Annotated in this window: 57 protein-coding genes and 1 riboswitch (1 of these 58 running past the window's edge); of the genes, 18 read left to right on the top strand and 39 right to left on the bottom strand. The window is 61.3% G+C overall.

All coding sequences use genetic code 11. The features are described 5' to 3' along the window. Both rlmD and cysM read right to left on the bottom strand, forming a co-directional pair. Positions 1–315, bottom strand: partial view of a 23S rRNA (uracil(1939)-C(5))-methyltransferase RlmD gene (gene rlmD, locus AAFM31_RS03190; protein WP_341706461.1) — the 5' end (the start) only. The gene continues 1,029 nt to the left of window position 1, outside the view; 315 of the gene's 1,344 nt are visible here — the first part of the coding sequence; the start codon lies at positions 313–315; its stop codon lies off the left edge, out of view. Then, on the bottom strand, positions 312–1,208 hold the full coding sequence (gene cysM, locus AAFM31_RS03185) for a cysteine synthase CysM (RefSeq protein ID WP_341706460.1): 897 nt from the start codon (positions 1,206–1,208) through the stop codon (positions 312–314). Before cysM ends, rlmD begins: the two co-directional genes overlap by 4 nt. Before the next feature lie 103 nt (positions 1,209–1,311). Here cysM and AAFM31_RS03180 point away from each other — a divergent pair, with 103 nt between their 5' ends. Continuing rightward, entirely contained in the window at positions 1,312–4,101 is a 2,790-nt protein-coding gene (locus AAFM31_RS03180) for a response regulator (RefSeq protein ID WP_341706459.1), read from the top strand. Here the strand turns inward: AAFM31_RS03180 and acpS are convergent. From acpS to rpoE, 13 genes are all read right to left on the bottom strand, one after another. Next, a complete protein-coding gene (gene acpS / locus AAFM31_RS03175) occupies positions 4,090–4,470 on the bottom strand; it encodes a holo-ACP synthase (RefSeq protein WP_341706458.1) in 381 nt (126 codons plus the stop codon). The genes AAFM31_RS03180 and acpS overlap by 12 nt on opposite strands. After that, positions 4,467–5,207 (bottom strand): pyridoxine 5'-phosphate synthase, encoded by a 741-nt coding sequence (gene pdxJ, locus AAFM31_RS03170; protein ID WP_341706457.1) that lies wholly within the window; start codon positions 5,205–5,207, stop codon positions 4,467–4,469. Before pdxJ ends, acpS begins: the two co-directional genes overlap by 4 nt. A 46-nt stretch (positions 5,208–5,253) precedes the next feature. Further along, positions 5,254–5,961, bottom strand: a complete 708-nt coding sequence (gene recO / locus AAFM31_RS03165) for a DNA repair protein RecO (RefSeq protein WP_341706456.1) — start codon at positions 5,959–5,961, stop codon at positions 5,254–5,256. A 5-nt stretch (positions 5,962–5,966) separates the two neighbouring features. Continuing rightward, positions 5,967–6,869 (bottom strand): GTPase Era, encoded by a 903-nt coding sequence (gene era, locus AAFM31_RS03160; RefSeq protein ID WP_341706455.1) that lies wholly within the window; start codon positions 6,867–6,869, stop codon positions 5,967–5,969. Continuing rightward, a complete protein-coding gene (gene rnc, locus AAFM31_RS03155; RefSeq protein WP_341706454.1) occupies positions 6,862–7,551 on the bottom strand; it encodes a ribonuclease III in 690 nt (229 codons plus the stop codon). The genes era and rnc overlap by 8 nt, the downstream gene beginning before the upstream one ends. Further along, entirely contained in the window at positions 7,548–7,925 is a 378-nt protein-coding gene (locus AAFM31_RS03150) for a DUF4845 domain-containing protein (RefSeq protein ID WP_341706453.1), read from the bottom strand. The genes rnc and AAFM31_RS03150 overlap by 4 nt, the downstream gene beginning before the upstream one ends. A 46-nt stretch (positions 7,926–7,971) precedes the next feature. After that, positions 7,972–8,850: a signal peptidase I gene (lepB, locus tag AAFM31_RS03145; RefSeq protein ID WP_341706655.1), complete on the bottom strand. Its 879-nt coding sequence runs from the start codon at positions 8,848–8,850 to the stop codon at positions 7,972–7,974. 21 nt (positions 8,851–8,871) lie between these two features. Next, the gene (lepA, locus tag AAFM31_RS03140) at positions 8,872–10,671 is read right to left on the bottom strand and encodes a translation elongation factor 4 (RefSeq protein ID WP_341706452.1); all 1,800 of its coding nucleotides are present in this window, start codon (positions 10,669–10,671) and stop codon (positions 8,872–8,874) included. A 165-nt stretch (positions 10,672–10,836) separates the two neighbouring features. Continuing rightward, the gene (locus AAFM31_RS03135; RefSeq protein WP_371833010.1) at positions 10,837–12,270 is read right to left on the bottom strand and encodes a DegQ family serine endoprotease; all 1,434 of its coding nucleotides are present in this window, start codon (positions 12,268–12,270) and stop codon (positions 10,837–10,839) included. 38 nt (positions 12,271–12,308) lie between these two features. Continuing rightward, positions 12,309–12,758, bottom strand: a complete 450-nt coding sequence (locus AAFM31_RS03130) for a SoxR reducing system RseC family protein (RefSeq protein WP_341706450.1) — start codon at positions 12,756–12,758, stop codon at positions 12,309–12,311. A 20-nt stretch (positions 12,759–12,778) separates the two neighbouring features. Further along, the gene (locus AAFM31_RS03125; RefSeq protein WP_341706449.1) at positions 12,779–13,735 is read right to left on the bottom strand and encodes a MucB/RseB C-terminal domain-containing protein; all 957 of its coding nucleotides are present in this window, start codon (positions 13,733–13,735) and stop codon (positions 12,779–12,781) included. Next, on the bottom strand, positions 13,735–14,358 hold the full coding sequence (locus AAFM31_RS03120; protein WP_341706448.1) for an RseA family anti-sigma factor: 624 nt from the start codon (positions 14,356–14,358) through the stop codon (positions 13,735–13,737). Before AAFM31_RS03120 ends, AAFM31_RS03125 begins: the two co-directional genes overlap by 1 nt. Positions 14,359–14,416: 58 nt before the next feature. Then, positions 14,417–14,992 carry an RNA polymerase sigma factor RpoE gene (gene rpoE, locus AAFM31_RS03115; RefSeq protein ID WP_341706447.1) on the bottom strand — a complete coding sequence of 192 codons (576 nt, stop codon included), beginning with the start codon at positions 14,990–14,992 and terminating at the stop codon, positions 14,417–14,419. A 257-nt stretch (positions 14,993–15,249) separates the two neighbouring features. Here rpoE and nadB point away from each other — a divergent pair, with 257 nt between their 5' ends. Further along, entirely contained in the window at positions 15,250–16,863 is a 1,614-nt protein-coding gene (gene nadB, locus AAFM31_RS03110; RefSeq protein ID WP_341706654.1) for an L-aspartate oxidase, read from the top strand. On the opposite strand, the gene AAFM31_RS03105 is transcribed toward nadB, so the two are convergent. Together AAFM31_RS03105 and AAFM31_RS03100 are read right to left on the bottom strand one after the other, a co-directional pair. Next, positions 16,832–17,284: a hypothetical protein gene (locus AAFM31_RS03105; protein WP_341706446.1), complete on the bottom strand. Its 453-nt coding sequence runs from the start codon at positions 17,282–17,284 to the stop codon at positions 16,832–16,834. The genes nadB and AAFM31_RS03105 overlap by 32 nt on opposite strands. After that, the gene (locus AAFM31_RS03100; protein WP_341706445.1) at positions 17,268–17,522 is read right to left on the bottom strand and encodes a succinate dehydrogenase assembly factor 2; all 255 of its coding nucleotides are present in this window, start codon (positions 17,520–17,522) and stop codon (positions 17,268–17,270) included. The genes AAFM31_RS03105 and AAFM31_RS03100 overlap by 17 nt, the downstream gene beginning before the upstream one ends. A gap of 124 nt (positions 17,523–17,646) precedes the next feature. On the opposite strand from AAFM31_RS03100, the gene AAFM31_RS03095 reads away from it, so the two are divergent. Both AAFM31_RS03095 and AAFM31_RS03090 read left to right on the top strand, forming a co-directional pair. Next, the gene (locus tag AAFM31_RS03095; protein WP_341706444.1) at positions 17,647–18,639 is read left to right on the top strand and encodes a folate-binding protein; all 993 of its coding nucleotides are present in this window, start codon (positions 17,647–17,649) and stop codon (positions 18,637–18,639) included. Between the two features lie 18 nt (positions 18,640–18,657). Continuing rightward, positions 18,658–19,491 carry an HDOD domain-containing protein gene (locus tag AAFM31_RS03090; protein ID WP_341706443.1) on the top strand — a complete coding sequence of 278 codons (834 nt, stop codon included), beginning with the start codon at positions 18,658–18,660 and terminating at the stop codon, positions 19,489–19,491. 21 nt (positions 19,492–19,512) lie between these two features. Here the strand turns inward: AAFM31_RS03090 and AAFM31_RS03085 are convergent, their stop codons facing one another. The 10 genes from AAFM31_RS03085 to AAFM31_RS03040 form a co-directional block, all read right to left on the bottom strand. Then, positions 19,513–20,328, bottom strand: a complete 816-nt coding sequence (locus AAFM31_RS03085) for an enoyl-CoA hydratase (protein ID WP_341706442.1) — start codon at positions 20,326–20,328, stop codon at positions 19,513–19,515. Between the two features lie 26 nt (positions 20,329–20,354). After that, on the bottom strand, positions 20,355–21,050 hold the full coding sequence (ung, locus tag AAFM31_RS03080; RefSeq protein ID WP_341706440.1) for a uracil-DNA glycosylase: 696 nt from the start codon (positions 21,048–21,050) through the stop codon (positions 20,355–20,357). A gap of 3 nt (positions 21,051–21,053) precedes the next feature. Beyond that, positions 21,054–21,383, bottom strand: a complete 330-nt coding sequence (locus AAFM31_RS03075) for a hypothetical protein (protein ID WP_341706439.1) — start codon at positions 21,381–21,383, stop codon at positions 21,054–21,056. A 12-nt stretch (positions 21,384–21,395) separates the two neighbouring features. Further along, on the bottom strand, positions 21,396–22,676 hold the full coding sequence (locus AAFM31_RS03070) for a flavohemoglobin expression-modulating QEGLA motif protein (protein ID WP_371833007.1): 1,281 nt from the start codon (positions 22,674–22,676) through the stop codon (positions 21,396–21,398). 145 nt (positions 22,677–22,821) lie between these two features. Continuing rightward, entirely contained in the window at positions 22,822–24,324 is a 1,503-nt protein-coding gene (gene lysS / locus AAFM31_RS03065) for a lysine--tRNA ligase (protein WP_341706436.1), read from the bottom strand. A 79-nt stretch (positions 24,325–24,403) separates the two neighbouring features. Continuing rightward, positions 24,404–25,499 (bottom strand): peptide chain release factor 2 gene (gene prfB / locus AAFM31_RS03060; RefSeq protein WP_341706435.1). Its coding sequence is split into 2 segments (ribosomal slippage): positions 24,404–25,426 and positions 25,428–25,499, totalling 1,095 coding nucleotides; the frame shifts between segments, so codons are not numbered across the junction. Between the two features lie 63 nt (positions 25,500–25,562). Further along, the gene (locus AAFM31_RS03055) at positions 25,563–25,979 is read right to left on the bottom strand and encodes a hypothetical protein (protein ID WP_341706434.1); all 417 of its coding nucleotides are present in this window, start codon (positions 25,977–25,979) and stop codon (positions 25,563–25,565) included. A 41-nt stretch (positions 25,980–26,020) separates the two neighbouring features. Next, a complete protein-coding gene (locus AAFM31_RS03050) occupies positions 26,021–28,264 on the bottom strand; it encodes a putative bifunctional diguanylate cyclase/phosphodiesterase (RefSeq protein ID WP_371833006.1) in 2,244 nt (747 codons plus the stop codon). A 132-nt stretch (positions 28,265–28,396) separates the two neighbouring features. Beyond that, positions 28,397–30,118: a single-stranded-DNA-specific exonuclease RecJ gene (gene recJ / locus AAFM31_RS03045; RefSeq protein WP_341706432.1), complete on the bottom strand. Its 1,722-nt coding sequence runs from the start codon at positions 30,116–30,118 to the stop codon at positions 28,397–28,399. Positions 30,119–30,122: 4 nt separating this feature from the next. Then, on the bottom strand, positions 30,123–30,662 hold the full coding sequence (locus AAFM31_RS03040) for a YaeQ family protein (RefSeq protein ID WP_341706431.1): 540 nt from the start codon (positions 30,660–30,662) through the stop codon (positions 30,123–30,125). Between the two features lie 160 nt (positions 30,663–30,822). Here AAFM31_RS03040 and AAFM31_RS03035 point away from each other — a divergent pair, with 160 nt between their 5' ends. Next, positions 30,823–32,139: a diguanylate cyclase domain-containing protein gene (locus tag AAFM31_RS03035; protein ID WP_341706429.1), complete on the top strand. Its 1,317-nt coding sequence runs from the start codon at positions 30,823–30,825 to the stop codon at positions 32,137–32,139. A gap of 9 nt (positions 32,140–32,148) precedes the next feature. Here the strand turns inward: AAFM31_RS03035 and AAFM31_RS03030 are convergent, their stop codons facing one another. Continuing rightward, a complete protein-coding gene (locus tag AAFM31_RS03030; RefSeq protein ID WP_341706428.1) occupies positions 32,149–33,060 on the bottom strand; it encodes a DUF808 domain-containing protein in 912 nt (303 codons plus the stop codon). Between the two features lie 164 nt (positions 33,061–33,224). Between AAFM31_RS03030 and AAFM31_RS03025 the strand changes: the two genes are divergently transcribed. Then, entirely contained in the window at positions 33,225–34,541 is a 1,317-nt protein-coding gene (locus tag AAFM31_RS03025; protein ID WP_341706427.1) for a PAS domain-containing methyl-accepting chemotaxis protein, read from the top strand. A 65-nt stretch (positions 34,542–34,606) separates the two neighbouring features. Next, positions 34,607–35,803, top strand: coding sequence for a CaiB/BaiF CoA-transferase family protein (locus tag AAFM31_RS03020; RefSeq protein WP_341706426.1), 1,197 nt, complete (start codon positions 34,607–34,609; stop codon positions 35,801–35,803). Positions 35,804–36,471: 668 nt separating this feature from the next. Here the strand turns inward: AAFM31_RS03020 and AAFM31_RS03015 are convergent. The 6 genes from AAFM31_RS03015 to AAFM31_RS02990 all read right to left on the bottom strand — a co-directional run bounded on the left by AAFM31_RS03015 (position 36,472) and on the right by AAFM31_RS02990 (position 44,021). Then, positions 36,472–37,677 carry a pyridoxal phosphate-dependent aminotransferase gene (locus tag AAFM31_RS03015; protein ID WP_341706425.1) on the bottom strand — a complete coding sequence of 402 codons (1,206 nt, stop codon included), beginning with the start codon at positions 37,675–37,677 and terminating at the stop codon, positions 36,472–36,474. Between the two features lie 4 nt (positions 37,678–37,681). Next, entirely contained in the window at positions 37,682–39,100 is a 1,419-nt protein-coding gene (locus tag AAFM31_RS03010) for an amidase (RefSeq protein ID WP_341706424.1), read from the bottom strand. Positions 39,101–39,138: 38 nt separating this feature from the next. Continuing rightward, entirely contained in the window at positions 39,139–40,086 is a 948-nt protein-coding gene (locus AAFM31_RS03005; RefSeq protein WP_341706422.1) for a D-2-hydroxyacid dehydrogenase, read from the bottom strand. Further along, complete coding sequence (locus AAFM31_RS03000) at positions 40,083–41,336, bottom strand: aminotransferase class III-fold pyridoxal phosphate-dependent enzyme (RefSeq protein ID WP_341706421.1); 1,254 nt, start codon at positions 41,334–41,336, stop codon at positions 40,083–40,085. The genes AAFM31_RS03005 and AAFM31_RS03000 overlap by 4 nt, the downstream gene beginning before the upstream one ends. 87 nt (positions 41,337–41,423) lie before the next feature. Further along, positions 41,424–42,554 carry an isocitrate/isopropylmalate family dehydrogenase gene (locus tag AAFM31_RS02995; RefSeq protein ID WP_341706420.1) on the bottom strand — a complete coding sequence of 377 codons (1,131 nt, stop codon included), beginning with the start codon at positions 42,552–42,554 and terminating at the stop codon, positions 41,424–41,426. A gap of 3 nt (positions 42,555–42,557) precedes the next feature. Next, on the bottom strand, positions 42,558–44,021 hold the full coding sequence (locus tag AAFM31_RS02990) for an NAD-dependent succinate-semialdehyde dehydrogenase (protein WP_341706419.1): 1,464 nt from the start codon (positions 44,019–44,021) through the stop codon (positions 42,558–42,560). Between the two features lie 274 nt (positions 44,022–44,295). On the opposite strand from AAFM31_RS02990, the gene AAFM31_RS02985 reads away from it, so the two are divergent. Together AAFM31_RS02985 and AAFM31_RS02980 are read left to right on the top strand one after the other, a co-directional pair. Further along, on the top strand, positions 44,296–44,718 hold the full coding sequence (locus tag AAFM31_RS02985) for a DUF4399 domain-containing protein (RefSeq protein ID WP_341706418.1): 423 nt from the start codon (positions 44,296–44,298) through the stop codon (positions 44,716–44,718). A gap of 324 nt (positions 44,719–45,042) precedes the next feature. Beyond that, positions 45,043–45,375: a hypothetical protein gene (locus AAFM31_RS02980; protein ID WP_341706417.1), complete on the top strand. Its 333-nt coding sequence runs from the start codon at positions 45,043–45,045 to the stop codon at positions 45,373–45,375. A gap of 37 nt (positions 45,376–45,412) precedes the next feature. Here the strand turns inward: AAFM31_RS02980 and AAFM31_RS02975 are convergent, their stop codons facing one another. Further along, the gene (locus AAFM31_RS02975; protein ID WP_341706416.1) at positions 45,413–46,072 is read right to left on the bottom strand and encodes a YoaK family protein; all 660 of its coding nucleotides are present in this window, start codon (positions 46,070–46,072) and stop codon (positions 45,413–45,415) included. A gap of 157 nt (positions 46,073–46,229) precedes the next feature. On the opposite strand from AAFM31_RS02975, the gene AAFM31_RS02970 reads away from it, so the two are divergent. Further along, positions 46,230–46,946 carry a YebC/PmpR family DNA-binding transcriptional regulator gene (locus tag AAFM31_RS02970; protein WP_341706415.1) on the top strand — a complete coding sequence of 239 codons (717 nt, stop codon included), beginning with the start codon at positions 46,230–46,232 and terminating at the stop codon, positions 46,944–46,946. Positions 46,947–46,983: 37 nt separating this feature from the next. On the opposite strand, the gene AAFM31_RS02965 is transcribed toward AAFM31_RS02970, so the two are convergent. Next, positions 46,984–47,562 carry a hypothetical protein gene (locus AAFM31_RS02965; RefSeq protein WP_341706414.1) on the bottom strand — a complete coding sequence of 193 codons (579 nt, stop codon included), beginning with the start codon at positions 47,560–47,562 and terminating at the stop codon, positions 46,984–46,986. Beyond that, positions 47,559–48,335, bottom strand: coding sequence for a helix-turn-helix transcriptional regulator (locus AAFM31_RS02960; protein ID WP_341706413.1), 777 nt, complete (start codon positions 48,333–48,335; stop codon positions 47,559–47,561). Before AAFM31_RS02960 ends, AAFM31_RS02965 begins: the two co-directional genes overlap by 4 nt. Positions 48,336–48,542: 207 nt before the next feature. Here AAFM31_RS02960 and AAFM31_RS02955 point away from each other — a divergent pair, with 207 nt between their 5' ends. From AAFM31_RS02955 to AAFM31_RS02930, 6 genes are all read left to right on the top strand, one after another. Continuing rightward, positions 48,543–48,812: a YiaA/YiaB family inner membrane protein gene (locus AAFM31_RS02955; protein WP_341706412.1), complete on the top strand. Its 270-nt coding sequence runs from the start codon at positions 48,543–48,545 to the stop codon at positions 48,810–48,812. Between the two features lie 5 nt (positions 48,813–48,817). Then, positions 48,818–49,519 carry a PspA/IM30 family protein gene (locus AAFM31_RS02950; RefSeq protein ID WP_341706411.1) on the top strand — a complete coding sequence of 234 codons (702 nt, stop codon included), beginning with the start codon at positions 48,818–48,820 and terminating at the stop codon, positions 49,517–49,519. A 129-nt stretch (positions 49,520–49,648) separates the two neighbouring features. Next, positions 49,649–50,545: an MBL fold metallo-hydrolase gene (locus tag AAFM31_RS02945; protein ID WP_341706410.1), complete on the top strand. Its 897-nt coding sequence runs from the start codon at positions 49,649–49,651 to the stop codon at positions 50,543–50,545. Positions 50,546–50,547: 2 nt separating this feature from the next. Then, a complete protein-coding gene (locus AAFM31_RS02940; protein ID WP_341706409.1) occupies positions 50,548–51,363 on the top strand; it encodes a LysR family transcriptional regulator in 816 nt (271 codons plus the stop codon). Positions 51,364–51,407: 44 nt separating this feature from the next. Then, positions 51,408–52,211 carry a CHAD domain-containing protein gene (locus AAFM31_RS02935; protein ID WP_341706408.1) on the top strand — a complete coding sequence of 268 codons (804 nt, stop codon included), beginning with the start codon at positions 51,408–51,410 and terminating at the stop codon, positions 52,209–52,211. Between the two features lie 22 nt (positions 52,212–52,233). After that, positions 52,234–53,133 (top strand): neutral zinc metallopeptidase, encoded by a 900-nt coding sequence (locus AAFM31_RS02930; protein WP_341706407.1) that lies wholly within the window; start codon positions 52,234–52,236, stop codon positions 53,131–53,133. Between the two features lie 5 nt (positions 53,134–53,138). Here AAFM31_RS02930 and AAFM31_RS02925 read toward each other — a convergent pair whose 3' ends face one another. Further along, entirely contained in the window at positions 53,139–54,017 is an 879-nt protein-coding gene (locus AAFM31_RS02925; protein WP_341706406.1) for a carboxylate/amino acid/amine transporter, read from the bottom strand. Positions 54,018–54,249: 232 nt separating this feature from the next. Next, positions 54,250–54,333, top strand: a riboswitch (glycine riboswitch). A gap of 119 nt (positions 54,334–54,452) precedes the next feature. Here AAFM31_RS02925 and AAFM31_RS02920 point away from each other — a divergent pair. Together AAFM31_RS02920 and AAFM31_RS02915 are read left to right on the top strand one after the other, a co-directional pair. Beyond that, positions 54,453–55,070: a trimeric intracellular cation channel family protein gene (locus tag AAFM31_RS02920; protein ID WP_371833005.1), complete on the top strand. Its 618-nt coding sequence runs from the start codon at positions 54,453–54,455 to the stop codon at positions 55,068–55,070. Positions 55,071–55,444: 374 nt separating this feature from the next. Further along, positions 55,445–55,873, top strand: a complete 429-nt coding sequence (locus tag AAFM31_RS02915; RefSeq protein ID WP_341706405.1) for an organic hydroperoxide resistance protein — start codon at positions 55,445–55,447, stop codon at positions 55,871–55,873. 55 nt (positions 55,874–55,928) lie between these two features. Here the strand turns inward: AAFM31_RS02915 and thrC are convergent. Further along, the coding region (gene thrC, locus AAFM31_RS02910) for a threonine synthase (protein ID WP_341706404.1) at positions 55,929–56,894 on the bottom strand (966 nt) is incomplete at its 5' end.

The raw sequence follows: 56,894 nt of genomic DNA, 5'->3' as shown, positions 1-56,894 counted from the left end.
CGCATGCGCCATGTGCTGCAGGCTGCAGCCACCACAAAGCTCGATGTGCGGGCAGCGCGGCGCCTGACGCTCGGCACTGCTCTGCTGCAGGCTTTCCAGTCGTGCCTCAATCAGCTTGCTGCGCGCGCGAACGACCCGCGCGGTCACCTGCTCACCGGGCAAGCCGCCCTCAACGAAGGTGGTTCGTCCACGCCAGCGACCAATACCACGGCCATCGTGGGTCAAGCGCTCAAGCGCGAGCTCGATGCGCTGACCTACCGCCGCCGGTGCATCGGCGGCGGTAGTCGCGCGGGGACGTCCGCGGCCGCGTTTCATACCGGACCGTCGTACACGCCGGTGGACAGATAGCGGTCACCACGATCACAGATGATCGCCACGATGACCGCGTTCTCGACCTCGGCACTGATCCGCAGCGCCGCTGCGACCGACCCGCCGGACGACACGCCACAGAAGATGCCTTCTTCGCGCGCCAAACGGCGCATGGTTATCTCGGCTTCCTGCTGCCCCATATCGATCACCTGATCCACCCGGGTGTCGTCAAAAATGGTCGGCAGGTACTCCTTCGGCCAGCGACGGATACCGGGGATCGCCGCGCCCTCAATTGGCTGCAGACCAACAATCTGAATCGCCGGGTTCTGTTCCTTGAGGTAACGAGAAGTGCCCATGATGGTACCAGTGGTACCCATGGAGCTGACGAAATGGGTCACGGTGCCCTTGGTGTCTCGCCAGATTTCGGGGCCAGTGCCGCGGTAATGGGCCTCAGGGTTGTCCTGATTACCGAACTGGTCCAGCACCTTGCCCTGACCATCGGCCTGCATCTGCAGCGCCAGATCGCGCGCGCCTTCCATGCCTTGAGCCTGAGTCACCTCGATCAACTCGGCACCATAAGCAGTCATCGCCGCCTTGCGCTCGGCACTCATGTTGTTCGGCATGATCAGCACCATGCGATAGCCTTTGATAGCGGCGGCCATTGCCAGCGCGATACCGGTATTGCCGGAGGTCGCTTCGATCAGGGTGTCGCTAGGCTTGATGTCGCCGCGCGCCTCGGCCCGCTCAATCATCGACAGTGCCGGGCGGTCCTTGACCGAACCGGCCGGGTTGTTGCCTTCAAGCTTGACCAGAATGGTGTTGCTGGTTTTGCCGGGCAGGCGCTGCAGTCGCACCAGCGGCGTGTTGCCGATGCAGTCGGCGATGGTTGGGTAACTCATGGATCTACCTCGGGGCCGGTTGACCCGGACAACAGGGTCGTCAAAGCTGTGCTTTTTGTTCAGTCGGCCTATGATACCGGCAACGGCGTAGTGGATATACCTAATGAACGAGATCGGCATCAAAGCCCGGCTCCTGCTGATGACCCTGATCCCTGCCGGGATTTTGGCCACAGCCGTCGGCGCCTACTTCAGCTGGCAACACCTTGGCGATCTGCAGCAGCAGTTGCTGGAACGCGGCCAGCTGACCACTGAACACCTGCAGCGGCCAGCAACCGAAGCGCTACTGACAGAGCAGCCCTCGCGCCTGCGCAGCGCAATGGCCAATACGCTGAACTACCAGGATGTGCGCGCGGTGGCGCTGTACGACGCCGAACGCCGCCCGCTTGAACACAGCGGCCCGCAGATGTTCGTTGCGGATAAGCCGCTGCCGGAAACCCCGCTGGCGGCGGGCACCGGGCTGCAAATTCGCAGCGGCGAGCGCAGCACCCGCTTTATCCTGCCGCTGCAGGCCAGCCCGGAGCTGCTGGCCAATGTTCAGCGCAGCGACCTCGAGCCCGATGCGTTGATCGGCTGGCTGGAAGTGGAATTGAGCCACGGCAATACCGAACTGCGCACCTATCAGACCCTGCTGAGCACGCTGGTCCTGATCCTGCTGGGGTTGCTGATCACCAGCCTGATGGTCAGCACCATGGGCCGGCGGATTCTCGAGCCCATCGCCGATATCAACCAGGCGATTGCACGCATCAGCAAGGGCCAGCTGGACGTGCGCCTGCCCAAACAGGGCGCCCGCGAACTGGATGATCTGGCCGAAGGCGTCAACACCATGACTCAGGCGCTGCAGAGCGCGCAGGGCGAACTGCAGCAGAACGTCGAACAGGCCACCGAAGACCTGCGCCAGACGCTGGAGACCATCGAGGTTCAGAACATCGAGTTGGACATGGCGCGCAAGGCCGCGCAGGAAGCCAGCCGCATCAAGTCCGAGTTTCTCGCCAATATGAGTCACGAGCTGCGTACGCCGCTCAACGGCATACTCGGCTTCAGCAACCTGTTGCAGCGCACCGAAATGACCGCGCGCCAGAGCGAGTACCTCGACACCATCAGCAAGTCTGCCAACAACCTGTTGTCAATCATCAACGAGATTCTCGACTTCTCCAAGATCGAAGCCGGCAAGCTGACGCTGGAAACCATGCCGTTCAACCTGCGCGACCAGATCGAGGACACTCTGACCATGCTCGCGCCGGCGGCACATCAGAAGCAGATCGAGCTGGCCAGCCTGATCTACAGCGACGTGCCACTGGGCCTCAGCGGAGACCCACTGCGACTCAAGCAGATCCTCTCCAACCTGCTCAGCAACGCCATCAAATTTACCCACGAGGGCTCGGTGTGCCTGCGGGTCATGCTGGAAGAAGAAAACGACAGCAACGCCACCCTGCGCATCAGCGTCACCGACACCGGCGTGGGCCTGTCCGAGGCCCAGCAAAAGTCGCTGTTCAGAGCCTTCAGCCAAGTAGACAACTCGCTGACCAGAGAGACCGGCGGCACCGGCCTCGGGCTGGTTATTACCAAGCGTCTGGTCGAGGAAATGCACGGCGATATTGGCCTGAACAGCTCCCCCGGCGAGGGCTCCGAGTTCTGGCTGACGGTTACCCTGAACAAATCCAGCCAGGCCAGCGACGACCTGCCCAAGCACCCTCTGGCCGGCGTGCACGCCGCGGTCTACGAACCACTAGCGCTCACCCAGCAGGCCCTCCTGCACTCGCTGGACGACCTTGGTCTACGCACTAGCATTTATCCATCCCTCAGTGCACTGGATGCTGCCCTGAGTTCGCCAGAGGGTAGCGATATCCAGCTCGCGCTGATCAGCAGCGGCCAAACCGACGCCGACTGGGCCGCCAGCGCCGCGGCAGTACAACGCTGGGCATCTGCAGGCCAATGCCAGAGCGTACTGCTGGTTGATACCGTGGCCCAGCCCGCGCTACTGGACGATCTGCCAGAGGCGAACTGTGCGGTGCTGTCCCGCCCGCTGTGTACGCGCAAGCTGTTCCGCACGGCAACGCGTCTGCTCGCGCCGCGCAGCGAGAGCGCACCAAGCGAACTTCAGGCCACGGCGGTCAGCGAACACCGCAGTGATCCGGACAGCGTCAGCATCCTGTGCGTGGACGACAACGCTGCCAATCTAAAGCTGGTTGAAACCTTTCTACAGGAAATGGGAACCCGGGTACGCACAGCGTCGAGTGGTGAGGAAGCGCTCGAGGTACTCGACGAGCAGCGCTTCGACCTGATCTTCATGGATGTGCAGATGCCCGGAATGGATGGTCGGCAGACCACCGAGGAACTGCGTATTCGCGAAGACATGAGTCAGCAGGCCGCCACCCCGATCGTCGCCCTCACCGCCCATGCGCTGGCTGACGAGCGGCGCAAGCTGCTCAAATGCGGCATGAACGACTACCTGACCAAGCCAATCAGCCCGGAACAGTTACGTGACAGCATCCTGAAATGGACCGGCCGCACGCTGACCAGCGTCGCCGCCACAACAGCGGAGCCGCCAGCCACCGTACGCTCGGCAGAGCCGCCAGTCCTGGATCAGAACGAGGGGCTGCGCCTTGCGGCCGGCAAGGCCGATCTGGCGCAGGATATGCTGGACATGCTGATCCAGAGCCTGCCCGCTGATCGCCAGCAGATCGAACAACGCTGTCAGGCCGGGGATCTGGACGCGCTTTTGGAAACAGTCCATCGACTGCATGGGGCTACCCGTTATTGCGGCGTGCCCGAGCTGCGCAAGCGCTGCCTGCAGGCAGAAATGCGCTTGAAGGAAAAGGCGCCCTGCGACGATGAGATCAAACAACTACTGGAGGCAATCGACCGCTTGCAGAGTGCGCTCTCAGTCCTGTGACCAAATGGCAAAGGCCAACGCCTGCTCGCGCTCGTCACTGAGCGACAACAGCATGCGCCCCCCGCCTCCAGTGGCAACCCGCTCGGCCGCAGCTCCGCTCAGCACGACTACAGGTGCCCCCAACGGGTCTCGATCGATCTGCATGTGCTGCCACGAGAGTCCGCCCGCCAGACCGGTGCCCAAAGCCTTCATGATGGCTTCCTTGGCAGCAAAACGCTTGGCCAAAAAGCGCGCGGGCTGACCGTGCACCGCAAAGCGCACAAACTCGTCCGGAGTCAGAATACGCCGGGCAAAGCGCTCGCCCTGACGCTCAAGCACCGCCTCAATGCGCTCAACCAGCACCAGATCGGTGCCGATACCTCGGATCATCGACCGGACGCTTCCATGATCAGCTGACGCATGTCGCGCACCGCGCCCGCAAGACCGGAAAACAGCGCACGGGCAATAATCGCGTGACCAATGTTCAGTTCATTGATACCGGGAATGGAAGCGATGGCCTGAACGTTGTGGTAATGCAGGCCATGGCCAGCATTGACCACTAGCCCAAGCTTGCGCGCGTAGTTGACCGACTCGCGAATTCGCTCCAGCGCCTGCTGCTGTTCGGCACCGTCGGTGTCGGCATAATGGCCGGTGTGCAACTCAATCACCGGCGCGCCGAGTCGCTTGGCAGCCTCGATCTGGCGCGGGTCCGGATCGATAAACAGCGATACTTCACAGCCTGCTGCCGACAAACGTTCGATCGCCGCCTGCACGCGAGCCTCATTACCGCAGACATCCAAACCACCTTCGGTGGTCAGCTCTTCGCGGCGCTCAGGCACCAGACAGACATGAGCAGGGCGAATCTTTTCTGCGAACGCGATCATTTCATCGGTGACTGCCATCTCAAAGTTCATCCGCGTTTGCAGCACCTCGGCCAGCAGCAGAATGTCGCGCTCCTGGATATGCCGGCGATCTTCGCGCAAGTGAACTGTGATGCCGTCGGCGCCGGCCTGCTCGGATTCAATGGCGGCCTGCACCGGATCCGGGTAACGGGTACCGCGGGCCTGACGCAGGGTAGCGACGTGATCGATATTGACGCCCAACAGCACGCGATCAGACTGACTCATGCAAGATTCTCCGTTGACTAGATTGGGCAGCTACCCGCCCTTGAACTCAGCGCGGCTCGCTCGTACGGCCCGCCGCAAATAATTGACGACTGACCAGCGGGCGGTCACCCAGGTGGACAGCCAGCACCTGACGCATCAGGCGCTTGGCAACCGGTAGAGCGTCGACTTCACCCCAGTCCAGCGCAGCCATCGCCAACAACCCGCGTCCCGACAGACCGCCCTGGGTTGCATCCACTACCGGGTACAACCCCAGATCCGGGCTCCAACGATAGAGGGTATCGGCCTGTACTGGCTGCTGATCGGCGTCCTCGCTCAGACTGAAACCGTAACCCAGCAAGTCCAAAAGCTGCCACTCGAATTCACGTAGAACCGGCTCAACCGATGGTGGCGACGCAGCCAGACGCTCCAGCGCCGCCTGATAGCCGGCAAACAGAAGCGTCTGCGCATCACCCGGTGACAGCAGACGAACCAGCAATTCATTGAGATACATACCGCTGAACAGCGCCTGGCCCTGTAAGCGCGCATGGGCACCGGCCACCTCTGCCTGTTGCAGGGTCTTTAACTCACCGCGGCCGTGCCAACTGACCAGCAGCGGTACGAAGGATTGCGGACGAACGCCACGGCCGCTGCCCCGCGCGCCTCGCCAAACAACCCTCTGCAGACCGCTTTGCAGGCTGAGCAAGTCCACCAGCGCACTGGTATCGCGATAGGGCCTGCTATGCAGGACGTAGGCGGGCTGCAGATGCTCGCGCATGCAGGTCAGTCGTCGAAGCGATAACCCAGCGAGCCCAGCGCGCGCTCATCATCAGACCAGCCGCGACGCACCTTGACCCACAGATTGAGCATGATCTTGCTGCCAAACAGCTTCTGCATGTCGAGGCGCGCTTCCTGGCCGATCTTTTTCAGGCGCTCGCCACCGTCACCGATGATGATCTTCTTCTGCCCCTCGCGCTCAACCAGAATCAGCGCATGAATGTGCAAAATGCGCCCTTCCTGTTTGAACTGCTCGATCTCGACAGCAACCTGATAGGGAATTTCCGCCCCCAACTGACGCATGACCTTCTCGCGCACCAGTTCGGCAGCGAGGAAGCGGGAGCTTTTATCGGTCAGCTGGTCTTCCGGGTAGAAGTGCTCACTCTCCGGCAGACGCTCGGCAATCAGCGACTCGAGACGATCGATATTGCGCCCCTGCAGCGCCGAAACCGGAACGACTTCAGCATTCGGCAACTGAGTAGTGAGCCACTCGAGGTGCGGCAGCAACTCGTTCTTGTCTTCCATCCGATCGAGCTTGTTGACTACGATCAGCACCGGACAGTTAACGAACTGCACCCGCTCCAGCACCATCTGGTCTTCGTCGGTCCAGCGCAGGCGGTCCACCACAAACAGCACAACATCCACATCACGCAGCGCCTGACTGGCACTCTTGTTCATGAAGCGGTTGAGCGCTTTCTCGTTTTCCTTGTGCAAGCCGGGGGTATCGACGTAGATCGCCTGCACTTCGCCCTCGGTTTTAATGCCCAGTAGCGTGTGACGGGTGGTCTGCGGCTTACGCGAGGTAATGGCCAGCTTTTGGCCGAGAATATGGTTCAGAAGGGTCGACTTGCCGACATTCGGACGGCCGACAATGGCCACGTAACCGCAGCGGGAAACAGCATCAGTCATCGGCTCGCTCCACACCCAGGGCAATCAACGCCTGCTGGGCTGCCTGTTGTTCTGCCAGTCGGCGGCTGCTGCCGACACCGTAGGTACGCTCAGCCAAAAGCTCGACCTGACAGTCCACCTTGAATGTTCTGCAGTGGGCTTCGCCACTGCTCTCGATCACCTCGTAACGAGGCAGCTCGCTCTGACGTGACTGCAGGAACTCCTGCAAACGCGTCTTCGGATCCTTGTTGTTATCCACCAGCGTCAACGTGGCGATATGGTCGCCCAACCAATGCAGGACGCGTTCACGTACGGCGTCCAAACCACTGTCGAGATAGATAGCGCCGATAATGGCTTCGGTCGCGTCGGCGAGAATCGACTCGCGGCGGAACCCGCCGCTCTTCAATTCGCCGGATCCCAGGCGCAGGTGCTCGCCGAGCTCAAAGCCCTTGGCCAGCTCAGCCAGGGTGACACCCTTGACCAGCCGTGCACGTAGCCTCGATAGCTGCCCTTCGCGCGCTTGGGGAAAATGTTGAAACAGCATCTCGGCAGCAACGAAGTTGAGAATCGAGTCGCCCAGAAACTCCAGGCGCTCGTTGTTGCGGCCACCGAGGCTGCGGTGGGTAAGGGCCAGCACCAGCAGGTCCTGATCCTTGAAGTGGTAGCCAATCCTGCGCTCTAGTCGGTCTAGCTTATTGCTCACTTTAATGGTCTGACAATGAATGTTTCGTCAAAGTGGACCAGCAGATCCACTGTATTCAGCAACGGCGCGCGCACTTCGTACTTGAGTACCAAGGTGTAGGCGTTCTGGCCGCTCTGGGTCACCTTGATGGCTTCTTTCGGATTGATATCGCGGATGCTGTTGAGCTGCATGCCCTTCTCAATGTAACTATTGAGCTCACGCAGCGAATTGATCTTGATCGTCGGATCTTCGTTCACCGTCGTAATGATATTGCGCAACGAATAGTGATCCATGTAGATCGGAACCAGCTTCATCGCGATAACCATACCGAATACGATCAACGCAATGACGGCCAGCCAGCCGAAGAAGGATGCCCCTTTCTGTGAGTGGCGCATGAGAACCTCGTAATCCGTTGTTGATGTTATGTCCTGTTCGGCTCGCTCAATGGATCAAAGCGACGCTCGAAAAACTGGGCAGATTGCTCAGCTTCGGTTCCGGCCAATGCATCCAGACCGCGAAGGCCTTGCCCACAATATAGTTGTCAGGAACCATGCCCCACAACTCCTTGGGCATCTCCGCGGACTGCCAATAGCGGCTGTCGTTGGAGTTATCGCGGTTGTCACCCATCATGAAGTAGTGCCCTTCAGGCACCACCCACTCGTTAGGTCTGGGCGTTTGCGACAGTTTCTTCTGACGAATTCGGTGGCTGACTTCGCCCAACTGCTCCTGGAAGATTGAGGCCGTAGCAACAGCCTGCAACGGATGGCCATCGGGCACCTCATCATCCGGAATTACATTAACCAGCTCGTGCTCAATCTTCTGGCCGTTGATGTACAGCTGCTTTCCAGCATAGCGGATATGATCGCCGGGCAAGCCGACAACGCGCTTGATGTAGTTGATGGTCGGGTCATTCGGGTAACGAAACACCATCACATCGCCGCGTTGCGGGTCGCCAATCGGGATCACCTTGGTGTCGATGACCGGCAGGCGGATACCATAGGCAAACTTATTCACGAGAATAAAGTCACCCACGTCCAGCGTCGGCTTCATCGACCCCGACGGAATCTGGAACGGCTCCACCAGGAAAGAACGCAGAATCAGAACAACTGCCAGCACCGGAAAGAAGGACTTGCCGTACTCGACCAGCAACGGTTCCTTATCCAGCTTGGCGATCGTTTGCGGGTCAGCCACATCGACCTGGGCTTCGTAGCTGGCAACCGCACGACGACGACGTGGCGCGAGGAAAATACGATCAAGCAGGGCCAGAAACCCACTGACGGCGACCGCAATCACCAGCACCAGTGGAAAGTTGATGTGCATCATCGTTCGCGCTTACCGTCTCTAGTTGTCGACTTTCAGTACCGCGAGGAACGCATCCTGCGGAATCTCCACACTACCTACCTGCTTCATACGCTTCTTACCGGCCTTCTGCTTCTCGAGCAGCTTTTTCTTTCGGCTGGCATCACCACCATAGCACTTGGCGAGTACGTTCTTGCGCAGTGCCTTGACGGTTGAGCGGGCAACAATCTGGCCACCGATGGCAGCCTGAATCGCCACATCGAACATCTGACGCGGGATCAGATCCTTCATTTTCTCGACCAGCTGGCGCCCTTTGAACGCTGCGTTGTCACGATGCACGATCAGCGCCAACGCGTCGACCTTCTCACCGTTGATCAATACATCCAGACGCACCAGTTTGGCCGGCTGGAAACGATCGAAGCTGTAGTCGAGCGAGGCGTAACCGCGACTTACCGACTTCAGACGATCGAAGAAGTCGAGCACTACCTCGTTCATCGGCAGGTCATAGACCACCTGAACCTGGGTGCCGAGGAAGATCATGTCGTGCTGTACGCCGCGCTTTTCGATACAGAGGGTGATCACGCTGCCCAGATGGTCCTGCGGGACGAGGATATTGGCCCGTACGATCGGCTCGCGCATCTCCTCGATCACCGATGGATCGGGCAGCAATGAGGGGTTATCAACGTAGATCACCTCACCCCCCTTCTTCACGACCTCGAACACTACGGTCGGCGCGGTGGTAATCAGGTCCAGGTCGTACTCGCGCTCGAGACGCTCCTGAATGATCTCCATATGCAGCATGCCAAGGAAGCCGATACGGAAGCCGAAGCCGAGCGCCTCGGAGCTTTCCGGCTCAAACTGCAGCGCCGCATCGTTCAGCGTCAGCTTCTGCAGCGCCTCACGAAAATCCTCGAAATCATCGGAACTGACCGGGAAAAGACCGGCATAAACCTGCGGCTTAACCTTCTGGAAGCCGGGCAGCGGGTCAACGTCCGGGGTGTTGGACAGGGTCAGGGTGTCACCCACCGGGGCACCGTGAATATCCTTGATGCCGGCAATGATGAAGCCTACTTCACCAGCCTTCAGGTCTGGCGTTTCGGTGTGTTTGGGATTGAAAACCCCAACGCTGTCGACCAGATGAGTCTTGCCGGTCGACTTGACCAGCACTTTGTCACCCTTCTTGATTCGGCCGTGCTTTACGCGAACCAGAGACACAACACCGAGGTAATTATCGAACCAGGAGTCGATAATCAGCGCCTGCAACGGCGCCTCAATCTCGCCTTCCGGCGACGGGATAGTGTGAATCAGCGCTTCGAGCACATCCTCAACACCGATGCCGCTCTTGGCCGAACAGGCTACGGCGTCCGTTGCATCGATACCGATAACGCTTTCAATCTCAGCCTTGACACGTTCCGGCTCGGCCTGCGGCAGGTCGATCTTGTTCAGCACCGGCATGACCTCAAGGCCCTGCTCAATGGCGGTATAACAGTTGGCGACCGACTGGGCTTCCACGCCCTGCGCGGCGTCCACCACCAAAAGCGCGCCTTCACAAGCTGCCAGCGAACGGCTTACCTCGTAGTGAAAGTCGACGTGACCGGGGGTGTCGATGAAGTTGAGCTGGTAGGTCTTGCCGTCTTTGGCGGTGTAATACAGCGTGACGCTGTGCGCCTTGATGGTGATACCGCGCTCACGCTCCAGATCCATGGAGTCGAGCACCTGCGCTTCCATTTCGCGTTCGGTCAGGCCGCCACAAATCTGAATAAAGCGGTCAGCCAGCGTCGACTTGCCGTGGTCGATGTGGGCAATAATGGAAAAGTTACGAATCAGGCTCAGGTCACTCACAGCGCGGATCATCCAGACAGGGTTGCCAGACTTGGCGAGACGGGGATGCGATTCCCCAAAACAGCCCGCGAGTTTACCTGATTAGCGACGATGTCGCCATCGCTGCAGCCCCCGGTCATCGCCCTGTTAGCACCGTCGACGACCGGGAGCAGCAAAGCGCTGAACTTACTCCGCCAGGCGGAAGGTAATGTAGCTGGCGCGGCCCTGACGAATCACCCGCATGGAGATCGAGCGATTGTCCGGCAGGTCGCGAGCGATTCGGGTGAAGGTCTCTACCGAATCCACAGAGCGATTGTCGAGGTTGGTGATGATGTCACCAGGACGCAGACCAACCATTGCACCCGGACCACGACTGACTTCGCGCACAACCACACCAGAGTGGATGTCGAGGTTTTTCTTCTGCTCATCGCTCAGCTCAGCGACGCTCACACCCAGCCGATTGGAGGTTTTGCTCGGCGCCTGCTCATTACTGCCGGCTGCGGCGACTGCGTCGTCATCCGGCAGCGCACCGATTTCCATGGTCAGCGTCTTGCGCTGCTTGTCGCGCATCACCACCAGCGTCGCATCAGTGCCAGGGCGGACTCGACCCACTGCGTGCGGCAGATCAGACGAGCGAACCACCTCATGGCCGTTAAACTCGAGAATCACATCGCCCACCTTCAGGCCACCCTTATCAGCCGGACCACCGGGCATGATCTGAGCCACCAGCGCACCCGCGGGCTTGGGCAGATCAAACGACTCAGCCAAGTCCTTGTTGACCTCCTGAATCACGACACCGAGCCAGCCTCGCTGCACGCTGCCGTTATCCTTGATCTGCTCAACCACATCCATCGCCACATCCATCGGAATGGCGAATGACAACCCCATAAATCCGCCGGAACGGGTGAAGATTTGCGAGTTGATACCAACAACCTCGCCATCCAGGTTGAACAGCGGCCCGCCGGAGTTACCCGGGTTAATCGCCACATCGGTCTGAATGAAGGGGACGTAGTTCTCGTTGGGCAGGCTGCGACCCTTGGCGCTGACGATGCCAGCCGTCACAGAGTAGTCAAAACCAAAGGGCGAACCGATCGCCAGCACCCATTCACCTGGCTTGAGATCCGCCGATTTGCCGATCTTTACCACCGGCAGGTCGTCGCCAGCGTCAATCTTCAGCAGCGCAAGATCCGAGCGCGGGTCAGCACCCACGAGCTCGGCCTGCATTTCACGACGATCCGACAGGCGCACAAAGATCTCGTCTGCATCGGCGACCACGTGATTATTGGTCAGCACATAACCATCGTGGGAAATGATAAAACCCGAACCCAGCGATTGCGGCGCTTCACGCTCACGCGGTGATGGCGCCTGCGGGAAGCTACGCTCAAAGAACTCACGGAACATCGGCGGCATGCCTTCCAGATCCGGCATACCCTGAACACCAGCCATTGGCTGACTGGAGACGTTCTGGCGGGTACTAATATTGACGATCGCCGGCGATGCCTCTTCCACCAGCTCGGTAAAGTCCGGCAGATCTGCCGCAACCACCAGCGATTGCCATCCCAGAATCAGCACACCTGCAGCCGCAAGGGCCCAACGTCGAACAGACAACATAAGCCTGATTTCTCCTCACCTGTATCAAGGACTGTCTTGCAAAGACATCAGCCGTTCAGCCGCCCCTCCGGGGCGAAGGGCATCATCTGCCCCGCCGAGCGCAACACCTGCGGCATCATTTGCGGATCACGCTGCGCTCGCTGGCCATGCCAGCGCACTACTGCAAAACCGGCGATCAGGCCAACCATCGCAGCCCCAATCACCAAAGGCTCCGTCACCCCCAAGGCCTGAGCCAGCAGTGCGCTGACAAACAACCCCAGCAACGGAACCATATACACCCAGAGCGCGCCTCGAACGACGGCATCCTCTGGAATACCGATAAATACTTCATCACCGACCTGCCAACTGCGGTCCGTCAAGGCTCGGATAAAGCCCCGTTTAGCGCCAGAACCGACCTTGGCGAGCAACGCCTGGCCGCATCCGACCTTGGCAGCACAGTTGCCGCAGGTACTGGTGCGCACGGTCTCGACCCACACAGCACCAGGCTCGACACTCAAAACCCGCCCCCGCTCCTCAATCACTGCGCCAACTCCGCGGTAGTGTGGGGAAAGGAAGCGGCAACGCGCTCTGCGGTCGCCGGCGGGATTTCACCAACGATGGTCGCCAGATAAGGTGCCCCATCAACCTGCAGACGTCGACTCACCGCGACCGTCGGCCCAAGCTGAGCCAACAAATCCTCGGCCAGCGCCCCTTCGCCAAGCGGCTCAACAAACAAGGTAAATCGAGCAAGACCGTCACTGAAAGCCTGGCTCATCACCGGAGGCTCGTTACGCTCAAAAGAACGAACCACCGGATCTCCTGCGACAAAACCGGGGGGTAACCAGCCCGGCACCCAGCCAGAGGTGTCGATCAGCTTTTCAGGCGCTGGCTCGGTGAGCGCAAGGCAGCCAGGGCCCGCGTCGAGCTGATCGTCATCAAGATCATTAAATTGCACATCGGTGAACTGGAAGCGCTCAAGCAGAACATTGCGCTCATTGATGAGTAACGATTTGAGCAACAGGCCGGTCTGGTCGTCCAGATACAACTCGTATGCATATCGGAAGGCATCTCGCGGCTTCATCGCCACGACCGTTACGGGGCGATCCGCAACACGCGTTGAACCCAGCACATCCAGCGCATACCAACGCGCAAGCTTGTCCGGATTCAGGGAAACGGAGGCGTCAGCAGGCCAACCCGAGGCTGCTGCGAAAGAACTGGCACACTGGATCTGCCCGTCTTGGCGCACCCACTCCTGCGGCTCACCGTCCGCGCGCAACAGGCGCTCGGTAATGCCAGCGTTATCGGCTTGATGCCAAATATGGTGGGTACTGAAACTGCCGGATCGCTCATAGACGAACGACCCCGAATAACTTTGCTGTCCTACCGCGTCAACCATCCCTTGCAACCACTGGCTCGCATCACGCGCCTGAACCAGTGGAGAAATCAGCAAAGCTGCCAGGGAGCAGCAGCTCAGCGTACGTCGACACGCAACCACTAGCGACCTTCCATACTGGCGGCACGAGCATAGGGTATCAGCTGGGGGCTACCGGCTTGAGCGCTGGCTTCCGCGTGCTCACGCAGGTAACGGCCAATGCGCTGCTCATGCCAGGCTGAAGGCGCCTGAGCCGGAGCCAGCGGCTCAGCACCAGCATTACCGGTTTGCGAGTAACCCGCCAGCACCGCACCAGAACGAGCCGCCGGATTGGCCTGCAGCATGGACGGTGCAGACATGGTCGCCGCCGTCATCTGACTACCACCCGGCACCGCGTCCTGGTTGACCATTCGCACCCCAACGAGCACCGCTAGGGTAACCGACGCGGCTACCGCTACCCGGCCCATGTTGCGCCAGATCACGGACCCGCCTTTCGCAGTCGACGCGTGCGGCGCCACTTGCAGAGCCGGCTCGTAGTGCAATGCGGCAGCAATACCAGCCGACAGATCAATCGAACCCTGCCATGGCTCCTTGTGCATCACCGAGCGCGCTACTTGGTAGCGCGACCAGGTACCACGCAGCTCCGGATCCTGCTCGGTGGCCTGGAGAACACGGCGCACTTCCAGTTCATCAGCCTCATTATCCATGAGCGCGGAAAGAGACTCCTGCAAGACTTCGCTTCTCATTGCTTTACCTCTGCTGTTGGCCCCATCGGGCTCACTGCGTTGCACCCCACCCTGCTACCTATGCCTCAAGCAGCGGTTTCAGGGCTTTATCGATTGCTTCACGGGCCCGAAAAATTCGGGAACGAACAGTCCCAACAGGACAATCCATCACGTTCGCAATATCTTCATAGCTCAACCCTTCAAACTCTCGAAGGGTTAATGCCGTTCTTAAATCATCAGGCAACTGTTGCAGCGTTCGGTTCACTACTTGCTCGATTTCGTTGCGCAACATATCGCGCTCGGGCGAGTGAATATCCTTGAGAATACTGTCGCCGTCGTAGTACTCCGCCTCGTCTGCGGCAATATCGCTATCCGGTGGGCGCCGATTGCGCGCAACCAGGTAGTTCTTGGCGGTGTTGATCGCAATGCGGTACAGCCAAGTATAAAAAGCGCTGTCGCCGCGAAAATTTGCCAGTGCACGATAGGCCTTGATGAAGGCTTCCTGAGCAACATCCTGCGCTTCATGACTGTCATGCACGAAGCGAGTTACCAGCGCGAGAATCTTGTGCTGATACTTCAGTACCAGCAGATCAAAGGCGCGCTTATCGCCCTTCTGCACCCGTTCAACCAGTTGCTGATCACTCTGTCCGGTCATTGCTCGAACACTCGTCGAAGCCCGCGACCGGCGCTGTTATCGTAGACACAAGATGTAACCAAAAGTTCTCCCCTCACTCAGGTACAGGACTAGGAGCACGGACGATGGCAAAAAGTTCCCCCTTGAGCGCAATGGGCCATCACTTTCATCAACCGCGGTGATATCCAGCACACGCCCCCATGGGTGACAGTATTGTGAGGCACTCGGCTTCTATATACTAGGACGCCTCGACGCAAGCACTGAGCCCCATGAACGCAATGACGCAACAACGGCAATACGATGTACTGGTCATCGGCAGCGGCGCTGCCGGCCTCACGCTGGCACTGCACCTGGCGAGCGACCTGCGCGTCGCCGTGCTGAGCAAAGGCCAGCTATCGGAAGGCTCCACGTTCTGGGCGCAGGGCGGCGTTGCCGCGGTGCTGGATGATACCGACACAGTCGATGCCCATGTGCAGGACACGCTGATCGCCGGTGGCGGCCTGTGTCACGAAGATGCGGTACGACAGATTGTCGGTGACAGCCGCGACGCCATCGGCTGGCTGGTCGACCAGGGCGTGCCCTTTACCCGGGAGCGCCGAGAGGACGGCAGTGAAAGCGATGACTTCCACCTCACCCGAGAGGGCGGCCACAGTCATCGCCGTATCATTCATGCTGCCGACGCCACCGGCGCCGCCATTTTCAACACACTGCTGCAGCGCGCTGAAGAGCATGCCAATATCGAACTGCTCGACAACCGCGTTGCGGTTGACCTGATCACCTCGCAAAAACTCGGCCGCAGCGGTAATCAGTGCCTCGGCGCCTACATTCTCAATCGCTCGACCGGCCGGGTAGAAACGGTTGCCGCGCGCTTTACTGTGCTGGCGACCGGCGGCGCCAGCAAAGTGTATCTGTACACCAGCAACCCCGACAGCGCCTCTGGCGACGGTATTGCCATGGCCTGGCGCGCGGGCTGCCGAGTGGCCAATATGGAGTTCAACCAATTCCATCCCACGTGCCTGTACCACCCCAAAGCCAAGAGTTTCCTGATCACCGAAGCACTGCGAGGCGAGGGAGCCCTATTGCGCCTGCCCAATGGCGAGCGCTTCATGCCGCGCTTCGACGAACGCGCCGAGCTCGCACCACGGGATATTGTCGCCCGCGCCATTGACCACGAGATGAAGCGCCTCGGCCTGGATTGTGTCTATCTGGACATTACGCACAAGCCGGCCGAATTCATCCGCAGCCACTTCCCGACCGTCCACGAACGCTGTCTGGCATTCGGTATCGACATCACCAAGGAACCGATCCCGGTAGTACCCGCAGCGCACTACACCTGTGGCGGCGTGATGGTCGACAGCAGCGGTCATACCGATGTCGAACAGCTCTACGCCATTGGCGAGACCAGCTTCACCGGCTTGCATGGAGCCAACCGCATGGCCAGCAACTCGCTGCTGGAATGCATCGTCTACGGCCGCGCCGCCAGCCGCGACATCCTCGACCGGCTGCCCGGCACCGAGATGCCAACAGATCTGCCGAACTGGGATGAAAGCCAGGTAACCGACTCGGATGAGGACGTCATCATCTCGCACAACTGGGATGAGCTGCGGCGCTTCATGTGGGACTACGTGGGGATCGTGCGGACATCAAAGCGTCTGCAGCGCGCCAAGCACCGCGTCGACATGCTGCGAGGAGAAATTCACGAGTTTTACAGCAACTATCGCGTCAGCCGTGACTTGCTGGAACTGCGCAACCTCGCGCTGGTTGCGGACCTGATCATCCGCTCAGCCATGCTGCGCCGGGAAAGCCGTGGCTTGCATTACACCTTAGACTTTCCGGCTCAGCTGGACGAGGCTCTGGATACTATTCTGCAGCCGCCCAGCGCTGGCGACTAAAGCGCAAGCGCAAGCGCAGACGCCGCAGGCTTTCTTCGGACGCGGCGTCTGCCGGCAGCACCACAGACACCGGGCACCAGCGTCCCTGCTCGCGCAACCGCACCACTGTCAGCATCGCACTCACGTAGGTGTCGGCCAGCAGCCGTGCCGCGACCTCCGAGCCGTCACGGCGCAGAACATGCCAACCGTCACTATCAAACCGCAAGCCAGTGACCGAATGCGGATGGCTTAGACTGACCTGACGCGGCCAAATCCAACTGCAGTAGACAGCCACCAGCAGCAGGCACAGCACACTGGGCCATAGCGACAGCGCACTCTTGACCACGCCGACGCAGGCCAACAGCCCCATCAGCGCCAGAGCCAATGCCAGCCAACGGGATGGCTGACGGCGCAACAACAGATATTCAGTTGGGCTGTACACGATCGAGAATCATCTCCACGATGCGTCGCAGATCCGGGTCCTCCGGCTTGCCACGCTGCATGAACCAGCCAAACATGTCCTGGTCCTCACACTCCAGCAACTTCTGGTAACGCTGCTGATCGGCGGCCTCCAGCGTCGGGTACACTTCCTGCAGGAAGGGCACCAGCAATACATCCAGCTCCAGCATGCCGCGACGGCTGTGCCAGAACAAACGCTTCATTTCTATATCGGCCGACATCGGCAACTCCACAGTGAGGATTGAACTGCTTGGTAAAAACCGCATTATAACGGCAAGCAGTGCCTGACAAGCACCTGCCCTGCCCCTATGATGTACCACCTGAACCACTGGAACAACGACAGGCATGACTCAACTACCCGACCTCGCCGCTCGCTTTACTGACGACCGGGCAGACTGCGCCACCTGCGTCAGCTGGCTGAGCCACGAAGGCATCATCACCATCGACGGCGCCGATACCGACAAGTTCCTGCAGGGCCAGATCACCTGCGACCTGAAAAGCGTATCAGCAGACACCAGCACGCTCGGCGCTCGCTGCAACCCCAAAGGCCGCATGCAGTCCAGCTTCCGCCTGTGGCGCACCGACCAGGGCGTCATGCTGAGCCTTGATCGCGAACTGATTGAAGCGCAGCTGGCAGACCTGGCCAAGTACGCGGTGTTCTACAAGTGCCAACTGAGCAACCAAAGCCAGAGCTGGGTCGGCTTTGGCATTTGGGGCGAAGCGGCTGAGGCGGCGCTGCAAAGCTGCGGCCTCAGCCTGCCCGCCAATGGCGCAGTGCTGCGCAGCGACAATGTGTTCGCCATTGACCTGCCAGGCGGCGCCTGTGCACTCTGGGCCCCGGCCGAACGCGCAGAGGCCCTGCTCGATCAACTATGCCAGCACGCCAGTCCGGTCGCACTGAACCAATGGCTGCTGCAGCAAATTCAAAACGGCGTCGGGCAGGTCACCGGCCCGACCCGCGAGAGCTTCATCCCGCAGATGCTGAATCTGCAGCAACTGGGTGGCGTCAGCTTCCGCAAGGGCTGCTACACCGGCCAGGAAATCGTCGCTCGCATGCAGTATCTGGGCAAGCTGAAGCGGCGCATGTATCGCCTGCTTATGGCTGGCGATGCGTTGCCCCAACCCGGCACCGAGATTGTTGATCGGGATACAGGCAAGTCGGTCGGTGAAGTTGTCATCGCCGCACGCGGCAGCAAGGCAGTGGAAATACTGGCTGTCCTTCAGAAAGATGCGGCACAATTGGCCTCATTGAGCGCAGGAACCAGCGACGGCCCGCTGATCAGCCTTGCCGATCTGCCCTACGAACACGAACTTACGGCCGCTGAAGCCGAATCATAAAGAGACAAGGGACACGAGATGACAGATCTTGCCCAGCGCGTCCAGGACGAACTGATCCAGGCCATCGAGAAAGACCAACTGGTGCTGCCAACCTTGCCGGAGGTCGCACTGCGTGTGCGCGAAGCAGCCGAGGATCCGGACGTCAGCATCCCCCATTTGGTTAAGGAAATCAGTAACGATGCCGCGCTGAGCGCGCGCCTGATCAAGGTCGTCAACAGCCCGCTGCTGCGCAGCCGGCAGGAGATCACCGATCTGGCGATGGCGGTAAACCGCATGGGCATCACCTACACCGCCAACCTGGCTACCGGCCTGGCGATGTCGCAGATGTTCCAGGCGACCTCCGACGTCATCGACCGCAAGATGCGCGAGGTCTGGACCCGCAGCACTGAAGTGGCCGGCATCAGCCACGTTCTATGCCGTCACTACACCAAACTCAAGCCGGACCAGGCCACCCTTGCCGGCCTCGTACACCAAATTGGCGTGCTGCCGATTCTGGCCTACGCAGAAGAAAACCCGCAGCTGCTGCGTGATTCGATCAGCCTGAATCTGGTCATCGAGCGCATCCATCCAGTGCTGGGTGACCGAATCCTGCAAGCCTGGGACTTCCCAGCACCGCTGCGCCACGTGCCGTCACAGCACCTGGACTTCAAGCGCAACTCGCCCAGCGTCGACTACGCCGACATTGTCCAGGTCGCCGTACTGCAATCACTGGCCGGTACTCAGCATCCGTACACCCAAATGGACTGGAGCGCGATTCCGGCCTTCGCCAAACTCGGTTTGGATCCATCGGCGGAGAACGAAGAAGAAGACTTGTCGGCCGAGATGGAGGCCGCGATGCAGCTGCTGGCCTAAGCCAGCGCTGCGAGGCTCACGCTACCGCCGCGTCCACTGCGGCGGTCGCTTCTCCAGAAAGGCGTTGACGCCCTCTACCGTATCTTCAAGCTCAAACAGATCGACAAAGCGCTCACGCTCCCGCGCCAGTAGCGTATTGATCGGCTGTGCTCTGCCCCCCTGAATCAACTCCTTGCAGTAACGCACCGCTGCCGGGCTTTGCCGCGCCACTTGCGCCGCCAGCCGCAAGGCAACGCCCAGCGCCTGCCCCTGCTCGACACATTCCTCTACCAGACCAATCCGCTCGGCGCGCACGCCATCGACCCGCTCGCCGCAGAGGATCATGCGTTTGGCCCACCCCTCGCCCACCAACCAGGCAAGCGCCTGCGTCCCGCCAGCACAAGGCAACAAACCTACTCCCGCCTCAGGCAGCGCCAGCTGCGCCTGCCGCTCGGCAATACGGATATCGCAGGCCAAGGCACATTCCAGTCCACCGCCCATTGCATAACCATTGATGGCAGCGATAGTGACTCCGGAGAAGTCGCGCAGCGCTTCAAACGCCTGACCGAACAACCGCGCCATCTCTCGAGCACGCGCCGGATTACCATCGGCAAACATCTTCAGATCAGCGCCGGCCGAAAAGAAGCGCTCGCCACGTCCAGTGAGCACCAACGCATAGATATCCGGATCACTGTTAAGGTGGTTGAGCAGCTCCGGCAGACCGTGCAGGGTGTCGGAGTCCCAAGTGTTGGCTGGCGGGTTATCGATGGTGACCAGCGCCGTATGGCCAGCCTTTTGTACCACCAGCTTGTCGGTGCGCGGAACCAGCGCAGTGTAGGGTTGTAGTGCATGTTCCATGACAATCTCCAGCAGTCATCAGACAGTTACCGGGGAAGATCTGGCAGGCTCCAGTCAATGGGCGCCAGCCCCTTACTGACAAGATAGTCGTTCGCTGCGGAAAAATGCCCATTACCAATGAAGCCACGATGCGCCGACAAGGGCGATGGATGTACCGACGTCAGCACATGGTGTCTTGCCCGATCGATCTGCTCACCCTTGCGCTGGGCATAGCTGCCCCACAACAAAAAGACGCAGTTTTCGCAGCGCTCGTTAACCAGCTCGATGACCTTTGAGGTGAATCGCTCCCACCCGCGTTTCGCATGGGAGCCAGCCTGAGCCTGCTCGACGGTGAGTACCGCATTGAGCAGCAGCACCCCCTGCTCTGCCCAAGACTGAAGGCAGCCGTGACCCGGGATAGGCAACCCAAGATCCCGATTGATTTCCTTGAAGATGTTTTGTAGCGATGGCGGCGTGCGCACACCTGGCGGCACCGAAAAGCTCAGACCATGCGCCTGCCCGGGCCCGTGATAAGGATCTTGTCCGATAATCACCACCCGAACCTTGTCCAGCGGCGTGGAGTTGAGCGCGTTGAAAATCAGCGGACCCGGCGGAAAGATCGCCTTACCAGCCGCCTTCTCTGCCTGCAAAAAGCTGCGCAGCGCCTGCATGTAGGGCTGTTCAAACTCACTCTGCAGGGCGTCCAGCCACCCTTCCTCCAATTGCACCGGCCGCTCCGTCATGGCTTACTCCGCCAACGGTACGGTTTGATTCACACAGCGCACGACGCGGTCGCGATTGTCCTTCAGCACCCCGGACAAGCCATTCATGTTACTGGCGTGCAACACCAGAATACCGTCCACACATTCGGCCTCATGCTTGGCCGGGTTGCGACGCAGGCTACCCGCTTCCTCCGAACCGACAGTCACCACCCGGTAGTCCGCCAGCTCCAGGCCTTTTTCCGGATTGACGAAGTTCAGATAACCGTACAGGTGCAGCACGGTAACGGTGGCAATCACGGTGATGATGGCCGTGAGAATGATCGGCAGTTTGTTGATTTCCTGCGTTTGCGACATCGAATACTCCGATTACAGAATGTTGGCGTAGTCTGCTTCGACCCGATCCAGACTGAGGTTGTTCAAAAAGCCCGAGAAGCACATCCAGGCACTCAGCGCGTTGAGGTCAGCAAAGGGCGCCGGCAGGTAACGCGGCGGTACAACCAGTCCTTCCTCCACCAACTGCCCCAGCGTGCGCATATCCTCCAGCGTGGTTTTGCCACAAAACAGCAGCGGGATCTGCTGTAACTTGCCTTTGCGTACTGCCAGCTGAATGTAGTTGTAGGTCAGGATAAAGCCCTTCAGGTAGACCAGATCCTTGGTAAACGGCAGCCCGTTGCTGGCCGAGCCACGAAACACCCGGCTGGTGTTGTTGTAGCTGTCATCGCGCGAATAGCCCTCATCCCGATAGAACTGAAAGACATCGAGAAAGTCACCGCCGGTCTCGGCGATCTGGATCGCCCGAGTTCGGTCGGTCAGCTTGCGCAGCCGCGCCGGGTAGGAGTTGAAGGTCAACACTTCCATCAGAATGGCCAGCCCTTCCTGGGTCACCGTCGATGATGGCGGCCCCTTGGCCAAGAAGGTGCAGATCGGCTGGTGTTGCCCATTCAGGCTGGTCGCCACATGCACCATACCCTCATGCACCGCCAGGATGTTCAGGTCACGCTGGTTGAACATCGCGTCGCTGCGAATCTTGATGTAGTCGGCGCCTGCCGCCGCGTCGGCAACAATACCGTCGGACTCAAATACGCGCACCGCCTGGTCGTCCGGGAACGCCTCGTTCATCCGAGCCTGCAAAATCTGCACGGCATCCGGTGCGGCAATGGTCTTGGGCTCGCGCGCCAATTCGGTACGGGCGATATTCTTCAGCGACTCACTGAGCATGATGCCCAGATCGGTCAGCGTCGGGTCTCCAGCATGGAACGCGTCGGATGCCGCACCGTAGAGCTCTTGCGAGATCAGGCCGAAGTCCTGGGTGCCGCGCGCTTCCAGCATGCGAATGACCATGCGGTACTCACGGCACATGCGGCGCATGATCTGGCCAACGGGATTGAAGCTGCCCAACTGACGAGTGATATCGCGCTCGATATCCTGAAAGATCTGCCGACGCTCAGCCGGGTCGAAGCCCAGCGGGCGCTGCGCATAGTAGTCAGGATTAACATCAGGCAGCGCCTTGCAGCGCTTCTTGAGAAAGGTGTCGCGGATGCCGTCGTCCCACTTGATAGCGTCCAGCACCCGGATCGGTGCCTGCGCCTCAACGATGCGGTCAGACAAGCTGCGGATGACCAGCTGATACTGCTCACTCTGTTTCACTGCATTGACTCCCTGACGATCACAGCGACACGGACCACGCATAGTGCATAGTGCTGCCAACCCCGACGGCAGCGATGGCGAATGCTCGCCATCGTAGCGCCACCGCTGGCTATCGGCATTCAGCCCACGGTTCGACGCTGTTCCCTTACGCCTCCGGGCGCATGTGCGGGAACAGAATCACGTCGCGGATCGACGGCGAGTTGGTCAGCAGCATGACCAGACGGTCGATGCCGATGCCTTCACCGGCGGTCGGCGGCATGCCGTACTCCAGCGCACGAACGAAATCGGCGTCGTAGTGCATGGCCTCGTCGTCGCCAGCGTCCTTCTCTGCCACCTGGGCGAGGAAGCGCTCAGCCTGATCTTCGGCGTCATTAAGCTCCGAGTAGGCGTTGGCGATTTCGCGACCACCGATGAACAGCTCGAAACGATCGGTGACGTTCGGGTTGTCGTCGTTGCGGCGCGCCAGCGGCGACACTTCGAACGGATACTCGGTAATGAAGTGCGGCTGCTCCAGCTTGTGCTCGACCAGCTCTTCGAAAATCATCACCTGCAGCTTGCCCAGACCCTCATGACCGAGCACTTTGGCACCGGCCTTCTTGGCGATCGCGCGCGCCTTCTCGACGTCGTTCAGGTCTGCCTCGGTGATGTCCGGGTTGTACTTGAGGATGGAGTCGTACACGGACAGGCGTACGAAGGGCTCACCGAAGTGGAATACCTTGTCACCATAGGGCACGTCGGAGGTGCCCAGTACCGCCTGCGCCAGCTCACGGAACAGCTCTTCGGTCAGGTCCATGTTGTCGCGGTAGTCCGCGTAGGCCTGATAGAACTCGAGCATGGTGAACTCGGGGTTGTGACGGGTCGAGACACCCTCGTTACGGAAGTTGCGGTTGATCTCGAACACTTTCTCGAAGCCGCCAACGACCAGACGCTTGAGGTACAGCTCCGGCGCAATACGCAAGAACATAGCCATATCCAGCGCGTTATGGTGCGTCTCGAACGGCTTCGCCGCTGCGCCACCCGGGATGGTCTGCAGCATCGGGGTTTCGACTTCCAGGAAGCCGCGGTCGTTAAGGAAGCGACGGATATGCGCGATCACCTGTGAACGAACGCGGAAGGTATGACGCGCTTCCTCGTTAACGATCAGATCAACGTAGCGCTGACGGTAGCGCTGCTCGGTATCGGTCAGACCGTGGTGCTTGTCCGGCAGCGGACGCAGTGACTTGGTCAGGAGGCGCACATTGGTCATATGCACGTACAGGTCACCCTTGCCGGAGCGCGCCAGGGTACCTTCAGCGGCAATAATGTCACCCAGGTCCCAGGTCTTGATCGCCTCCAGCGTCTCGGCTGGCAGACCCTTGCGATCAACGTATACCTGCAGGCGACCCGAGGTATCCTGCAGCACCATGAAGGCACCACGGTTGAGCATGATGCGACCGGCGATCTTGACCGGAATGGCCGCGGCCTCCAGCTCCTCCTTGCTCTTGCCCTCGTACGCCTTCTGCAGATCGGCGCACAGGCTGTCGCGGCGGAAGTCGTTGGGGAAGGCGATACCCTGCTCGCGGGCTGCGGCCAGCTTGGCCTTGCGCTGCGCGATCAGCTGGTTCTCTTCCTCGTGTTGGGCTTGCAGGTCTTGCTGCTGGTCGGTCATGTCGATGAATCCCGGAAAAAATCAATTCGGTTGTTGGCCCGCAACGCGGGCCATGGCTGGTTGCCGTGCGGTGATCGGCTTACAGGCCCATTTTCAGGCTGGCCTCGATAAACTCATCGAGATCGCCATCCAGTACCGCGTTGCAGTTGCTGTTCTCGATACCGGTACGCAGATCCTTGATGCGCGACTGATCGAGCACGTAGGAGCGGATCTGGTGACCCCAGCCGATGTCGGACTTGGTGTCTTCCAGCGCCTGCGCGGCCTCGGTGCGCTTCATCATTTCCAGCTCGTACAACTTGGCCCGCAACATCTTCATTGCGTGGTCCTTGTTGGCGTGCTGTGAGCGCTGGTTCTGGCAGCTGACCACGGTATTGGTCGGAATGTGGGTAATACGCACCGCGGAGTCGGTGGTGTTAACGTGCTGACCACCGGCACCGGAGGAGCGATAGGTATCTACGCGCAGATCCGCCGGGTTGATATCGATTTCGATGTCATCGTCGATCTCGGGCGAGGCAAAGACCGCCGAGAATGAGGTGTGACGACGGTTACCGGAGTCAAACGGGCTCTTGCGCACCAGACGGTGCACGCCAATTTCGGTGCGCAGCCAGCCGAAGGCGTATTCGCCACGGATGTGCACAGTCGCACTCTTGATGCCAGCCACTTCCCCTTCGGACAGTTCAACAATCTCCGCATCAAACCCGTGCTGGTCCGCCCAGCGCAGGTACATGCGCAGCAGAATGTTGGCCCAATCCTGCGCTTCAGTGCCGCCGGAGCCGGCCTGGATGTCCAGATAGCAGTTATTGGCGTCCATTTCGCCGCTAAACATACGGCGAAACTCGAGCTTCTCCAGCGCCTCCTGCAAGCGCTTCAGCTCAGCAACCACATCATCAACCGCGCCCTGATCACCCTCTTCGGCAGCCATCTCGAGCAGCTCGCTGGCGTCAGCCAAGCCGCCGCTCATTTCATCGAGGGTGCCAACAATCTCAGCCAGCTGCGAGCGCTCGCGTCCCAGATTCTGGGCGCGCTCCGGCTCGTTCCAGACGCTCGGGTCTTCCAGCTCACGCTCTACTTCGGTCAGACGATCACGCTTGTGATCGTAGTCAAAGATACCCCCTGATGGTTTCAGAGCGGCTGCGCAGATCTTTGATGGTGTTCAGAATCGGATTGATTTCCATGGTGACGGACCCCGGCAGGAAAAAGCCGCCATTGTAGCCGAATTCAGCCGCCGAGTGCAGCTGTCATGCCCGCGGCGCAAAGGCGCGCAGAAACACCAGAGTGCCTAGCCCCCAGAGTGCATTGAGAATGAATCCGATGGCAAAGCGCGGCGCAAATAACTGCCAATCCAGACCGTAACCCTTGAGCGGGAATACCAGTAGCAGCGCCACCAGCGTCAGCGCGACGCCGCCAAACAGCGCGGCCTTCAACCACAGCAGCTGCTTGCCCATGCGCGCCAACGCGAGCACCAGCACAACGCCCCAGACACCGCCCCAGAACGCCGACGACACCACCGAGGGGACCGCCAACGGCGCAACCGGCTCGAGGGAGAATGCAGGAAAGGGAACAACACCGGCGGCATGCAGCAGCGCCAGGGCGGGTTGATGAAAACTGAATACCGCAAGAAAACCGGCAACAAACGCGAGCAACCAATGGCGCATGACGGAACAGTCCCAGTAGCTGAAGGTTACTGCACTATAGCCTAACCAGGTTCAACTTCCGCCAGGCGCGACTGCATCGATAGTTTCGCCAGAATCGGGTAGATATCCACCGCCGATTGCGGACGACTGAACCAGTAGCCCTGCACAAAGTTGCACCCCTCGTTGTGCAGAAAGTCCATCTGCTCGGGGGTTTCAATTCCCTCGGCAATTACATCCATATCAAGTCCGCGCCCGAGGCCGATAATTGCCCGACTGATCGCCTTCAGCCGCTCATCATCGGGGGCTTTGGTAATGAAGCTCTTGTCGACCTTGATGATGTGCAGCGGGTAGCGGTGCAAGTAACCCAATGAGGAGAAACCGGTACCGAAGTCATCCAGCGCGATGCGGATACCCATGCTCTCGAGTTCACGCAAAGCCGCCAGCGTGTCTGGCACATCGCGCATCAGCAGGCTTTCGGTAATCTCCAGCACCAGACTGGACGGCGGCAACCCGGTTTCGCGCAGGATCTGGGACACCCGATTGGCGAAGCCCTGTTCCTGCAACTGGCGACTAGACAGGTTGACCGAGCAACGCAGGCCCGGCAGCCCTTGCTGCTGCCAACGACGCACCTGGGTACAGGCCTCCTGCAGCACCCACTCCCCTACCTCAACGATCTCACCAGACTCTTCTAGTACCGGAATGAATTCATCCGGCGATACCAGGCGGTCGGCCTGCCGCCAGCGCAGCAGTGCTTCAACGCCAACAGCCTGAGCCCGCCCGGCAGAGACCTGAACAATTGGCTGGAAGAACAGCTCAAACTGGCGCTGGGCCAACGCCTCGCTCAATGCGTTCTCCAGATTCAACCGCTGGTTGACCTCTTCCTGCAGCGCCTCGCTGTAGAGCGCCAGCTGTGACTTGCCGAAGGCCTTGGCCCGATACAGCGCCAGATCGGCTTCACGCAGCACATCCTGCTGACCATCGTGCCCCTTGAGCGGAGCCACACCAATACTGACGCTGACCGACAAACGCCGAGACGCCGCAATAATCGGGTACTGCAAGGCGTGCATGATGCGCTTGGCGACCACTTCAGCGTCACCCGCCATCGCCATGTCATCCAGCAGCACGACAAACTCGTCGCCACCAAACCGCGCCAGGTGATCGCCGGGGCGCAGGCAGCGCTCGATCCGCTTGGCCACCTGAATCAGCACCTGATCACCGGCCTGATGACCCAAGCTGTCATTGATTAACTTGAAGCGATCCAGATCAATAAACAGCACCGCCGAATGTCGCGCCCCTGGCTTGGCCTGACGCTGCAACGCCTGGGTCAACAACTGACTGACCTGCTGCCGATTGGGCAACCCGGTCAGTTCGTCGTGCAACACCATGTGCGCCAGCTCCTGCTCGGTTTGCTTGCGCTGACTGATATCGGTCAACGAGCCTGCTAGCAGATGCTCTCCGTGCAGATCCGTTGCCGCAACACCGCGGATCAACACCCAGAGCAACCTGCCCCAGCTGTCACGCAACTCGCACTCGACATGCAGGAAGGGTTGGCGGCCGTCCAGGTGGGCCTGCACCGCGGCCCGGAAGCCGCCGCGCTGCGCTTCAGGAATGAGCGCGGCCCAGTCATTCAAGGTGCGCGGGGCCCGCGCAGCGTCGAGGCCGAGCATCGCCAGCCAGCGGTCGGAGACATGCAGCCGATCATCCTCGACATGCCACTCCCAGAGCCCGTCACTGGCGCCCTGCACCGCTCGCGCGTAGCGGTCTTCGCTGGCCTGCAGCGCCAGTTTCCCAGCGCTCGAGTAGGTATCAACGGTAAGACTGAGATCAAAGAATGCGACTTTAAGCAGGCAGCCGTAGAGCTGTTCGGCGAGCTTGGGTTCGGTACGCCACTGGCGATTGATCGCCCGGTGCATGAAGTCGAGGTAGAAGTGGAAGGCCGCCAGATACCACTTGAGATCGACACCTAGACGCTCATGGGTTAGACCTACCAGCAGCCGCAGGCGCACGTACTGAAGATCGTAGGGGCCACGCAACAGCTGTCGGAAGTAGTTCTGTTGCTGGCCCTTGAGTGCCGTCAGCCGCCCGGGATGGGCCAGTAGCGCCGCGGGCTCATCGAACTGCTCAAAATGCTTGAACAGCGCCTCGATGCACTCGACATGCAGCCGATCAAGCGCCGGCAGGTGTGCTGTCAGGCAAGCGAAGCCGTCATCGCTGATGAGCAGCAGACGCAAACGCTGCCTCACCTCATTCGGGTTCAACCCAAGGTGGCGCTGCATATTCAGCAACTGCTGCTTCAAGTCCGGCACTTCCTGAGCCCCCAGCGCACCCAGCAAGCGCCAGGCAACGAGAATGGTGATGCATTTGTGATCTATGTATCACTGCATGAAAACCAAAAGCGCAGAGCAGGTCAATCCCCTGAATACGCGAACCTAGACGCTCTATAGCGCTTCAATGTGACGAACCATCAATTGCAGGCTCTGACGGCCACGAAATTCGTTTATGTCCAGCGTGTAGGCCAGCAGCACTCGGGAAATCGCCGCGTTGGGCCAAACCTGAGGGTCAATATTGAAGGCAATCGCATCCAGCGGTTCGACGCTGCCCGGTAGGCGTAAGACCAGTTTCAGGTGGCGTTCACCGACCAGCCGTTGCTGCAACACCTGAAACTCGCCGTGGAACAGCGGTTCCGGAAAGTGCTGACCCCACGGTCCAGCCTCGCGCAAAGAGGCGGCGATGTCCATCGACAAATCACCGGCCTGCAGCTCACCATCGGAAAGCAGCCGCCCGGTCAGATCCTCGGCCTGCAACTGACGCCGCACCTCGGCATCAAAGGCGGCAGCAAATGCCGGAAAATCGGCTTCACGCAGCGACAGCCCTGCGGCCATCGCGTGCCCGCCGAACTTACTGATCAACTCCGGGTGGCGCGCCGCGACCGCATCCAGCGCATCGCGAATATGCAGCCCGCTAACCGAGCGCGCCGAGCCCTTGACCATGCCGTCGCCGGCATCAGCGAAGGCGATCACCGGCCGGTGAAAGCGGTCTTTCAGGCGGGAAGCGAGAATACCGATCACGCCCTGATGCCATTCTGCGTCGTATAGACACAGCCCGAACGGCAGCGCAGTCTCGTCCAGCTGCATGCTTTCCAGGGTCTTCAGCGCCTGCTGCTGCATGTCGCGCTCAATCGCCTTACGGTCGCGGTTAAGACCATCCAGCTCACGGGCCATATCCAGCGCCAGCGACTCGCTCTCGGTCAGCAGGCATTCGATGCCCAGACTCATGTCATCCAGCCGCCCGGCCGCATTCAATCGCGGGCCAACAATAAATCCGAGATCGGTCGATACCAGCCGTTCACGCGGGCGCCCGGCCACCTCAAGCAGTGCGCGAATACCCGGGCGGCAGCGCCCGGCGCGAATACGTGCCAACCCTTGATGGACGAGGATGCGGTTGTTGGCATCCAGCGGCACCACGTCGGCCACAGTGCCGAGGGCCACCAGATCCAGCAACTCGGCCAGATTCGGCTCCGCCCGGCCGGTTTCGGCAAACCAGCCGTTGTCACGCAGCGCCGCGCGCAGCGCCAGCATGACGTAGAAAATCACCCCGACACCCGCCATCGCCTTACTGGCAAAGCCACAACCGGGCTGGCTTGGATTAACGATGGCGTCGGCTGCCGGCAGCTGTTCGCCCGGCAGGTGGTGGTCAGTCACCACGACCTGCAACCCGGCGGCCTTGGCAGCGGCAACACCATCAATGCTAGAGATGCCGTTATCCACTGTCACCAGCAGATCGGGTGAGCGGGTCAGCGCTACCTCGACAATTTCCGGGGTCAGGCCGTAGCCATACTCGAAGCGGTTGGGTACCAAGTAGTCGACCTGCGCCGCACCCAGCATGCGCAGCGCCAGCACGGCAACGCTACTGGCGGTGGCGCCGTCCGCGTCAAAGTCACCGACGATCAGAATCGAGCGGCGATCACGCAGCGCCTGCTCCAGCACCGCTACCGCCCGATCGATACCGAGCAGCCCGTTGAATGGCAGCAGGGCCTGCAGGCGCCGATCCAGCTCAGCCTCGTTGAGCACCCCGCGTGCAGCGTACAGCCGGGTCAGCAGCGGCGGCAGGCTGCCCAGTGCAGGCAGCTCGTTTGGCAGCTGGCGAGTTTCAATCTGCATGGGCTTAACGCTCGCCCTTCAGCCACTCCAGCGGCAGCTCATGCTGCTGGTCACCGTCGCTGACGTACAGCACACCGTCGCTGATCATCACCCCCCAGTCGATGCTGCGCGGCAGGTCGGTCGACAGTGCTTGCAGCGGCTCCTCGGGCAACACGGCCACATTCAAGTTGCCCAGCGATGCAGCCGCGGAGAGCTGCTTGCTCTCCCACACGCGGGTGCTGCCATACACCAGCACCGACACCTTCTCGGCACGGCGGGAGCACCAGGTCATGCGCTCGGCATCCGGCTGCCCCACTTCAATCCAGTGCTCAACCCGGTCATCGAGCGTCTTTAGCCATAGCGCAGGCTCATCGACGTCGGACAACCCGCGCCCAAAAGCCAGCCGCTCCTGATACCAGAGCGCATAGGCCAGCAGCCGAACCGCCAGCCGCTCTTCGGTCTCAGAGGGGTGACGGGCAACGGTCATGCGTACGTTCTCGTACACACCCAAGTCGGTATCGGTGATGTTCAGCTGAACCTTGTAGGGGGTTGCCTGCAGTGCCATCGGGGGATAATCCATTGAAAAACGGGGCTGCAGTGTAGCGCATTCACCCACGCCACGCGCCGCCAGATGACCCTGCGAATAACGCGGCAAATAGCCGCCAGCGTCTGGCCAGCAGGCTGGCGCGCGTTATACTGCCGCCAAAGGCCCATTGCGATACCCAATGATGCTGTTATCGATTGCCATAATCGTCGTTGTAACGCTGCTGGCGGGCACTGCCCTCTGGCACATACGCAGGCAGGCCACTACCTTCCGCACGCTGCTGGAAGTGTCACCCAACGGCATCCTCATCCTTGACCACCACCAGCGCATCCGCTGGCACAACCACGCCGCCGCGCACCTGCTCGGCCAGCCCGAACGCACTGGCCTCAACGGGCAGCCGCTTAGCCGCTGGCTACCCATGCTTGGCGCCCTGCCCGCTCCCAACCAGCGCGTAGACACCCTGCTGCAAAAAGGCGACAGCCAAAGTCAGCAGCAACTGACCCGCCTGCCCGACATCGGCCGCCAGCAGATTCTGCTGCTGCATCCCGGCAGCGACGCGACCCCGGGCGCCGAGGCAATGGAGCGTTTCAAGCGCAGCCAGTACTTCGCGCGGATCGGCACGTGGGATTGGGACATAGATACCGACCGCCTCTACTGGTCGGAGGCGATCTACGGCATGTTTGGTTATCAGCCGGGGCAAGTCACCCCGTCGTACACCCTGTTCTGCGACAGCGTCCATCCGGATGATCGCGAGCGGGTGCGCGCGGGCGAAATTCGCTGCATCGAAACCGGCGAGAATCACGACGAGGAATACCGCGTTATCTGGCCAGATGGCAGCGTTCACTGGGTCCGGGAAACCGGCAATGTGGTCAAGAACGAACAGGGCGAGCCGATCAAAATGATGGGCGTGGTCAGGGACATCACCGAAGAAAAACGCTCCACCCGCAAACTGCAGGAGCTGGCCCACCATGACCCGCTGACCGGCCTGCCCAACCGGCTGATGCTGGAGCAACAATTGACCGCTGCGCTTAGCCGGGCCAGAACCCAGCATCAGCGTCTGGCGCTGGTGTTCATCGACCTCAACGACTTCAAATCCATCAACGATCAGAACGGGCACGCGGCAGGCGATCAGGTGTTGCTGGAGGTCGCCAGGCGCCTGCGCGGCGCCGTGCGCAGCAGCGACATGGTTGCTCGGCTGGGTGGTGATGAGTTCGTCGTGCTGCTGGAGGGGCTATCGCCCACCAGCCCGGTCAGCGATGAGGCGCACCAGATTTGTGAAAAGCTGTTTGCCAGTCTGGCGCCAACGATGACGGTGCAGGGCCGCGATTATCGCATCGGCGCCAGTCTTGGCGTTGCGGTCTTTCCAGATCACGCGGTAACCATGGACAAGCTGATCCACGCGGCCGACCTGGCCATGTACAGCGCCAAACGCAGTGGCAACAATCAGTATCGGCTAGGGGAGGACCTGAACACCCACGCCCACGTGCTCACGCCCTGAACCGCTGCCTCAGCGGCGCAGCCGGCCGATCAACGTAACCCCCGCCAATACAAGCGCCCCGGCCAGAATGCCAAAGCCGGCGTTGAGCAGGGTCGGCAACAGGCCATCGAGTACCGTGCCCAGATAGGGCAACGCTGCCGCCCGATCAGCACTGGTCTCAATCCAGTGATGCACCACCGACAGGCCGTGCGTCAAAATGCCCCCGCCAACCATAAACATCGCCGCCGTACCGACCACCGAAAGGGTTTTCATCAACCAAGGGGCAGCACTCAGCACGCCGCGGCCAAGGCGCTGCAGGAACGGGTTGTCCTTGCGCGTCAGCGCCAGCCCGCCGTCATCGAGTTTGACGATGCCGGCAACCAGGCCGTACACGCCGATGGTCATGACCACCGCAATCCCCGCCAGCACAACCAGCTGTTTGACGAAGTCAGCCTCGGCCACCGTACCCAACGTGATGGCGATGATCTCGGCGGAGAGGATAAAGTCGGTGCGCACCGCGCCGGCGATCTTAGCCTTTTCCTGCACTACCAGATCCACCTGCTCGTCCTGCAAGGCCTGCAGCGTCTGCTGGTGCTCGGCCTCAACGTCATGCAAAAACCGGTGCGCCAGCTTCTCTGCCCCCTCGTAGCAGAGGAAGGCGCCACCCAGCATCAACAGCGGCGTGATGGCCCACGGGGCAATCGCGCTGATCAGCAGCGCCGCTGGCACCAGAATCAGCTTGTTACGAAACGACCCCTTGGCAACCGCCCAGACCACCGGCAGCTCGCGCTCGGCCCGCACGCCGGTAACCTGCTGTGCATTGAGCGCCAGATCATCACCCAATACCCCCGCCGTTTTCTTTGCCGCGACCTTGGTCATGACCGATACGTCATCCAGCACCGTCGCGATGTCATCCAGCAACACAAGCAGACTCGTAGCCAATTCATCCTCCTGATAAATACAATGCACAGCCCCGAGCATAGACCTGCGGAGCGCAAAAAAACCCCACCAAACGCCAGAGTCTTGATTCAAGTCCGACGCACACCGGCCGATTCAGTTGTACCTTGTAAGTACTTGTACCTTGTCCGCGCCACCAAGAGGTTGTCATGTTCGGAGCACGTCTTAAAGCAGAGCTTCAGCAGAGTCAGCAACGGCTCGCAACCCAATCGCACATCCTGAATGCGATCCGCCAGAACATCGCTTGGATCGAATTCACGCCAGAAGGCGAGATTCTCGACGCCAACACCGCGTTCCTCAACGTCGTCGGCTACCAGCTTGAGGAAATCCGCGGCCGGAAGCACAACCTGTTCTGCCCGCCTGACCTGGTCAACAGTACTGAATACCGCCGCTTCTGGCAGCGCCTGGCCAGCGGTGAGAGCTTCAGTGACCGCTTTAGCCGCCTCGCCAAAGACGGCAACCCGGTGTGGCTGGAAGCAAGCTACATCCCGATCATCGACGCCGCCGGCCAGGTATCAAAGGTCGTGAAGCTGGCCTTCGACATCACCCGCGAAGTACAGGCCGAACAGCAACACCAGAGCTTGCTGAATGCGATCAATCGGTCAATGGCGGTGATTGAATTTACCCAGAGCGGCGAGATCGTGACCGCCAATGACAACTTCCTGCGCACCATGGGGTACCGCCTGGATGAAATCAAAGGCAAGCACCACCGGATGTTCTGCAGCCCGGAAGTCGCCAACAGCAAACAATACGAGCAAGCGTGGCAGCGCCTGAATCGCGGCGAGTTTCTCTCGGACATCTTCCAGCGTGTCACGCGCAGCGGCCAGACTATCTGGCTGCGCGCCACCTACAACCCGCTCTACGACGTCAACGGCAAGCTCTATGGCTTCGTCAAGTTTGCCAGCGACATCACCTCGCAGATCGAGCGGCGCAACGCCGAATCCGCCGCTGCCCAACTCGCCTTCGAGATCGCTGCCGAAACGGATGAAAGCGCGCGCAACGGCGCGGCCACCGTTCAGGAGGCCATCGATGTGGTTCGCTCAATCGCGGGTGATCTGGACGGCGTTTCCGGCCACATCAACGCGCTGAACAATCAATCAGAGCAGATCAACAGCATCGTGCAGGTGATCCGAGGCATCGCCGACCAGACCAACCTGCTGGCCCTCAACGCCGCCATCGAAGCCGCCCGCGCCGGCGAGCAGGGCCGCGGCTTCGCGGTGGTTGCAGATGAAGTACGTAACCTCGCCGCCCGCACCGCCCAGGCAACACTGGAGATCAACGAAGTAGTGCAGCAGAACATGGAGCTGGCGCATCACGCGGTCGACGGCATGGCTGGCAGCCGCAGCAAGTCCGAGCAGGGTGTGATATTGGCTAACCGGGCCGGCGAAGTGATGCTGGAAATCCGCGACGAGGCGCAACGGGTGGTCGATGCCATCGGCCAGTTCGCCGAAGCCATCAAGGACTGAGCAGCGTTCCGCGGCCGCCGCCTTTGACCTACACTGGCGGCCCAGCCAATACATCGGGAGCCTGCATGAACGCCGCCAAACCCCTCGCCGGACTCAAGGTTATCGAACTCGGTACCCTGATCGCCGGCCCCTTTGCCGCCCGTATCTGTGCGGAGTTCGGCGCCGAGGTGATCAAGGTCGAGTCGCCCAACGGCGGCGATCCGTTGCGCAAGTGGCGTAAGCTCTACGAGGGCACCTCGCTGTGGTGGTTTGTACAGGCCCGCAACAAGCAGTCGCTGACCCTGAACCTGAAAGATGCCGACGGCATCGCCATCCTCAAGCAACTGATTGGCGAGGCTGACATCCTGATCGAGAACTTCCGCCCCGGCACCCTGGAAAAGCTCGGGCTGGACTGGGACACCCTGCACGCGCTCAACCCGGGGCTGGTGATGGTGCGGCTGTCGGGCTTTGGTCAGACCGGCCCCCAGAAAGACCAGCCCGGGTTCGGTGCGGTGGGCGAATCCATGGGTGGCCTGCGTTACATTACCGGTTTCGAAGACCGTCCGCCGGTGCGCACCGGCATCTCCATCGGCGACTCCATTGCCGCGCTGTGGGGCGTGATTGGCGCACTGATGGCGCTGCGGCACCGGGAGGTCAATCAGGGCAAGGGCCAAATCGTCGACGTTGCGCTCTATGAAGCGGTGTTCGCCATGATGGAAAGCATGGTGCCCGAGTTCGATGTAATGGGCTTTGTGCGCGAACGAACTGGCAACATCATGCCCGGCATCACCCCCTCCTCCATCCATACCTGCAGCGACGGCAAGGCGGTGCAGATTGGCGCCAACGGCGACGCCATTTTCCAGCGCTTCATGCGCGCCATTGGCCGTGATGACCTGGCCGATGACCCGACCCTGGCCGACAATGCCGGACGCGACGCCAGACGTGACGAGCTGTATGCCCTGATCGACAGCTGGGCGGCGAGCCTGCCGCAGAGCGACGTACTAAGGGTGTTGGAACAGGCCGAAGTCCCCGCGAGCAAGATCTATTCAGCCGCCGACATGCTCAGCGACCCGCAGTACCTGGCCCGCGAGATGTTCCTCAACGCCACCCTGCCCGACGGCAAAGCCTTCAAGATGCCAGGCATCGTGCCCAAGCTGTCAGATACCCCCGGCAGCGCCGAGTGGACCGGGCCAGCGCTGGGCGAGCACACCGACAGCATCCTGCGCCGGCTCGGCTACGAGGAGACACAAATTGCCGAGCTGCGTGGGCGCGGTGCGATTTAGCGGGACGTAAGGAGAGGCACACAACGCACTTGTCGCGCCGTCTGAGTGATCGGACGCAGAGCGTCCGGGCAGGCACTCCCACGCCGAGCGTGGGAGCGATCAGCAACTTGCAACGTGCTCGAATGGTGGAGTGCGCACCCGGGTTTCGTCCCGTTTACGCGGGCGAGTAGCGCAGGGCTGACGGGAAAAAGAGTCATAGGATGTCTGAGGCTCGAAGAGCCGAGTTTTATGACTCCCCGTTAGCCCGAGCAACGCAGCGAACCCGAAGGGCCGCGTAGCCGGGTGCCCGGGGGATTCAGGGAAGCGCTAACCCATTTCACATGCCCTCTGGCGCTCAGGCCGGTCCGCAATCAAGGCGTGGTTTCGATGGCATGTCGGGACCTGTCGAGAAATCACAACGCAGGGTGCGGACCGGCCTGAACGCCCCGTAGGGCGAGCGCTCAAGCATGCATCTGACTGCGTTGCGCTGCTTGCCAATAGAACCACTATTGGCTGCACATCGCGCCTTGCATCTGCATGCTTGAGCACTCGCAGAGGGCGTGTGAAATGGGTTAGTGCTTCCCTTTGGGGGGCCGGGCAAGCGGCCCCCTTTGGCTCGCCAGGAAGGCGAAAGGCAGATTCAACCGCGACGCATTACAGGAAGCTGGTCAGCTGTTACAGCCCCTCCCCTAATCAAAGTCCTGCTTCTCCATCCACGGAATAATCCGCTCAAACGCCTGCTCAATCCGCTCCAGCGAGGTCGAGTAGCTCAGCCGCAAGGCATTGCTGCAGCTATTGCCGAAAGTCTCGCCGGGGATGGTGCAGACCCCGGTTTCCTTCAGCAGCCGCAGCGCCACGTTAGTGCCGTTCACTCCTTCCGGCAGCGACGGAAACAGATAGAACGCGCCCTCGGGCTTGTACCCGGTGAGATGCGGCGTCTGCTCTACCAGCTCCACCAGCCGATCACGGCGGCGGGTGTACTCACTGAGCATCTGCTCGATGAAGGCACCGCCGCTGCGCAGTGCTGCCACCCCCGCCCACTGAAACGGGGTATTGGCCACGGTGGTGGTGAACATGTGATAGCGCCGCAGTTTCTTGATCGCCGCCTGGCTACCAATCAGCCAGCCAATGCGCATGCCCGCCATGCTGTAAGTCTTGGAAAAGCTGCTGACCACCATCACGTGATCCAGATCGCTGCAGCACGACAGCACCGACGGGTACTCGCGCCCATCGTAGATCAGGTGGTCGTACACCTCATCGCTAATGACATGAATACCGCGGTAGGCCGCCTCCTCCAGAATCGCCTCCAGCGTCTCGCGCGGATACAGGGTGCCGGTTGGATTGCTCGGCGAATTAAGCACGATGGCATGGGTGTGCGGCTCGATGGCGTCGATCACTTCCTGCGGATCAAGCTGATGATTGTTCTCGGCACGGGTGGTGATCTCGGTCACCTCCCCACCGTTCATGCGAATCAGCGGCGCATAGAGCATGAATGCCGGATCCGGCACGATGAAGTGGCGGCCGGGCGCGGCCACCGCGGTCAGCGCCAGATAGATCGCCTCGGTCGCACCGGTGGTGATCATGATGTTGTCCGGCGTCAACGGCCGCTGATAACGCTCGCTGTAGTACTCGGCCAGCGACTCCAGCAGCTCGGGCATGCCGGCATCCATGGTGTACCCGGTCTGCCCCGCGCGCAGCGCCTCAATCGATGCCTCAACCACCACGTCCGGCGCCGGCAGGTCGGGCTGCCCGATGGACAGGTGAATGACATCGTCCAGGCTGGAAGCCAGATTGACCATCTTGCGAATGCCCGGAATGGGGATGGTCAGCAGCGCCGGATTCCAGATCGGATCCTCGGATTCGTACAGATCAATATCGGAGCTTCCCAGAGGCATGGCATCACTCCTGTGCGGCAGCGAACAACGCTGGCCGACGGTCGGTTAACGGTGCAGCCTGTTGATACGCATGGCCGGCGCGCAGCACCAGCGCGTCATTGAAGCGCGCGCCCACCAGTTGCAGACCAATCGGCAGCCCCGTGCTGTCAAACCCGCAGGGTACCGACAGGCCGGGCTGGCCGGTCATGTTGAACGGGTAGGTAAAGGGCGTCCAGGTTGGCCAACGGGTGCTTGGCCAGTCCTCGGGGACCTCGCGGCCGGTCTTGAAGGCAGTCAGCGGCAGGGTCGGGGTCAGCAGCAGATCGTACTTCTGATGAAACGCCGCCATGCGCTCGCGCAGCGCCATGGACTCGTTCATCGCACCCATGTAATCGAGCATGCTCAGCCGCGACGCCTTTTCCGCCACCTTGATCAGCTCGGGGTCCATCAAGGCACGCTTTTTCGGCCCCAGATCGCGAATGGCGTTGGCCGCGCCGCCATAAAACAAATGGCCAAATGCGGCCAGCGGGTCGCTGAATCCGGGGTCCACCCGCACCACCTCGGCCCCCAGCTCGGCAAACACCTGGGCGGCTTGTGCCACCGCCGCCTCGACTTCCGGGTCGACATCCACGTAGCCAAGGTTCGGGCTGTAGGCGATTTTCAGCCCTTTCACGCCACCATTGAGTTCTGCCAGATAGTCAATGCGCCGCCGCGGTACCGCGTTGGTGTCACGGTAATCGGGCTCGGTCAGCACATTCATCATCAGCGCGCAGTCTTCAACCGTCCAGGTCATCGGCCCGGCATGCGCCAGCGTACCGAATGGGCTGGAGGGCCAATGCGGCACCTCGCCAAACGAGGGCTTGAGCCCAACGATGCCGCAGAAGGCGGCCGGAATACGGATCGAACCACCCGCATCAGTGCCCAGCGCCAGCGGTGCCATACCCAAGGCTACCGCCACCCCGCTGCCACCAGAGGAGCCGCCCGAGGTTTTCTCCGGGTTCCAGGGATTATTGGTAACGCCGTCTACCGGGTTATCGGTCACCCCTTTCCAACCCAGTTCGGGAGTTGTGGTCTTGCCGATAGGCACATAACCGTGGCGCTCCAGCGCAGCGGTGCAGGCCCCCGTCTTGCCCATGGTGCTCTGCGGGTCAACGGTATGGGAGCCCTTGAGGGTCGGCCACATCGGGGTCAAAAAGACATCCTTGACCGCCACCGGCACACCATCGAGCAACCCGGTGGCCCGACCTTCGACATAACGCCGCTCCGACTCCCGCGCCAGCGCCAGGCTGGTCTCGCGGTCAACCAGGCAAAAGCCGTTGGTATGGCTATCCACCCGCTCAATCTGATCCAGCAGGGCTTTGGCCACCTCCACTGGCGACAGCTGGAGATCCTTGAACTGCGCACGCAACTGCATCGCTGTCATTGCCAGGATATCTTCGGACATGATCGTCTCCTCAGTGCCTTGGCGCCCGCCCAGGGGCGCTAACTCCCCCTGCCTACCAGGTTATGCAGGGGCTCACCGGCCAACCAGCGGTGCAGGTTGGCCATGAACTGCTCGCCCAGCGCGTTGCGCCAGCCGATGAAATCGCCCGCCATATGAGCCGACAGCATCACGTTGGGCATATCCCACAGCGGATGCCCGGCCGGCAGCGGCTCAGGGTCTACCACATCCAGAACCGCCATCCCCGGGGTGCCGGCACGCAGCGCGGCAACCAGATCATCAGTGACCACGATGGCGCCGCGCCCGACATTGACCAGCAGCGCACCGGGGCGCATCAGCGCCAATCGTCGCTGGTCGATCAGGCCGCGGGTTTCCTCCGTCAGCGGGGCGGTGATGATCACCACATCAGCCTCGGGCAGGGCGTTGTCCAATTCAGCGCTGGCCAGCACTCGGTTGAAATGCGGCGCCTGGCGGGCGCTGCGAGCGATGCCGGTCACCTCGATATTGAGTGCCGACAACAGCCGCGCGACCTCGCTGCCGATCGAGCCGGCACCGATCACCAGGGCTCGCTGCCGAGCCACCAGCGCCGTCTCGCGATGCTGCCAGCGCTGCTGGCGCTGCAAATGCAGATTGCCGAGGCTGTCCTTGGCATGCATCAACACCGCCCCCAGCACATACTCGGCAATGCCCAGATCAAACACGCCGCGCGCGTTGGTCAGCAGCACATCGCTGTCCCACAGCGCCGGGAACATCAGCGCATCAACGCCAGCACTGGTCGCGTGGACCCAACGAATGCGATGTTCCGCGGGCCAGCAGCGCTCCAGCAGCCCGGTACGAAAATCCGTCACCACCAGCACATCGGCCTGCGGCAGATGAGCACGCAGGTCTGCTTCGCTGCTGACCGTGCGCAGCTCTACCGTGGTCGGCAGGTCGTCCAGCCCGGGCAGCGGCGCTTCGCCGGGGGCAACCAGCACCAGTACCCGCGTCATGCGGCCACCTGTTCGAGCGCACGGCTGAAGCGCGCTACCGCTTCGTCCACCTCGGCACTGCTGACCGTCAACGGCGGCAGCCAACGGACGATCTGCCCCTCTGTGCCGCAGCGCAGGAGCAATAGTCCCTGCTCCTCGGCAGCGCTGGTCAGCTGAGCGGCCAGGTCGCCCCGCGGGGAGCGAAAGTCATCGGCGATTTCCATCCCCAGCATCAATCCCTTGCCGCGCAGGGTGTCGATGATCGCAAAGCGTTCTTGCAATCCGCGCAGGCGCTCCGCGAGCAGTTCACCCTGTTGCGCGGCATTGCGGATCAGGTGTTCCTGCTCGATAACCTCGAGCGTGGCGAGCGCGGCGGCACAGGCCACGGCATTGGCACCGTAGGTGCCGCCCTGCGAACCGGCCAGCCCCTTGCTCATCAGGGCTTCGGAGGCGGCAATGGCCGATAGCGGGAAGCCGCTGGCCAGCCCCTTGGCGGTGATAACGATGTCGGGGGTAACATCAAAATGGCTGTGACTCCAGAAGCGGCCGGTACGACCGTAACCGGCCTGGATCTCGTCACAGATCAGCAAAATGCCATGCTGGCGGCAGCGCTCAGCCAGACCCTGCATAAAGGCCTTGTTGGCCGGGTAGTAGCCGAATTCGCCCTGCACCGGCTCAATCAGCATGGCGGCGGTATCACTGGGCGCGGTGCGGGTTTTCAGAATGTGGTCCAGCTCGCGCAAAGCGAACGCGGTCGCCTCCTGCTCGGTCCAGCCATAGCGATAGGCATGCGGGAAGGGCGAGACCTCCACCCCGGCCATCATCGGGTGAAAGCCGGTACGCACCTTGGTGCCGGAGGTAGTGAGCGAGGCGGCGGCCATGGTCCGGCCGTGAAAGCCGCCATCGAAGACGATGATATTGGCCCGCCCAGTCGCCTGCCGGGCCAGTCGCAGCGCGGCCTCAACCGACTCCGAGCCCGAGTTGCTGAAGGCCACCGAATCGATGCCCTCGGGCATGCGCTCAGCCAGTGCGTCAGTCAGCTCCAGCATGGGTCTGTGCGCGACCGTGGTGTACTGCGCGTGGATCACGCGCCCGATCTGCGCCTGCGCAGCGGCCACCACGGTCGGGTGACAATGGCCGGTACTGGTCACGCCAATGCCGGAGGTGAAGTCCAGATAACGGCGGCCGTCGGTATCGACCAGCCAGCTGCCTTCGCCATGATCGACACAGACCTTGCTGGCCTGCTTGAGTAGCGGTGACAAATGGTGCATAGCCATCTCTCCTGTCCTTTCGGCGGGCCGGAGCCCGTATCTGATCGGCCAGCGGCTCGCAGAGCGAGCCCTGACACGCGAGCGGGATCAGTGCAGCGCGGCGATAACGCCCGCGGTCACATCCCGACAGGTCCGCTGTTGGCCTGCGGTGGTCGCCAGATCCTTGGCAACCGCCAGACGCAGACGCTCAGCGGCCTGTGTGCAGCCCACCCAGTCCAGCATCAACGCTGTGGTGAGCAGCATGGCAGCAGGGTTTGCGAGCCCCAGGCCGGCGATATCCGGCGCGCTGCCATGTGTAGGTTCGAACAGCGCAGGCATCGCCCGACTGTCCGGATTGATATTGCACGACGGCGCCAGCCCCAGTCCGCCCGAGAGCACGGCGGCCAGATCCGTCAGAATGTCTCCATGCAAGTTGCTCGCCACGACCACGTCGAAGGTCCACGGGCACTGCACGAACTTCATGCAGGCGGCATCGACCAGTTCGTGATGAACGCCTATCTCCGGGAACTCGGCGGCGATCTCGGCAAACACCTCGGTGTACATATCGCCCCAGAACGGCTGGGCGTTGCGCTTGGTAATCAGGCAAACCTGCGCCGCCGCCCGTCCCTTATTTGCGCAGTGGAAGTCGCGACTGCCCTCCCCCCGCGCAGCCAGACGCTGCCGTGCACGCACAAAAGCATGACGGATCAGTCGCTCGGTCGCGCGTCGGGTAAACACTTCCAGTTGGGTCGCGACCTCATCGGCGCTGCCGCGATGCAGACGGCCACCCTGATTGACGTACTCGCCTTCGCTGTTCTCGCGAATCACCAGCATGTCGACCTCTGCCGCGCGCGGGTCGGCGAGATACTGCGGTGCGCCCGGCAACAATCGCGCTGGCCTTTCGCAGGCCCACAGGTCCAGCCCCTTGCGAAACTGCAGCAGCGGCGCCAGCGAGACGCTGTCGGGCAGGCAGTAGCGATTGGCGTCGCTCAGCGGCCCCGGATCGCCCAACGCGCCCATCAGCAGCGCGTCGTAGGCCTGCACCCGGGTTAACGCATCCGCCGGCATCATTTCACCGTGCTGGCGGTGCCAGTCGGTGGAAGGCCAGTCCAGCCAGTCCCAGGTGAGACCGAGCGGGGTCTGGCGATCAAGCGCCGCGAGTACCTCGGCGGCAGCGGCCATCACCTCCTGGCCGATGCCGTCGCCCGGCATCAGGGCGATGCGCCTCGGCTCGGTCATCTGTCAGGCCCCACCCATGCACAGGTACTTGATCTCGGTGTACTCATCCAGCCCGTGACGCGAACCCTCGCGCCCCAACCCACTGGCCTTAACACCACCGAACGGCGCGGCGGCATTGGAAACCGCCCCTTCGTTGATGCCGATGATGCCGGCCTCCAGCGCATCGGCAACCCGCCAGACGCGGTGAATGTTGGTGCTGTAGAAATAGGCCGCCAACCCGTAGGGGGTGTCGTTGGCCAACTGGATGGCCTGCTCCTCGGTATCGAAGCGCATCACCGCCGCCAGCGGGCCGAAGGTTTCGTCGGCGCAGACCTGCATATCCGGGGTAACACCGGTCACCAGCACCGGCTCCGCATAGTTGCCCTGAGCCTCGCCCGGTGAGGCGCCAGCAACATGCTTGGCCCCCTTGGCCAGGGCATCATCAAAGTGCTCCTGTACCTTCTTCACCGCCGCCCGATTGATCAGCGCCGACTGGGTTACCCCCTCCTCAAAGCCGTCGCCCAGCTTGAGCTTGCCCATCGCCTCGGCGAGCTTTTCGACAAACCGGTCGTGCACGCCGCTCTGTACCAGAAAACGGTTGGCGCACACACAGGTCTGCCCGGTGTTGCGGAATTTGCAGACCATAGCGCCTTCGACCGCGCGATCCAGATCAGCGTCGTCGAACACGATAAAGGGCGCGTTGCCTCCCAGCTCCAGCGACACTTTCTGCACGTGTTCGGCACACTGGGCCATGAGCTGGCTGCCAACACTGGTCGAACCGGTAAAGCTCAGCTTGCGCACCGTCTCGCTGCCGGTCAGCACGTCGCTGATCATCGACGCCTTGCCGGTCACAACATTGAACACACCCGGCGGAATGCCGGCTTCCTCGGCGAGTACACCGAGCGCCAGCGCGGTAAAGGGCGTAGCGCTCGCCGGTTTGACGATCATCGAACACCCGGCCGCCAGCGCCGCGCCGGCCTTGCGGGTAATCATCGCAGCGGGAAAATTCCAGGGCGTGATCGCCGCCGTCACCCCGATAGGCTGACGGGTCACGACAATATGCTGCCCGGGCTTGGCGCCGGGAATGGTCTCACCGTAAACACGGCGCGCCTCCTCGGCGAACCAGCGAATAAACGAAGCGGCGTAATCGACCTCACCGCGCGACTCCACCAACGGCTTGCCCTGCTCCAGCGTCATCAGGGTGGCAATGTCCTCGCGGTGTTTGAGGATCAGATCGTTCCAGCGCATCAGCAGATCGGACCGCTCCAACGCCGTTGTCTTGCGCCACCCGGCAAAGGCCTGATCGGCCTGCGAGATGCAGTGGCGCAATTGCGCTTCATCGAGGCTGGGTACCGTGCCGAGGATCTCACCGGAGGCCGGATTATCGACCTCAATGGAGCGGCCATCACTGGCATCGATCCATTGGCCGCCCACCAGACACTGCTGGCGAAACAGACGGGATTCGGCGAGACGAGACAGAGCAGACATGTGGCCTCCTGTGGGGATTCCGCGATGTGTGAAGCGAAGCGCAGGCACGCTTGGCTGATTGAGTAAAACCGATACGCAGCTGGCTGCGCAGAAGCACCGGCGAAGTGGCAACGATCACTTCGCGGCAAGAACGTGTTTAACCACAGGGTAGGTAGGATCAACGTCAGACGCAAACTTCCGGGGTTTGCGGAACCCGGGCAACTGAGCACAGTCTAGACTGGGTTGCAGGGCGCTTAGTCCTGCCCTGCGCAACCCCAATCCCAGGAGGCAACACATGCAACGGATCTTCCCTACGCTCGCCGGCTTGCTGCTCGCCAGCGCCGCCACCCTGACCATGGCGGAGACAGCCGCGCCTGATGGCGCCAGCGTCTATTTCATCTCGCCAACTGATGGCGCAACCGTCAGCTCACCGGTCACCGTGCAGTTCGGGCTGAGCGGCATGGGTGTCGCCCCTGCCGGCGTCGAGCGTGCCGCAACCGGCCACCATCACCTGTTGGTAGACACCGAGCAACTGCCGCCAGCCGGGCAGCCAATTCCAGCCGATGACCATCATCGTCACTTCGGCGGAGGCCAAACCCAGACCACGCTGGAGCTGGCACCGGGCGAGCACACACTGCAACTGGTCGTGGGCGACCATCACCACATCCCGCTGTCGCCGTCAGTCACGTCCGAGCGCATCACCATTACGGTCGAATGATCTAATAAGAGCACCAGGCGCATTCCACGGCGCTCAGGTGCTCCAAAACCCAAGCCAGCCACGCTTCTTCTTCCCCACAAGTTCCCCACAAGCACCTCCTAATACCTAAATTTGGTACTTGCCAAAACCTGTTCAATCTCTATCCTCCAGAGCAGATGGCTGATTGATGGCCATCACCCCTGAAACGCGACTGTATCCGACTGCCTGAATCCTGCGGGCTGGGTAGGTTGCGGCGTTACCGGGTCAAGTCCTGAAAATAGAGCACGCTGTACGGCATTGCCGGTCAGCTGTGGCGCCTGGCTGGCGTCCCAATGGAGAGACAACATGATCAAAAAAGCACTGGCCCTGTTTGCCGTACTCTTCCTGTTCAGCGGCACCGCTGCTGCAGGGTTCGACGGCTATGTCGAAGTCACCAACAAAACCGGTTACGACATCTACTACCTGTATGTCAGCCATGCCAAATCCGACTCGTGGGAAGAAGATGTGTTGGATGACGACATCCTGCCCAATGGCCATACCGTTAGGGTCAACCTGCGTAACGCCAAGTCTGCAATCTTCGACATCCGCGCCAAGGACGAAGACGGCGATACCTACACCATCTGGGATCTGGACGTTTCTCGGCACGACGTCGTCTTCACCCTCGACGACATGGACTGAGATACAGCCAGGGGGCGGCCAGACCGCCCCCATGCTTTCAGACTCGCCGCAACACCCACACCTGATACAGCACCGCCAACACGACCGCCATCCCCGCCGGCAACAGCAGCGCCTTGAACTGCCAGAGCGCAAAACCGAAAGCGCCGATCGACCCGCCCAGAATAAAGCCCCCTATCAGCAGCAAGAACAGCGTCGCCTTGCGCCGATCTACCGGCACGCCACGCAGACGTGCGCCCAGCATCACCCCCAAGTCGGTAAAAATGCCGGAGACATGCGTCGTACGAACAATGGCCCCGCTGTAGGTGGTGACCATGGCGTTCTGTAAACCACAGGCGGCCGAGGCAAGGTAGTGGCCCGCCAGACTATTGGCTTGCAGCGCAAGCATCGCCAGCACCAGCAGCCCCGCCTCAACCAGCAGGGCAACGCCATAGCGGCGGCCGTGCTCCAGCGCACTGCTGCCGATAAACAGGCCGCTAAACGCTGCACCGAGCACAAAACTGAGCAACACCAGCAGCAGGTGCAGCAACTCAGTCGACTGCATATGGGTCAACCCAACCCCGAGCAGGGTCGAGGTTCCAGTCAGGTGCGACACCGCCTGATGGCTGAATCCCAACAGACCAACCGCGTTAACCACGCCGGCCATAAGTGCAAGCGTAAAGGCACCTGCTTCAATCCAGGATGGCAGTCTGGAAATCACGTTCCCCTCCCCCGGCAAAAAGCCCATCATACGCCCGATAGCGCTTGTTGAGCCGGCAGCACCTCAGTTCGTCAGCAGAGCACACCGCAAGCGTGGATATCCGCCGCCAACTGCGGGTAGAATCGCTGTTTTTCGAAATTCGACAGGACACTCGCACATGGGTCGCGCTTATCAGAACCGCAAGGAATCCATGGCCAAAACGGCCGACGCCAAAACCAAGCTCTACAGCAAGTACGCGCGGGAGATTTACGTTACCGCCAAGTCAGGCGGCGTCGACCCCGATGGTAACCTGGCGCTGCGTGGTCTGATTGATCGCGCCAAGAAAGACCAGGTTCCGGGCCACGTTATCGACAAAGCGATCGACAAGGCCAAGGGCGGCGGTGGCGAAGACTTCGCCAAGGCGCGTTATGAAGGCTTCGGCCCCGGTAACTGCATGGTTATCGTCGATTGCCTGACCGACAACCCGAACCGTACCTTTGCCGATGTGCGCAACTGCTTCACCAAGACCAAGAGCAAGATTGGTACCGAAGGCAGTGTCAGCCACATGTTCGATCACTGCGCGATTCTGGCGTTCAAGGGCGACGACGAGGAAGCCACGCTGGAAGCCTTGATGATGGCCGACGTCGACGTCACCGATATCGAGAACGAAGACGGCCTGATCACCGTATTCGCCCCGCACACCGAATACTTCAAAGCCAAGCAGGCGCTGATCGATACCTTCGGCGAGCTCGACTTCGAAGCCGACCTGATCCAATTCGTACCGCAGACCACCACCGAGATCAGCGGTGACGATATCGCCCTGTTCGAGAAGTTTACCGACATGCTGAACGACCTCGACGACGTGCAGAACATCTTCCACAACGCCGAGTTCTGATCTGGCGGCGGGCGCCTGCGGGCGCCCGTCAGCTGTCTTAGTTGCGCAGCATGGCTACCGCCAGAAACGCCGCCAACCCCAACAACGTAATCACCCCGCCCACCAAAGACGATGCCCGCTTGCCGGTGCCCTTGCGCTGAGCAACAAAGGCCTGCTCAACCTGCTCCAAGCTGAGCGGCTCGGCGCCTTCCAGCACCAGTACCTCGCGCGCACCCGCGCCAAACGCCAACTCCCGCAGCACCCGCAGTTCGACCTCCGTCAGGCCGCCTTCCAGGCCATCGCACTGCTGCATCACCACCCGCGGCGAACTCGGCATCAGTCGCGCTCCTCCAGCCTTTTTCAGCAGCCATTGCAGATACTTTTCTGCCAACGCGAAGTCGCCAATCAACACCCGCGGGTGATCGGTAAAACACATCCGACGCATCCCCTGCTCCAGTGCCATGGTTTGCGCCTCACGCCCGGCCGCGACGAACACGACCTTGCCTTGTTGCTCATGCAGTACCACCACGGGCGCCTCAATCAGCGTTTCACCGGAGCGCATATCGCGCAGTTCAACCCGATCACGCCACAACTGCAGCAGATACAAGCGGTCACCCAACCACTGCCGCAGACTCATGCCAGCACCTCCCGCGGGTGCCCCGGGTAGAACTTCAACGCATCCGGGCGCCGCAGGCGCTGGAACGCCGCTACTTCCCAGGGTCGGATCGCCATGATCATGCTGACGCCGAAGCGCTGCTCCAGCGGCAACACCAGGTCTTCCTGATGGCTGTGCCGAAACGCCTGAGCCAGGCGCTGCAACTTCTGGTGCATCTGCTCGGTGGATTGCGGCGAGAGCATGCCACTGAGGAACAGCCGCAGCTCGCCCGGCCGATTGAAGTGACACTGGAAAAAGTCGCTCTGCACTTGCTGCTCAAAGAAGCGCTGGATAGGACCATGCTGCTGCCAGCGAAAGTCATGACTGATCAACGGCTTGATGCGGTTGCCCGGCAACAGATCGATCAGCCCCATGCGATCGAGCCGCGCCAACCGACCTACCGCTTCCACCTCGCTAAGCTGGTAGGTCTCCAGTATCTGCGCCAGACTCCAGCGATTCAGCGCGCAGATCGCCACCAGCAGCAGGCGATCATCGCCAACCAGTTCCCGCTCCTGCTCGATACTCAGCGCATCAATGCGCTGCGCCTGATCCAGACGCCGCACCAGGTCAGTGATCTCCAGCCCCAGCAAGGCACAAATCTGGTCCAGGCGCTGCAGCGAAAACTGCCGCTCGGAGAACAGCCGCTTGACGCTCGCCTCCGACAACTCCACCGCTTCCGCTACCTGCTGGTAGGTAATTCCCTGTTCCTTCAACGCATTTTTCAACGCTGTGACAATCGCTGCCGTCTGGGCCATATGACAATACCTTTACCAAGCATGACCGGCAAAATGGCCGGCCGATCCACTAGAAAGTATTGCCATGTAATACCTTCAGCCACCCTCAGCGCAACCTTTTCGGTAACGCTGGCGTCGTCGAATGCACCGGCGCACAGTCCGCTCCAGACGCAGCCACAACCCCTGCGCCCGCGGCCAAGCCGCCACTCACGTTCTGGAGGCACCACCATGGATACCGAGATCAACAGTAACTCCGCAGGCTGGATCTTCTTCGTCAAGGCCTCGTTCGCCATTGCCCTGATTGCGACCGGTGTTGGCGTGATCTTTTCGCCCACCGACCTGCTGGTCAAAGGCTACATGTCGGTCTGCGCGCTGTTTCTGGTCAGCACCACCATCACCCTGTCGAAAACCATGCGGGACGAACACGAAGGCAAGCGCATCCACAATCGCCTGTCTGAAGCCCGCGCCCAGCAACTGCTGAAAGAATATACGGAGTAACCGTCATGACACTCTGGAGAAAGGTAGGCACCCTGTTCCGCGCCAGCGCCCATGAGCCACTTGAGCAGTTGGTCGACGCCAACGCCCTGCGCATCATGGAGCAGGAATTGCGCGACACCGAGAACGCCATGCTGCTGGCCAAGCGCGAGCTGGCCGGGCTGATGGCAACGATCAAGCAGCTGCAGCGCAGCAACGAGCAACTCAGCGCCGATCTGGCCCTGCGCGAAGAACAGGCCAGGCAGGCCCTGGAGCGCGATGAGGCCGGGCTGGCCTACGAGCTGGCCGAATGGATCGCCGCGCAGGAGAACCAGTTGCAGCTGCAGCGCCAGCAGGCAGAGCAGCTGCAGCGTCAGGAAGCCACACTGCGCGAACAACTGCGCCGCGCCGCCCAGATGCACCAGCAATACCGCCGCGAACTGCAACTGGCCCGGGCCAACCGCAGCGCCGAGCGCCTGCTGGGTAACCTTGGGCAGCAAACCAGAGGCTTGCAGGCCCACATGGGCGACCTGGCCAGCTCGCTCGAGCGGATTCGCCAGCGCCAGGACAACGCCAGCGACGTTGGCGCCGCCTTGCAGCAATTGCAGGATGAAGACGACGGCAGCGCTCTGGACCACCGTCTGCAACGCGCCGGCATTGCCACCGGTAAGGCCGATGCCAACAGTGTGCTGGCCAGGCTCCGAGGCAACAGCGACAGCGCTGACGAGTAAAACGCTGCAACAAGGGCGGCACAAGCCGCCCTTGTCATAATTTTTTTATTCCATAACTAACAATAAAGAATATTTAACCTATTCTTCATCGGATGCCACAGTGGGTTCTCACCCAATCGGAGCCATCCCATGAAGCGACTTGCCCTCATTGCTGCCCCCGCTCTGCTTGCCTGCAGCAGCCTGCTGTTCGCCGCCCCCGCTGTCGACAGCCTGCGCCTGTCCGTCATCCCTACCGCCGTCTCCAGTGGCGCAGCCGAAGCGATGGTCGTCAGCGGCGGGCGTTGGACCTTTCAGCGGCACCTCGTCCACGCCGCGGTGCTGATCGAACATCCCCAAGGCCGCTTTCTGTTCGACACCGGGCTGGGGCGCCAGACCGCCGATGCGTTTGCCCAGAACAACTGGATCAATCGCAAGCTACTGGCCTACGAGCAGTTGAATCCGGCACGCGATCAGCTGGAAGCGGCCGGTTACCTGGCCAGCGACATAGACTTCATTCTGCCCAGCCACCTGCACTGGGACCATCTGGGCGGGCTGCCGGACTTTCCCGGCGTCCCCGTCAAGGTGTTGCCCGGAGCACTGGAGGAAGCGCGCGACCACGGCGAGCCACCGGCATTTTTGGCCGAGCAGTTGCAGGGCGAACGCGAATGGCAGCAGGTCGAGCTAGGGGCCTCGCCCTATCAGGGCTTTGAACGCAGCCTGGATCTGTTTGGCGACGGTCAGCTGATTCTGGTCGATCTCAGCGGCCACACCGCCGGACAGGTGGGGCTATTCGTCAATCTGCCATCCGGCAAGCGGCTGTTTCTGATCGGCGACACCAGCTGGACAGAACGCGGAGTTGAACAAAACAAACCTCGACCAGTGTTCGTGCAGTGGATCTCCCACGTCGACAGCAACCGTGAACGCAACAGCGAACAACTCAACCGCGTGCACGAGCTGCATCAGCGCGACCCGGAGCTGCTGATCATTCCGGCTCACGACGAGTTCGTCGCTGCCGGGCTGGCCCAGTTTCCGGCCTTTGAGGAATAACGATGGATCTGCGCAGCCTGCGCTACTTCTGCGCCGCCGCCGAAGCCGGCAGCCTCACCGCTGCCGCAGAGCGCTGCCACGTCGCTCAGCCTTCCATTTCCAACGCGGTCGCCCAGCTGGAGCAGGAGTTTTCCCTGCGGTTGTTCAGTCGCAGCAAGAAAGGCGTCACCCTCACGCCCGAAGGCGAGGCCTTCTATCAGGAGGCCGCACGCCTGCTCGGCAACGCTGGCGAGATGGTGCAGCGCTTCAAGCGCATCGAGCGCCCCACGCTGTCGGTCGGCATCAACGCCAGCCTGGCCAGCCGCGACAGCGGTTACCTGCTGCAGTTGACCGCAGGCCGTCTCGAAGATTACCGGCTGCAGGTTCGCGCGCAACCTGCGCAGGCGCCAGACCTCTGGCTGCTGAGTGAACGGCAGGTGCCGGAGGGTTACCACTTTGTCGCCCTGCTTGAGCAGGAATACCGCCTGCTGCTGCCGCGCGGCTGGTCACTGAGTCAGCCACTGGCGTTAGAGCAGGCAACCCACTACCCATGGATCGACCGGCTTGACTGCGAGCTGCGCAACGCCTTTCTCGAGCGGCTTCCAGAGTTGGCAGACCGGGCCAGCGTGCAAGTCGATACCGAAGACCTGGCCCTGAGTCTGGTGCAACACCGCCAGGGCGCAACCGTGATGGCTGTTAGCGACGACATCGACCTTCTGGCACCGACCATCGACAGCCATTCGCTGCGCGGACTAGTCCCCGAGCCCCTGCGTCATCGTCAGTTAGGGCTGGCCTGCCGGGTCGAGCTAAAGGACAGCATCCTCACCGCGTTCGGCTAGGACCAGCCCTTTTCGCCCCCGCGGCGCTGGCCTACACTCGACTGATGGCCCTCACACCCGATGCCGATCCACTCTATCAAGCCGCCCGTCACCGCGTGCGTGGTGCCCTGCTGCCTATCGCCAACGGAGCAGCGCCAGATGCGGACGCCATTCACCAGTTGCGTATCTGCTGCAAAAGACTGCGCGCACTGTTGCAGCTCTATCGCCCCTACGCTGGCAGCCGCCGATTGCGCCGGCTGGACCAGCAGCTCAGGCAGATCGCCAAAGCATTGGCTGGCAGCCGTGATCTGCACGTTCAGCAGCAACTGATCAAGCAGCTCTCTCAAGACCTGGATACACCACTCAGCACTGCGCTCAACAGCCAATTACTGCAGGCGACAAACACGCGCCCTGTCAGCGCTGCCGACAGCGAGCACCTGATTGCCGCCTTCGCCAGGGTGCTCTCCGACTGGCCGCACTCTGCCACTGGTGCAACGGATCACTGGCAAGCGGGCTTGCTGCGCACCTTCAAGCGCGCACGCAACCTTGCCCGCCGCGCCTGCAGCAGCGACCAAGACGCGCTATACCACCGCTGCCGCAAGTGGTCCAAGTACTACCTTTACCAGCTCGAACAACTGCACGATGCCAGACTGCCCGCCAGCAACCAGATGAAACAGCTGGCACGGCTGGGAGAACGCCTCGGCGAGCTACAGGACCTGTGCCATCTGGAACTGCAGTTGCACTGCCTGCCAGCGACCGCGGATGCCGCTGCTCTGGCTGATCAACTGGAACAACGCAAACATCGGTGTAAACGCCGTATCATCCGGCTATTCGCCCGCGTATATGGCCGCAAGGCCCTGCGCAGATAACACCCGAACAGAGGACTGACTGATGGATTGGCGAGGCAGACGGCAAAGCAGCAACATCGAAGACCGCAGAGGTGGCAGCGTTTCGAGCGCCGGTGCCGGTGGTGCATTGCTGCTGCGTTTTATTCCCATGCTCATCGGCACCCGCGGCGGGCGCTGGATTCTCGCTATCGGCGCGGTCGTCATCATCGGCGGCAAGATGCTCGGCATCGATCTACTGCCCTTGCTGCTCGGCGGCGGCCAGCCCGTCACCCAGCAGAGCGAGCGCCCGCTTTCCCCGGCAGAGCAAGAACTTACCGAGTTCGTCAGTGTGGTCCTTGCCGACACCGAGACAACCTGGCACCAGCTATTCCAGAGCATCGGCAGACAGTATCAGGAGCCCACCCTGGTGCTGTTCTCCAACCGGGTGCAGTCGGCCTGCGGCACCGCCAGCTCCGCCGTTGGCCCGTTCTACTGCCCGGGTGATCAACAGGTCTACTTGGATTTGTCTTTCTTTAACGACATGAAGCAGCAGTTCGGCGCGCCCGGCGACTTCGCTCAGGCCTACGTGATTGCCCATGAAGTGGGTCACCATGTGCAAACCTTGCTGGGTATCAGCCAGAAAGTACGTCAGGCGGGAGCGGGCCGCAGCCAGGCCGAAGTGAATGCCCTGTCAGTCCGCCAGGAGCTGCAGGCTGACTGTTTTGCCGGCCTCTGGGGCCACGCCGCGAACCGCGAACGGCAACTGCTCGACCCGGACGACCTGGACGAAGCGCTGACCGCCGCCAGTGCCATCGGCGATGACCGTCTGCAGCGCCAGGCCGGTCAGGATGTCGTTCCGGACAGCTTTACCCACGGCACCTCGGCGCAGCGAGTAAAGTGGTTCAAACGCGGCTTCGACAGCGGCGACATCAAGGCCTGCGATACCTTCGCCGGGCCGATCTGAGCCTCTCAGGACTGCGCTGGACGCGCGCCGAACCAGCGCGACCAGCGCGCATTGACCCAGAGTGACGCGCCGATCACCGCGGAGCCCGCCGCCAGTCGCAGCAGGTCCGCGTCGTGATTCCAGATCAGCAGATTGACCAGCAAACCCGCCGGCACCAGAGCGTTGTTCATGATCCCCAACGTGCCGGCATCCACCTGCGCAGCACCGCGATTCCAGAACAGAAAGCCCAATCCAGAGGCGGCCAGCCCAAGCCAGGCCAACACCGACCACTGCAGGGGGGTGTGCGGTAAGCGTTCCGGGTTACCCAGCAGCAGCCATGCTGGCAGCATCACCATCAGCGCACCAATAAAAAACAGACCAAAGCCGCGCCACTGCTGGGTCGACGTCAGCCCGTAATGACGCACCAGATGCGCGTAGCCCACCTGCCCCGCGGCAAAGGTGAAGTTGGCCAGCTGCAGAATCAGAAAGCCGCGGATAAAACTGTCGCTCAGGCCGTCGTAGCGCATGATCCCCGCGCCGACCACCGCAATCGCGGCCGCCACCAGCGGGCCTAGACTGAACCGCCGGTTCAACAGGTCATCAATCAGCGCAACGTGCAGCGGCGTAAAAATGGTGAACAGCAACACCTCGGGCACCGAGATGTACTCGAAGGACTGATAAAGGCAGATGTAGGTGACGCCAAACTGCAAGGCACCCACCACCAGTAGCCCCGGCACCACCGGGCGGGGCAGCAGGCGGATGCGCAACAGCGGCAGAAACAGCAATCCAGCCAGCATGGCGCGGGTCAGCACGGCAAAATAGCTGTCGACCTGCCCTGCCAGATACTCCCCGATCAGACTGAAAGACACAGCCCATAACAGCGTTACCGCAACAAGATAGGGCATTCGGACTCCTAGGGTCTCTCCCCGTTTCACTCACCCGCGTGCCCTGAGCCATTCCGATTGCGCCAATCAAAGACGGGGCAGCGGGACGGCAAGGGAAACTGGCGCGGCGGCGGGAGTATAACCCGAGAGCCGCCGCCCGGTGCTCCCCTACACAACCGGCGCAACCGGTTAAGCGACAATCGATCAGAATCAGCCAACGACACAACACCTGCAGCCATTACAGAGGTACAATCGCCACCCCGCAGGAGAGAGGGCTCAGCCCCGCCGAAGGCGCAAACTCCCATAAACGCTCAGGCACAAGCACTGTGGACACGATTAACGCCATCTGGAGAGAGGCTGCATGGCAGCCCACCGAAGGGGCAAGCAGGGTATGACCCTGTAAACTCTCAGGTATCAAGGACAGGGGGAGAGGCTACGCAAACGCAGGAGAACTGTGTGCTTACCTCTGTCTATATGATTGCCATTACCGCCGAAGCCATGTCCGGAGCACTTGCCGCGGGCAGACGCAACATGGACTTCTTCGGTGTCGCCGTCATCGCCTTTTTAACCGCCCTGGGCGGTGGTACCGTTCGGGACATTCTGCTCGGCAACTTCCCGATCACCTGGACCCAACATCCGCTTTACATCTACATCACCATTACCGGCGGCCTAGCAACCATCGTGCTGGCGCGCTTTATGCGCCACCTCCACCAGCTTTTCCTGGTACTGGATGCCATCGGCCTTGTCGCCTTCACCGTCATTGGCTGCAATGTCGCGCTCAGGCTGGGCTACGACACGATTGTGGTGGTTATGGCCGGCATCATCACCGGCATTTTCGGTGGCATTATCCGCGACATCATGTGCAACCGAATGCCCCAGGTGTTGCGCCACGAACTCTACGCCAGCGTCTCTCTGGTTGTTGCGCTGCTCTATCTCGCCCTGCTGCATCAGGGTGCAAGCGAAAGCGTCACCCTACTGGCCGCCTTCAGCGTGGGCTTGCTGCTGAGAATGGCGGCGATTCGCTGGAAACTGTCGCTACCGGTATTCAGCTATTCCAAATCCCAGTGGGACTGATTCGCCACCACCTGCGTCCGGCCGCGGTAACACGTATGCGCCGTTGACCGGCCCGATTAGACACACAACAACAGCGCCCGTCGGCGCTGTTGTTGTGTGCAGCTTCGCCTCGCACGGCTTGCTCGCATGATTCGCGCCAGCAGCGCTAAGATCGCTGACAAGCTGCCTCCCCCTGTCCGACTGAAATGCACCGCCCACAACAAGGCTGCCGACACTGGAGAAGGCACCCCTTGGCCAATGCCGGCACGGGGCTTCGCGTACCAAACGACCACCGCTCATCGCCTGAATCACAAAATAGATTGTGCACAACTTAATAAGCACTCATAGTTAGCAACTGGATTGTGTGCAGCTTAATTTTAAGCAGGAGAGTCAATATGAGCATCGAAAACGTTGTGTACCGCGCCTATGCAGAAGCCACCGGCGGCCGTGACGGTCGCGCCATCTCCTCCGACGGTGTACTGGATATTGAATTGACCACACCGAAGGAACTGGGCGGCGCAGGCGGCCAGGGCACCAACCCCGAACAGCTGTTTGCAGCAGGCTACTCAGCTTGCTTCATTGGCGCGATGAAGTTCGTCGCCGGTCGCGACAAACTGCCGATGCCGGCTGACACGTCGGTTGAAGGCGTAGTCGGTATTGGTCAGATTCCCCAAGGCTTCGGCATTGAAGTCGAGCTGCGGGTCAGCCTGCCGGGTATGCCAGCAGAACAGGCCGAGCAACTGATCGAGCGCGCCCACCAGGTCTGCCCCTACTCCAACGCGACCCGCGGCAATATTGATGTGACCCTGACCCGGGTCGAGTAACACTCACAAACAACAACGGCGCCCAAGGGCGCCGTTGTTGTTTCAGCAGGCTCGCTTAAAGCGGCTTGCCACGATTACCGTGAGCGGCAACAAAGGCCTGCACGTCAGCCAGGCTGTTCGGCAGCACGGTCATACGCTCTTCGCGCTCAAACAGATCGCTCAGATGCGCAGGCAGATGCAGCGCTTCACCAACGCCAGCCTGACGGACTGCATCCGGGAACTTGACCGGGTGAGCGGTACCCAGCGTGATCATCGGCACCGACAGCGAGCGGCGGCACTCGCGGGCCGCACGCACGCCAATGGCGGTGTGCGGGTCCAGCACTTCGCCACATTGCTCAAACACCTCGGCGATGGTCACGCAGGTGCCTTCGTCGTCAACGGCCAGCGAGTCGAACAGCTTGCGCGCCTCGGTCCAGCGGTCGTCTTCGACAGACAGCTTGCCGCTGACCTTGAAGTCGTCCATCAGCTCGGCCACCAGGGCACCGTTACGGCCGTGCAGATCGAACAGCAGTCGCTCGAAGTTGGACGACACCATGATGTCCATCGACGGCGACAGCGACGGGTGCAGGGTGTCCTTGTCGTACTGGTTGCCACTCATGAAGCGGTGCAGGATGTCGTTGCGGTTGGTAGCCACGATCAGTTGGCTGATCGGCAAGCCCATGTTGCGCGCCAGGTAACCGGCGAAGATGTCGCCGAAGTTGCCGGTGGGTACCGAGAACGCCATGGAGCGCGCCGGGCCGCCGAGCTGCAGGGCCGCGTGGAAGTAGTAGACGATCTGGGCCATGATGCGCGCCCAGTTGATCGAGTTGACCGCAACCAGACGGGTGCCCTTGAGGAAGCCCTGATCGGCGAAGCTGGCCTTGACCATCTCCTGACAGTCGTCGAAGTTACCTTCGATGGCGATGTTATGGATGTTCTCGCCGAGGATGCTGGTCATCTGGCGACGCTGCACTTCGGACACCCGGTTGTGCGGGTGCATGATGAAGATATCGACGTTCTCGCAGGCCTTGCAGCCTTCGAT

This window comes from Halopseudomonas sp. (genome assembly GCF_038130085.1).
Lineage (GTDB): Bacteria > Pseudomonadota > Gammaproteobacteria > Pseudomonadales > Pseudomonadaceae > Halopseudomonas.
Note: the sequence above shows the minus strand (reverse complement) of the source record. Positions and strands in the feature narration are given on the sequence as shown.

Excerpts from the sequence above, each read along its gene's own strand:
- cysM (WP_341706460.1), bottom strand. The coding sequence starts at position 1,208 with ATGAGTTACCCAACCATCGCCGACTGCATCGGCAACACGCCGCTGGTG.
- AAFM31_RS03180 (WP_341706459.1), top strand. The coding sequence starts at position 1,312 with ATGAACGAGATCGGCATCAAAGCCCGGCTCCTGCTGATGACCCTGATC.
- acpS (WP_341706458.1), bottom strand. The coding sequence starts at position 4,470 with ATGATCCGAGGTATCGGCACCGATCTGGTGCTGGTTGAGCGCATTGAG.
- pdxJ (WP_341706457.1), bottom strand. The coding sequence starts at position 5,207 with ATGAGTCAGTCTGATCGCGTGCTGTTGGGCGTCAATATCGATCACGTC.
- recO (WP_341706456.1), bottom strand. The coding sequence starts at position 5,961 with ATGCGCGAGCATCTGCAGCCCGCCTACGTCCTGCATAGCAGGCCCTAT.
- era (WP_341706455.1), bottom strand. The coding sequence starts at position 6,869 with ATGACTGATGCTGTTTCCCGCTGCGGTTACGTGGCCATTGTCGGCCGT.
- AAFM31_RS03150 (WP_341706453.1), bottom strand. The coding sequence starts at position 7,925 with ATGCGCCACTCACAGAAAGGGGCATCCTTCTTCGGCTGGCTGGCCGTC.
- lepB (WP_341706655.1), bottom strand. The coding sequence starts at position 8,850 with ATGCACATCAACTTTCCACTGGTGCTGGTGATTGCGGTCGCCGTCAGT.
- AAFM31_RS03120 (WP_341706448.1), bottom strand. The coding sequence starts at position 14,358 with ATGAGAAGCGAAGTCTTGCAGGAGTCTCTTTCCGCGCTCATGGATAAT.
- rpoE (WP_341706447.1), bottom strand. The coding sequence starts at position 14,992 with ATGACCGGACAGAGTGATCAGCAACTGGTTGAACGGGTGCAGAAGGGC.
- nadB (WP_341706654.1), top strand. The coding sequence starts at position 15,250 with ATGACGCAACAACGGCAATACGATGTACTGGTCATCGGCAGCGGCGCT.
- AAFM31_RS03100 (WP_341706445.1), bottom strand. The coding sequence starts at position 17,522 with ATGTCGGCCGATATAGAAATGAAGCGTTTGTTCTGGCACAGCCGTCGC.
- AAFM31_RS03095 (WP_341706444.1), top strand. The coding sequence starts at position 17,647 with ATGACTCAACTACCCGACCTCGCCGCTCGCTTTACTGACGACCGGGCA.
- AAFM31_RS03090 (WP_341706443.1), top strand. The coding sequence starts at position 18,658 with ATGACAGATCTTGCCCAGCGCGTCCAGGACGAACTGATCCAGGCCATC.
- AAFM31_RS03085 (WP_341706442.1), bottom strand. The coding sequence starts at position 20,328 with ATGGAACATGCACTACAACCCTACACTGCGCTGGTTCCGCGCACCGAC.
- ung (WP_341706440.1), bottom strand. The coding sequence starts at position 21,050 with ATGACGGAGCGGCCGGTGCAATTGGAGGAAGGGTGGCTGGACGCCCTG.
- AAFM31_RS03075 (WP_341706439.1), bottom strand. The coding sequence starts at position 21,383 with ATGTCGCAAACGCAGGAAATCAACAAACTGCCGATCATTCTCACGGCC.
- lysS (WP_341706436.1), bottom strand. The coding sequence starts at position 24,324 with ATGACCGACCAGCAGCAAGACCTGCAAGCCCAACACGAGGAAGAGAAC.
- AAFM31_RS03055 (WP_341706434.1), bottom strand. The coding sequence starts at position 25,979 with ATGCGCCATTGGTTGCTCGCGTTTGTTGCCGGTTTTCTTGCGGTATTC.
- recJ (WP_341706432.1), bottom strand. The coding sequence starts at position 30,118 with ATGCAGATTGAAACTCGCCAGCTGCCAAACGAGCTGCCTGCACTGGGC.
- AAFM31_RS03040 (WP_341706431.1), bottom strand. The coding sequence starts at position 30,662 with ATGGCACTGCAGGCAACCCCCTACAAGGTTCAGCTGAACATCACCGAT.
- AAFM31_RS03035 (WP_341706429.1), top strand. The coding sequence starts at position 30,823 with ATGATGCTGTTATCGATTGCCATAATCGTCGTTGTAACGCTGCTGGCG.
- AAFM31_RS03025 (WP_341706427.1), top strand. The coding sequence starts at position 33,225 with ATGTTCGGAGCACGTCTTAAAGCAGAGCTTCAGCAGAGTCAGCAACGG.
- AAFM31_RS03020 (WP_341706426.1), top strand. The coding sequence starts at position 34,607 with ATGAACGCCGCCAAACCCCTCGCCGGACTCAAGGTTATCGAACTCGGT.
- AAFM31_RS03015 (WP_341706425.1), bottom strand. The coding sequence starts at position 37,677 with ATGCCTCTGGGAAGCTCCGATATTGATCTGTACGAATCCGAGGATCCG.
- AAFM31_RS03010 (WP_341706424.1), bottom strand. The coding sequence starts at position 39,100 with ATGTCCGAAGATATCCTGGCAATGACAGCGATGCAGTTGCGTGCGCAG.
- AAFM31_RS03005 (WP_341706422.1), bottom strand. The coding sequence starts at position 40,086 with ATGACGCGGGTACTGGTGCTGGTTGCCCCCGGCGAAGCGCCGCTGCCC.
- AAFM31_RS03000 (WP_341706421.1), bottom strand. The coding sequence starts at position 41,336 with ATGCACCATTTGTCACCGCTACTCAAGCAGGCCAGCAAGGTCTGTGTC.
- AAFM31_RS02995 (WP_341706420.1), bottom strand. The coding sequence starts at position 42,554 with ATGACCGAGCCGAGGCGCATCGCCCTGATGCCGGGCGACGGCATCGGC.
- AAFM31_RS02990 (WP_341706419.1), bottom strand. The coding sequence starts at position 44,021 with ATGTCTGCTCTGTCTCGTCTCGCCGAATCCCGTCTGTTTCGCCAGCAG.
- AAFM31_RS02985 (WP_341706418.1), top strand. The coding sequence starts at position 44,296 with ATGCAACGGATCTTCCCTACGCTCGCCGGCTTGCTGCTCGCCAGCGCC.
- AAFM31_RS02980 (WP_341706417.1), top strand. The coding sequence starts at position 45,043 with ATGATCAAAAAAGCACTGGCCCTGTTTGCCGTACTCTTCCTGTTCAGC.
- AAFM31_RS02970 (WP_341706415.1), top strand. The coding sequence starts at position 46,230 with ATGGGTCGCGCTTATCAGAACCGCAAGGAATCCATGGCCAAAACGGCC.
- AAFM31_RS02965 (WP_341706414.1), bottom strand. The coding sequence starts at position 47,562 with ATGAGTCTGCGGCAGTGGTTGGGTGACCGCTTGTATCTGCTGCAGTTG.
- AAFM31_RS02960 (WP_341706413.1), bottom strand. The coding sequence starts at position 48,335 with ATGGCCCAGACGGCAGCGATTGTCACAGCGTTGAAAAATGCGTTGAAG.
- AAFM31_RS02955 (WP_341706412.1), top strand. The coding sequence starts at position 48,543 with ATGGATACCGAGATCAACAGTAACTCCGCAGGCTGGATCTTCTTCGTC.
- AAFM31_RS02950 (WP_341706411.1), top strand. The coding sequence starts at position 48,818 with ATGACACTCTGGAGAAAGGTAGGCACCCTGTTCCGCGCCAGCGCCCAT.
- AAFM31_RS02945 (WP_341706410.1), top strand. The coding sequence starts at position 49,649 with ATGAAGCGACTTGCCCTCATTGCTGCCCCCGCTCTGCTTGCCTGCAGC.
- AAFM31_RS02940 (WP_341706409.1), top strand. The coding sequence starts at position 50,548 with ATGGATCTGCGCAGCCTGCGCTACTTCTGCGCCGCCGCCGAAGCCGGC.
- AAFM31_RS02935 (WP_341706408.1), top strand. The coding sequence starts at position 51,408 with ATGGCCCTCACACCCGATGCCGATCCACTCTATCAAGCCGCCCGTCAC.
- AAFM31_RS02930 (WP_341706407.1), top strand. The coding sequence starts at position 52,234 with ATGGATTGGCGAGGCAGACGGCAAAGCAGCAACATCGAAGACCGCAGA.
- AAFM31_RS02925 (WP_341706406.1), bottom strand. The coding sequence starts at position 54,017 with ATGCCCTATCTTGTTGCGGTAACGCTGTTATGGGCTGTGTCTTTCAGT.
- AAFM31_RS02915 (WP_341706405.1), top strand. The coding sequence starts at position 55,445 with ATGAGCATCGAAAACGTTGTGTACCGCGCCTATGCAGAAGCCACCGGC.